The sequence below is a fragment of the Nesterenkonia sp. AN1 genome, assembly GCF_000582475.1.
Lineage (GTDB): Bacteria > Actinomycetota > Actinomycetes > Actinomycetales > Micrococcaceae > Nesterenkonia > Nesterenkonia aurantiaca.
Genome location: NZ_JEMO01000009.1, coordinates 115344 through 168597, shown reverse-complemented (window position 1 = coordinate 168597; position 53254 = coordinate 115344). Strand labels below are relative to the sequence as shown.

The window sequence follows — 53254 nt, the reverse complement described above, 5'->3', positions numbered from 1 at the left end:
CCCCCGCCGCGGCAGCTGCCGCGGCTCCTGCCGTGCCGCCGTCGAGCGTTCCGTCCTCCGCCGCTCTCAAGCGCAACCCCGACCCCGAGGCACCAGCCCCGGCCGCCGCCATGCCGGTGCGCTCCGAGCAGCTCACCCTCGGTGGCGACGTCACCTACACCCTGCCCGAACAGGGACTGCTGCCCTCGGGCCCGCCGGCGAAGGAACACACCGCCGCCAATGATGAGATCGTCCATGCGCTGAACCAGACCTTCCAGCAGTTCAAGGTCGAGGCGCAGGTCACCGGGTTCTCCCGCGGTCCCACCGTCACCCGCTACGAGGTGGAGCTGGTCCCGGGCACCAAGGTGGAGAAGGTCACCGGTCTGGAGAAGAACATCTCCCTGGCCGTGGCCTCCAATGAGGTCCGGATCCTTTCCCCGATCCCCGGCAAATCAGCCATCGGCATCGAGATCCCGAACAAGGACAAGGAAGTCGTCGCCCTGGGCGACGTGCTGCGCTCCAACGCGGCCCGCAAGACCGAGCACCCGATGGTCATGGGTGTCGGCAAGGATGTGGAGGGCGGGTTCGTCGTCGCCAACCTGGCGAAGATGCCGCACCTGCTCGTCGCAGGCGCCACCGGTGCGGGCAAGTCCGCGTTCGTGAACTCCATGGTCACCTCGATCCTGATGCGTGCCACCCCCGATGAGGTGCGCCTGGTCATGGTGGACCCCAAGCGGGTGGAGCTCACCGCCTACGAAGGTGTCCCGCACCTGGTCACCCCGATCATCACCGACGCCAAGAAGGCCGCCGAGGCGCTGCAGTGGGTGGTCAAGGAGATGGACAACCGCTACGACGACCTCGCCCACTTCGGCTATAAGCATGTCGATGACTTCAACAAGGCCGTGCGCAACGGCGCGATCCAGCTGCCCCCGGACTCCAAGCGCGACCTGCGCCCCTATCCCTACCTGCTGGTGATCGTCGACGAGCTCGCCGACCTGATGATGGTGGCCCCGCGCGACGTCGAAGACTCGATCGTGCGCATCACCCAGCTCGCCCGAGCCGCCGGCATCCACCTGGTGCTGGCCACCCAGCGTCCCTCGGTCAATGTGGTCACCGGCCTGATCAAGGCGAACATCCCTTCCCGGATGGCGTTCGCTACCTCCTCCTCCACCGACTCTCGCGTGGTGCTGGACTCGGTGGGTGCCGAGAAGCTGCTCGGACAGGGCGACGCCCTGTTCCTGCCCGCCGGCCGGCCCAACCCGATGCGCGTGCAGGGGGCCTGGGTCAACGACTCCGAGGTTCACGCCGTGGTCGAGCACGTGAAGTCTCAGCTCAAGGCTCAGTACCGCGAAGACGTGGTGCCCGAGAAGGTCGCCAAGAAGATCGACGAGGACATCGGCGACGATCTCGATGTGCTCCTGCAGGCCACCGAACTCGTGGTCACCACGCAGTTTGGCTCCACCTCGATGCTCCAGCGCAAGCTGCGCGTCGGCTTCGCCAAGGCCGGTCGCCTGATGGACCTCATGGAATCCCGCGGCGTGGTCAGCGCGTCCGAGGGCTCCAAGGCCCGTGACGTGCTGGTCGCCCCGGAGGAGCTTCCCGGCCTGCTGGCCATGATGCGCGGCGAGGAGCCGCGTGCGGCGGCACCCAGCGAGGACGCCCCAGAGGCCTATGACAACACCGGCATCGAATACGAGCCGGGCCAGTCGGTGCAGACCGCGCCGAGCGGCATCATCGGCGGCGCAGCTCAAGGTGCTCCCACCGCCCCGAGTCCCGCGCCGGCCGCAGGGCCCGGCTCTGCGGCTCCCGGCTACACGGCGGTCTCATCGGGCTCTGCGGTCTCGGGTCCCTCTGCCCCTTCTGGCTATTCGCCGGTCTCGCCGGTCTCGGCGCTGTCGGCGGACTCAGCACCGGACCCGGTGGACCACCCCGCCACCCAGCCCACCCAGGTTCAGCAGGTCCAGCCGCGCGAGGTCGAGGACTACACCTCGCGGCGCGGCGCGGAGCCCACGCAGACCGCACCCACCCAGGCCGTCGGTCAGCGCCAGGTCAGCCGGGCCTCGCTCTCCAGCGCCGATCTGATCGCCCGCGATCTCGCCGAACGCACCGCAGCCCTGCCCGAGGCGAGGGACTATCATGACGGGCACGACTCCACGTCCGGCGAGGACATGTGGGAACTGACCGGACGCTGAGAGACTCATGACTGACACACCGCGTGAACCAGCCGCACAGACCGGGCCACCGGCTGAACCGCCGCTGCTCAACATCGCCAACATCCTGACCATGGTCCGCATCGCGCTGGTCCCGGTCTTCATCTGGCTCCTGGTGCTCGACGCTCAGGGAGAGGTGTTCGGCGGCTCCGGGGAGGCCACCAACGGCGGCTGGCGCTGGGCCGCTGCCGGGGTCTTCGCCCTTGCGGTGCTCACTGACAAGATCGACGGCGATCTCGCGCGGTCTCGGAATCTGGTCACCGACTTCGGCAAGATCGCCGATCCGATCGCCGACAAGCTGCTGATCGGTGCGGGCCTGGTCATGCTTTCGCTGCTCGGGGAGCTGCCCTGGTGGGTGACCCTGGTGATCCTGGCTCGCGAGCTCGGTGTCACCGTGCTGCGCATGGTCGTGATCCGCTATGGCGTGATGCCGGCCTCCCGCGGCGGCAAGCTCAAGACCGTGCTGCAGTCCGCAGGCCTGCTGCTGATGCTGCTGCCGCTGGTGATCATCGCCACTTGGCTCGCCGACGTCGCCTTCTGGATCATGATCCTTGCCCTGGTCGTCACCGTGGTCACCGGAGTGGACTATCTGATCTCCGCGATCAGGATGCGCCGCCGAGTGCGGGCTGAGCGTGCCGCCCCGCCATCGGCCGATCCACTCCTGGACCGCGATCATGACTGATTTCTCCCAAGAGCCCGGCGCGGTGTCTGGCGCGGTGTCTGGCTCGGCGTCTGACTCGGTGTCTGAGGCGGCGTCTGGCAAGGTGTCCGGCCACGCCGGGGAGGTGGCGCGCGCCGCCGAGCGCCGGACCGAGCCGCGCACCGTCATCCAGAGCCTGGGTCACCGCGACCTCACGCTGGCCACCGCCGAGTCGCTGACCGCCGGTGGCCTGTCTTCCCGGATCGCCGAGGTGCCCGGCACCTCGGTGGCGCTGCTGGGCGGCGTGGTCGCCTATTCCAGCGCCGTAAAGCGTAATGTTCTCGACGTCGACGCGCAGCTTCTCCAGGACCGCGGAGCCGTGGACCCGGACGTCGCGGCCGCCATGGCGCGCGGCGTCGCGTCCGTGACCGGCGCCGATATCGGCATCGCCACGACCGGTGTGGCCGGCCCCGAGGCGCATGAGGGCAAGGACGTCGGAACCGTGTACCTGGGTCTGGCCTGCAGAAAGACCTCTGCCCAGCGGCTTGGACTGAGTCTGCCCGCCGGCGCTGAACCCGCCGCGGCAGGGCTGAGCCCCGAAGCGGCCCAGACCTGGCTCTCCGGCTCCCTGCTGCTGGATCTCCACGGTGACCGCGGGGAGATCCGAGCCGCCTCGGTAGAGGGGGCATTGAAGCTCGTCGAAGACTTCTTGCTGACCGAACCGCACGGCATCGGGGATCGGGACTAGAGTAGGAAAGCAGGCACCTTCAGCCGTCCCGGGAAGAAAACACCTGCGAAGACCGTTGATGACAGGTGGAACATACCGAAAGAGGAGTGAGTCCATGGTGAGACAACCAGTCACCGTCAACGGCGTGACCCGTTGGAAAGATATGGACGTCGACGGCGTCGCCACGACCCAGCCGCGAGAATCCAAGGGCGTGGTCCTGCGTCAAGAGATCGGTGACGTCCTGCGCAGCATTCGTCAGGCCGAGGGCCGCACCCTGCGCGATGTCTCCCACGATGCGCGGGTGTCCCTGGGATACCTCTCCGAGGTGGAGCGCGGGCAGAAGGAAGCCTCTTCGGAGCTGCTGGCCTCGATCTGCTCGGCGCTCGAGGTGCCCCTGTCCACGATGCTCTCCCAGGTCGCAGAGCGCATCGCCACCGCCGAGGGTCTCCACGTCCCCGACACCGTACCTACCGAGTTCCAGCGCGAGTTCGGCGGCGGCGTCGTCCCGGACCGTGTGCCGGACGCACTGACCCGAGAAGAACTCGCCCGCAGCGGGTCCTGAAGACTCCACCGACGGAGCCGCGCGGATCCGCCCGGCATGAGCGAGCAGCGAAGCGTCTGACGCGAAGCGGTGAGCGAGCAGGCCGGGATTCAGCATCGGGGGGCTGCCCTATAGGGCGGCCCTCCTCTGCTGTCTTAGACTGTTGCTCATGGAAAGTTTTGATCGACGCGCGAAGGTCCACGAGCTGGAGCAGGAGTTCAACCGACTCTTCGTCCGGCGACGATTCAACGCCCTGCAGCTGGCGCGGCAGATCGACTCGGAGATCGAGCCGGCATCCTATTCCGTGCTCGCCACGCTCCAGCAGATGGGGCCGCAGCGGATGACCGCGATCGCCCGGCACCTGGGGATCGGCAAGCCCACGCTCTCGCGGCAGCTCAGCACGTTGGAGAACCGCGGCTTCGTCGAGAAGGCCACCGACCCCGCAGACGGGCGGGCCCAGATGGTCTCGCTCACCGAGGAGGGCCGCGCCCGCCTGGAGTCTGCGCAGGCAGACCGAGCCGAGCGGTACCTGCAGATGCTCACCCCCTGGCAGGAGCTGGAGATCCAGACGCTCTCAAAGCTGCTGGCCAAGCTGAACCAGGCCTACACCGAATTCGACGCCGAGCAGGACCCCGCGCTCGCCCAGGGCTCGGAGATCCCGGCAGCCGTGAGCCTGGCCGGGCCCGACCGGTCCTCGGACGGTTCAGCCGCGCCCCATGGGGCCCAGGACAGCACAGACAAGAGGGTTTCGTGAGAGAAAGTCGATTCTGGTTCCTCATGGAGGGCGAGTTCGGACCGAACTACGCCCACGTGCTCGCCGACTCGCTGGTGCTGAGCCAGTATCAGCTGACGGTGAAGTCCGCTCTGCAGGCCGGAGTGAGCCCTCGCGACGTCTGGGACGCCGTGTGTGACCAACAGGATGTCCCCGCTGATCGGCGGCTCGGACGAGACATCGTGCCCAAGAGCTGAGCCGGACCCCGGAGGCGGGGCGGGCGCAGCGAGGACCCGGTCGGACACGCCGGGCGGTAGTCGAAGATATGTTCGATTCGATGCGCTAGAGTTTTCCCCAGAGGCCCATGCTGCGGAGTCGATCCGGTTGGATGCACATCGTCTGCCCGTGCACGAGGGCATGTCAGAGGGTCCGCCTAATCTGGCACCACATACATACAACGAGTCATCGAGGTGAATCATGGCAGTCAGCAAAGATCGTGAGAAGGCGCTTGAAGCAGCGCTGGCACAGATCGACAAGCAGTACGGCAAGGGTTCGGTCATGCGTCTGGGTGATGAGACTCGAGCGCCCATCGAGACCATCCCGACCTCCTCGATCGCCATGGACGCCGCCCTCGGCATCGGCGGCTTCCCCCGCGGCCGTGTCGTAGAGATCTATGGCCCCGAGTCCTCCGGCAAGACGACCGTGGCCCTGCACGCAGTGGCCAACGCCCAGAAGATGGGCGGAATCGCGGCCTTCATCGACGCCGAGCACGCCCTGGACCCGGTGTACGCCCAGAAGCTGGGCGTGGACACCGACGCGCTTCTGGTCTCCCAGCCGGACACCGGCGAGCAGGCGCTGGAGATCATGGACATGCTGGTCTCCTCCGGCTCGATCGACATCGTCGTGATCGACTCCGTCGCCGCGCTGGTGCCGCGCGCCGAGATCGAGGGTGAGATGGGCGACTCCCACGTGGGTCTCCAGGCTCGCCTGATGTCGCAGGCGCTGCGCAAGATCGCCGGCCGGCTCTCGCAGACCAAGACCACCGCGATCTTCATCAACCAGCTGCGCGAGAAGATCGGAGTCTTCTTCGGTTCCCCGGAGACCACCTCCGGCGGCAAGGCGCTGAAGTTCTATGCCTCGGTCCGCGTGGACGTGCGCCGCATCGAGACCCTCAAGGAGGGGACCAACGCGGTGGGCAACCGGACCCGCGCCAAGATCGTGAAGAACAAGATGGCCCCGCCGTTCAAGCAGGCCGAGTTCGACATCATCTACGGCGAAGGCATCTCCCGCGAGGGTGGCCTGATCGACGTGGGCGTGGAGAACGGCCTGGTGAAGAAGTCCGGCGCATGGTTCACCTATGACGGGGACCAGCTGGGCCAGGGCAAGGAGAAGGCGCGCACCTTCCTCAAGGACAACCCCGATCTTGCTGATGAGATCGAGCGTCGCATTCGAGAGAAGCTCGGTCTGCTCGCCCCACTGGAAGAAGAGGGTGGACCCGCGCTAAAGGCCGTCGACGCCTGATAGGAGGCGACTATGGGTGATCAGCAGCAGAGGATCGAAGCGCTGCGGGCTGCCATGACGAGCATCCAGGAGCGGGACCCGGACGCCCCGGTTCCCGACTTCCTGGTGGTGGACACCTCGGTGTCCGTCGCGCCGGTCGAGGTCAAACCTGCTCAGGCCCAGCCCACCGGAGCCAGCTCGGATCAGTCGGGCTCGGGAGCCGCTGCAGGCGCTGACTCCGATCCTGCCGCCTCTGGGGTCGTCGGTGAATCTGGTGAGACTGAATCTGATGAGGATGAATCCACCGACGAGGAGTTCCTCGATCTTGAATCAGGTGACCTCGAGTTCGTGGCCTCCGCCGAGGCACGTCCTCTCATAGAGCCGGAGAAGCTCTCGGAGGACCCCGTCTCGTTCTCGGCGGGAGAGTCCGTCACAACCGAGCTCCAGGCCGAGCCTCGGACGGGGACCGGGGTTGGGCCTGAGGCTGAGACTGGGCCCGAGGCTGACGCGGAGGCGGAGGCGGAGCCCCCCGTCGAGGCTGACGCGGAGACGGAGCCCCCCGCAGAGGCGGAGCCTGAGTCGCCCGCGGACGGGATGGCCGCACTTCGACCCGAGGAGCAGTACGAGAAGGCCCGCGCGGTCGTGCTGCGCCGACTCACGGGCTCCCCTAAGTCACGGCACCAGCTCGCCGTGGCGCTGAAGGAGAAGGAGTTCAGCCCAGATGTGATCAGTCGGGTGCTGGATCGGATGGAAGAGGTCCATCTGGTCAATGACACCGATTTCGCCCGGACCTGGGTCAGGGGTCGTCATGAGCTGAAGAATCTCGGCAAGTCTGCGCTGCGGCGGGAACTGCGCGAGAAGGGCATCAGCGAGCTGGTGGCCCAGGATGCGCTGGAGCAGATCAGCGCCGAGGATGAGGGTGCTGCGGCACGGGAACTCGTCCGACGCAAGCTCCAGGGCAAACCCGTGCCCACCGGCCCCAGCCCGGAGGAGCGCGCTGAACGGGACAAGGTCACCCGGAGATTGGTCTCGATGCTGGCCCGCCGAGGTCACTCCCCAGGGGCGGCGTTCCAGATCGTCCGAGAGATGATCCAGGAGCATTCGGGCGAGTAGAATCCACTGCAATGAGTGATGCACTGATGGACCGCGCCGAGACCACCGCAGCAGATCCCGACCGAGTCGAGGCCTCTGCCGCAGACGCGCATCCGGCGACGACGCGCCGACGCACCTACGAGGTGCGCACCTTCGGGTGTCAGATGAACGTGCATGACTCCGAGCGGATGTCCGGGCTTCTCGAGGATGCCGGCTACGGCCCCGCGCAACCGGGCGCCACTGCGGACCTGGTGGTTTTCAACACCTGCGCAGTGCGCGAGAACGCGGACAACAAGCTCTACGGACATCTCGGGATGCTCCGCCAGACCAAGGCCGAGCACGAGGGCATGCAGATCGCCGTCGGCGGCTGTCTGGCACAGAAGGACCAGGAGACCGTCCAGAAGAAGGCTCCCTGGGTCGATGTCGTCTTCGGCACCCACAACATCGGTTCGCTGCCCACGCTGCTGGAACGCTCCCGTCACAACGCCGAGGCCGAGATCGAGATCCTTGAAGCCCTTGAGACCTTCCCCTCGACCCTGCCGACCAAACGCGAGTCCGTGCACTCCGGCTGGGTGTCCATCTCCGTGGGTTGCAACAACACCTGCACGTTCTGCATCGTGCCGGCGCTGCGCGGGAAGGAACGCGACCGTCGCCCCGGAGAGATCCTGGCAGAGGTCCGCGCGCTCGTCGCCGACGGTGCCGTGGAGGTCACGCTGCTGGGCCAGAACGTGAACACCTACGGCGTAGAATTCGGCGACCGCGGTGCCTTCGCGAAGCTGCTGCGCGCCTGCGGAGAGATCGAAGGACTCGAACGTGTCCGGTTCACCAGCCCCCACCCGGCGTCGTTCACCGATGACGTCATCCACGCCATGGCCGAAACCCCCAACGTCATGCCCCAGCTGCACATGCCGCTGCAGTCCGGTTCGGACAAGGTCCTCAAGGACATGCGCCGCTCCTACCGATCCAAGAAGTTCCTCGGGATCCTGGAGAAGGTGCGCGAGTCCATGCCGGAGGCCGCGGTGACCACCGACATCATCGTCGGGTTCCCGGGGGAGACCGAGGCTGACTTCGCTGACACCATGCGGGTGGTGGAGGCGTCCCGTTTCGCCTCGGCCTACACCTTCCAGTACTCACCCCGCCCCGGCACTCCGGCAGCCACCATGGAGGATCAGATCCCCAAGGCGGTCGTGCAGGAACGCTTCGAACGCCTGTGCGCCCTGCAGGACCGCATCGGGGCCGAAGAGAACGCCAAGCTCGTCGGCAGCTCCCAGGAGCTGCTGGTCACTGCCGACGCCGGGACGAGATCCCGCGAGACCGGACGGCTCAGCGGGCGGTCGCGGGACAACCGGCTGGTGCATTTCACCGTGCCCGCCGGGGCCAGCTCCCCGCGTCCCGGGGACTTCGTCACGGTCACCATCACCGAGGCCGCCGGGTTCCACCTGCTCGCGGATCCGGCAGGGCCGGGAGACTACCGACTTCGCCGCTCACCCGCCGGCGAGGCCTGGGACCGCTGGCAGGCGGACTCCTGCGGAGTGGGCACCACGCAGGTGGGCGGACCCACCCCGCAGTCTCCCTCGGCATGCCGACCTTGCGTCCCGCCTCCTGATGCGTGCTGATGAGCTCTCGCCGCTGAGCACCACCACGGAGGCCCCTGTAGCCGCAGCGCCCACGGCCCCGCTGATCGTCCTGGTCGGCCCCACCGCCTCCGGAAAATCCGCCCTAGGCATCGAGCTGGCAGAGCGCCTCGACGGAGAGATCATCAACGCGGATTCCATGCAGCTCTACCAGGGGATGGACATCGGCACCGCCAAGGTCACGCCGGACGAGGCTGGGGCCGTGCCGCACCACCTGTTCGATGTCCTCGACGTGACTCGGGAGGCTTCGGTCGCGGACTTCCAAGAGCAGGCGCGCCGGGTCATCGGTGAGATCAGGGCCCGCGGCAAGACCCCGATCATGGTCGGAGGCTCGGGGCTCTACGTGCGCGCCGTGATCGACGTCATCGAATTCCCGCCCACCGACCCAGAGCTGCGCAGCCGCCTGACCCGGCGACTCGAGGAGCAGGGTGCTGCGCCTCTGCGCCTGGAGCTGCGCGAGCTGGACCCTGAATCCGCCGCTGTCATCAAGGATGACCGTCGCCTGATCCGCGCCCTGGAGGTCGTGCTGCTCACCGGGCGCACCTTCTCCTCCTTCATGCCGCAGCGAATCCACGAGCCCAGCCTGGAACCGGTGGTGCAGCTCGGACTCGACGTGGACCGGTCCCTGCTGCACCAGCGCATCGCCCACCGGGTGCAACGCATGGAAGAACAAGGCCTGCTCGAGGAGGTGCGCCGGCTCGACGACGCCGGGCTGCGCCGCGGACGCACCGCACCTCGGGCCATCGGATACCAGCAGTTCCTTCAGGTCCTCGACGACGAGCTCAGCCTGGCCGAGGCCATCGAATCCACCACGACCGCCACGCGCAAGTTCGCCCGCCGGCAAGAGACCTGGTTCCGCGCCGACCCCCGCGTGACCTGGCTGCCCGCGCCCTCCGAAGACCTCTGCGGGCAGGCCCTGGAAGCGATACGGCGCGCCCAGCGTTGAACACCTCAGCAGCAAGCACCCGTCCAAGCAGCACAGAATCCCAGCAGCAGCGCACCGACGCAGCAACGAAGGAGAACCGCGTGGCCCATCACCTCACCGGCCTGGAGGCCCTGCGCGGCACCGCAGTCACCAAGGCCCACGCCACCGGCAATGACTTCGTCATGATCGCGGACCCCGCGGGGGAGCAGACGCTGGAAGCACACCAGGTCGCCGCGCTCTGCGACCGGCACCTCGGCATCGGCGGCGACGGGCTCATCCGGGCAGTGCCCGCGCATCGGGTCGCCGGCGACGCCGTGGTCTCCCGGCTGCTCGCCGAGGCCCCCGAGCTGAGCAGCACCGACGAGGCGCCGTTGTGGTTCATGGACTACCGGAACTCCGACGGCTCGGTGTCCGAGATGTGCGGCAACGGCGTGCGCGCCTTCGCACACTTCCTGATCCATCAAGACCTGGTGCAGCTCCTCGAGGGTCAGCAGCTGCCGGTCCTGACCCGGGCCGGGCTGCGCAGCGTGCGCAAGGTGCCCGAAGGCTACGCGATCGGCATGGGCGTGTGGTCCTTCCTTGACCCCGAGCAGGCCGCCACCAATGCCTCTGACGCCCTGGTGATCGCCGCCGGGCTCGAGGAGCCCCGGCCGGCCCTGAGCATCTCGATGGGCAATCCGCACACCGTCGTCGCCCTTGGTGACGAGACGACGCTGAAGGACCTGAACCTCCACGAGGCGCCCAAGGTGGATCCGCTTCCACCCGCGGGGACCAACGTGGAGTTCGTGGTCCCCGCCGAACCGCTGGTCACGCAGGATGCGGACGGTCAGGCCGTGGGTCGGGTGCGTATGCGCGTGCACGAACGCGGGGTCGGGGAGACCATGTCCTGTGGGACCGGCGCCTGCGCCGCGGCCGCTGCGGTACGGGTCTGGGCCGCAGATGACACGGTCAACCTCTGGAGGGTCGACGTCCCCGGCGGACAGGTGACGGTCCGATTCACCGCCCGTGAGGACGGGGCCGAGGATGTGGAGCTGTCAGGACCAGCTCAGCTGGTGCTCACCGGGACCCTCGCCTGAACAGCCGCGCCTCCCGCTCACCAGATCTGTGAACTGCCGCCCCCGCAAGGACGATGAGCCGGCAGGCCCTGCGCTCAGCTGCGGGTGATCCGCAGCAGCCGGAAGCCCTTTGCAGTCTCGGCACGCCCGCTCCGGAACTCTCCGGCGACGCCGGCGAGCATCGTGGTGATCCAGGACAGCAGAGAGTCAGCGCCGAGGTTCTTCTGGACCACCAGCCAGGCCTCGCCCCCGGGGCTCAGCCGCGGCAGCCAGTGCTCCAAGATCCCGTGAAGCACCTCCTTGCCCACACGGATCGGAGGATTGGACCAGATGGTGTCGAATTCGATGTCCTGAGGCACCTCCTCGGGTGCCAGCACGCGCAGGTTGCTCAGGCCCAGCGCCGCCGCGTTCTCCGCACACAGGATGCGGGAACGTTCATTGACGTCCACCGCCCAGACCGTGGCTTCTGGTGAGCGCATCGCAAGAGTCAGCGCCAACGGACCCCAGCCACACCCGATGTCGAGCAGGTGGCCCTGGGTGGCCGGATCTGGAGCGTGCTTGAGCAGCACGGCCGTGCCCTTGTCCACACCATCGGGGGAGAAGATCCCCCCGGCGGTGGACACGGAGACCTCGCTGCCGCCCAGGGTGACGCTCATGGACCGGCGGGTGAAGGGCCCCTCGGGGGAGGCGGAGAAATAATGCTGGGAGTTCACAGGGTGAATCGTAGTAGACTCCTCGTCATGTGGATTCACCTGACGTACTCCCGCCCGCGCGGTTGAGTCACCCCTTCGCCATCTGGCCGGCTCGCTGAGTCGGCAGTGCCGTTCCACGCCGACGCCGCGCGTCCGCCGGACTGCGCCATCTCGGATCCCTCCTGCGGATCCGGGTACTGGCCGAACGGACACCATCCACACCCCTGAACAAGCCCCGCCCGATCTCCACAGCCGCCCCACACACTTAACCGTGTCCAGGGTCGAACGTAGGATGGAGATCCACGACGGGCAGGGCCAGCCCGAAAACTGGTCCTAAGGAGATCATGACCAAGCAGAAGCACACGCCCGCACCCTCAGGGGAGACCCCCGAGGACGCCACGACGCCGACCGCCGAACAGTCCTCCGTCGATGCGACCATCGAACGGATCCTCGCGGCTGATCGCGCACGCGAAGACGCGCCGAAACGGACCACCCGATTCGAGGCTGACTCGAGCTTCAAACGTCGCGGCATCCTGGGTGAACAGGCCCGCGAAATCGCCGGTGAGACCGCGCACTCCGAGTCCGACGGCGAGCAGTTCGAGCTCATGGAACGTCGCTCGCTGCGCCGAGTCGATGGGCTCTCCACCGAGCTCGAGGACGTCTCCGAAGTCGAATACCGGCAGCTGCGCCTGGAGCGCGTGGTGCTCGCCGGGCTCTGGGGCGAGGGCACCGTCGCCGAGGCAGAGTATTCGCTGCGCGAGCTCTCCGCCCTTGCTGAGACCGCGGGCTCCACGGTGCTCGACGGCTTCCTGCAGCGCCGAGCCAAGCCCGATCCAGGCACCTTCTTCGGCTCCGGCAAGGCCGAAGAGATCCGCGTGGCCGTGGCTGATCTCGGTGCCGACACCGTCGTGGTGGACTCCGAGCTCGCCCCCTCCCAGCGCCGTGGCCTGGAGGACATCGTCAAGGTCAAGGTCATTGACCGCACCGGGCTGATCCTGGACATCTTCGCCCAGCACGCGAAGTCTCGTGAGGGCAAGGCCCAGGTGGAGCTGGCTCAGATGGAGTACATGCTTCCTCGGCTGCGCGGCTGGGGCGAATCGCTCTCCCGGCAGGCCGGCGGCCAGGTCGGCGGCGCGAGCGCCGGCATCGGGTCCCGCGGTCCAGGTGAGACCAAGATCGAGCTCGATCGGCGCCGGATCAACGCGCGCATGGCGAAGCTGCGCAAGGACATCGCGGCCATGAAGCCGGCCCGCGATGCCAAGCGGGCCAACCGCAAGCGCAACGCCGTGCCCTCCGTCGCGATCGCCGGGTACACCAACGCGGGCAAGTCCTCGCTGTTGAACCGGCTCACCGACGCCGGGGTCCTGGTGGAGAACGCCCTGTTCGCCACCCTGGACCCCACCACCCGCAAAGCGGTCACCCCCGATGGGATCGGCTACACGCTCTCAGACACCGTCGGCTTCGTCCGGCAGCTGCCCACGCAGCTGATCGAAGCCTTCCGCTCGACCTTGGAGGAGGTCGCTGATGCCGACCTCATCCTGCACGTGGTCGATGCGTCCCATCCCGAGCCCGAGAGCCAGATCAGCGCGGTCCGCACCGTGCTCGCCGAAGTGGACGCCCATGAGGTCGATGAGGTCATCGTGCTGAACAAGGCCGACGTCGCCGACTGGGACGTGGTGGAACGAATTCGTCGTCGTGAACCGCACACCATCGTGGTCTCGGCCCACTCCGGGGAGGGGATCGAGGAGCTGCGTGAACTGATCAGCAGCTCCATCCCGCGGCCCAGCGTCCCACTGGAGCTGATGGTGCCCTACGCCCAGGGCGACATCGTCTCCCGGCTCCACGCCGAGGACGCCGAGATCCTCTCCACCGAGTACCAGGAGGAGGGCACCCTGCTGAAGGTGCTGGTCCGCCGAGAACTGGTGGGAGATCTCGCCGAATTCCAGGTCAAGGCAGAGCCGACGCCTTGAGCGTGAGCACCAGCCGGTCCACGGGATACCGGGAGACCACGGACCTGCTCGAGCGCGCCGTCACCGCCATGGGCGGAGTCAAGCGCGAAGGACAGGTGACCATGGCCGAACACGTGGCCATGGCGCTGCGCAAGCGCCGTCACCTGCTGGTCCAGGCCGGCACCGGTACAGGCAAGTCCCTTGCCTACCTGGTGCCGGCGGTGGTTCACGCCCTGGACGCGGAGAAGCCGGTGCTGATCTCCACCGCCACCCTCGCGCTGCAGGCCCAGATCATGGGCCGAGACCTGCCGCGGCTGCTGGAGAACATCGCGGAACACGTGGAACGTCCGGTGGAGGTCGCCCTGGTGAAGGGCCGGGCGAACTACGCATGCAAGCACAAGATGGACGGCGGCTTTCCCGAGGACGACGACGAGCAGGCGCTCTTCGCGTTCGCCGATGAACCCACCGGCGGGGTCACCGCCTTCGAGCCCGGCTCCCAGCTGGGTAAGGAGATCGTGGCGCTGCGCGAGTGGGCCGAGGTCACCGAGACCGGCGATCGGGATGACCTGCCCCATGGGGTGACCGACCGGGCCTGGCGCCAGATCTCGGTCAACGCCGTGGACTGCATCGGACCGCGGAAATGCCCGATGGCCGCCGAGTGCTTCTCTGAGCGCGCTCGGGAGAAGGCCAAGGACGCCGACCTGGTTATCACCAACCACGCCATGCTCGCCATCGACGCCTTCGAAGGCCTCGACGTGCTGCCAGACCATGACGCCGTCATCGTCGACGAGGCCCACGAACTGGCCGACCGGGTGACCTCAGCAGTCACCGCCCAGCTCTCGGCGCAGATGATCAAGGCCGCAGCCTCCTCCGCGCGTCGGCACACCGCGATCAACGTCGAGGCGCTGCAGAGCTCCGCGGTCGCCGTGGAGGCGGCCTTCCACCGAGTCGACTCAGGTCTGCTCGCGCGGGGGCTGAATCCACAGCAGCGCGAGGCCGTCGAGCTGGCCCGCAACGCCGCGCGCACCGCGCTCTCCGACTCCAAGCCCACCGGCGACGCCGAGGCCGATCCGGGTCGCAGCACCGCCAGGTCCCGGATGCAGGCCGTGCTCGAGACCGCCAACCGGATCCTCGACTCCCCGGACACCCCCGATGTGGTCTGGCTCAACCGGCCCGGCGCCTTCGTGCCGGGACGGGGCTACCAGGAGGCTGATCTCGAGGAATCCCCGCTCATCTACGTCGCACCCACCTCGGTGGCTGGACGGCTGCGCGAAGGCCTCTTCGGGGATCGCACCGTGGTGCTGACCTCCGCCACGCTGACCATCGGCGACAGCTTCGATCCCGTGGCCGGGTCACTGGGGCTGGCGGGGGAGAAGGCTCCGGCCTGGGACGCCGTGGACGTAGGAAGCCCCTTCGACTATCCCAAGCAAGGCGTGCTCTACGTCGCCAAGCACCTCCCGCCGCCGTCGATGAAGACCGCACAGGCCCAGCGGGACGAGCTGGCCGGCCTCATCGAAGCCTCGAAGGGTGCGACCCTGGCGCTGTTCTCCTCCCGACGTGCAGCGGAGGAGGCGGCCGAGGACCTGCGCCAGCGTCTGGACCTCCCGATCCTCTGCCAGGGGGATTCCACCATGTCCTCACTGGTGCGCGCCTTCGCCGAGGATGAGGAGACCTGCTTATTCGGCACCATGAGCCTGTGGCAGGGCGTGGATGTGCCCGGACGCTCCTGCCGGCTGGTGGCCATCGACCGGATCCCGTTCCCGCGCCCGGACGACCCGCTGGTCAGCGCGCGCAGCCAGGAGGTCACTCGGCATGGCGGCAACGGGTTCATGCAGGTCGCCGCCACCCATGCCGCCACCCGACTGGCCCAGGGCGCCGGACGACTGATCCGCACCTCCCAGGACAAGGGGGTGCTGGCGATCCTTGACTCACGCCTGGCCAACGCGCGCTACGGCGGCTTCCTGAAACAGTCGATGCCAGATTTCTGGCCCACCGTCAACGGGGACCTGGCCCGCGGGGCGTTGGCCCGGCTCGCCGAGCTGGACAGCTAGCCGGACCGGGGCGCCGAGGCGGGTGCCGCCGATGGCACAGCGCCTGCTTGATGGGACCGCGGAATTCGGATCGATCCAGCACGATGGTTGGCCACGGGAGGCTGGTAGACGATGACAGATTCCACAGGCACAAGAGGCCCAGCAGGCCTAAGGTGCCCAGCGGGCCCGAGAGGCCCGAGGTGCCCCCGCACCGCGGTCGCCTTCGGGCTGTTTGCGGCAGCGTTCATCCTGGCCGGCTGCGGTGTGGGCGTTGATGACGACGACGCCGGCTCAGCCTCGGCTAAGATTTCGAACCCCCAGCGACCTGGCACCGAGAACGAGGAAACCGACCCGAGGGAGGCTGACGGAACTCCCGCGGAGACTGCCGAGCCGTCCACGGAGGAGTTCACCATCGCCGGTACCGGGGACGTGCTCCTCCACGGCCCGGTGCTCGATCAGGCGGCTGTCCTCGCCGATGACGCGGAGTATTCCTTCGCGCCGCTGATGCGAGGTGTTGAAGGCCTCATCGGGGGCGCGGACCTCGCGTTGTGTGGACTGGAGAGCCCGATCGCTCCCGAAGGCGTGGAGCCGGCCGGATACCCGGTGTTCGCCGCACCGCCGGAGATCGCCGCGGACCTCGGCGAGGTCGGCTTCCACGGCTGCTCCACGGCGAACAACCACTCCTTCGACCAGGGCCGCGCCGGGCAGGAGCGCACGCTTGACGTCTTTGATGACGCGGGCCTGGGCCATGCGGGAACGGCACGCACCGAGGCCGAGGCGGACCAGCCTCAGCTCTACACCCTGGAGCGCGGCGGACGCGAGGTGACCGTGGCGCACCTGGCCACCACCATGTTGCACAATCAGTCCGCCCCGCCGCCGGAGGACGAGAGGTGGCGGGTCGCGGATGTCTCGGCCGAGGAGCTCACCGACCAGGCAGCCCAGGCGCGGGCGGACGGCGCCGACGTCGTGGTCGCCTCCGTGCACTGGGGCGAGGAGTATGCCCATCATCCGGCCCAGGAACAGCGGGCCTACGGGGAGCAGCTGGCAGCCGGTGGTGAGGTCGACGTGGTGTTCGGCAGCCATTCACATACGCCTCAACCAGTCGAGCGTCTCGAGGGCGGCCCTACGGATGAGGGCATGTGGGTGGTGTGGTCGATGGGGAACTTCCTGTCCAATCAGGACGAGGCCTGCTGCATTCCGGAGACCGCCAGCGGGACCGTGGTCTACGCCACGGTAGAGGTCAGCGAGGAAGCTGCGCGGGTCAGCGCCCTTGATTGGCTGCCCGTCACGGTGGACCGAGGCCCCACCGATGAGGAGCCGCACCGGGGAATCTGGCCGCTGCTCGACCTCACGCAGGGGAAGACTCCATCGGGCGTCGAACTGAGCCCGGCGAGGGTCGAGGACCGTTGGTCACGGATGCTTGACGTCATGACCGAGCAGCAGCTTCGTGAGGATCCACCGGCGCCTCGGGGGACGAACCCACGGTGGTGCCACGAAGTCACTAGGGGCAGTGCAGAGACAGGACCCCGGGTAAGCGCAGAGCCGAGGCGCCGGGAGCGCGGCCGACTCAGAGGCTGCGCAGCACCGTGACGACCTTGCCCATGATGGTGGACTCGTCACCGAGGATCGGCTCGTACTGTCGGTTCTGTGGAAGCAGCCAGACGTGGCCGTCGCGGCGCTTGAGGGTCTTCACCGTGGCCTCGTCCTCGAGCAGGGCGGCAACGATGTCCCCGTTCTCCGCCGTGCTCTGCCGACGCACCACCACCCAGTCGCCCTCGAAGATCCCGGCCTCGATCATCGAGTCGCCACGGACCTGAAGCATGAACAGTTCGCCCTCGCCGGTGAGCTGGCGCGGCAGCGGCATGATGTCTTCGACCTGCTGATCGGCAAGAATCGGTCCGCCGGCCGCGATCTGGCCCACCACAGGGATCTCAGAGATCCGGCTGTCGGACTGGGTGCGGTAGCCCTGCAGATCTACCACCGAGTCGCGGGCTGCGGCCTCCTGGGCCTGGTCGCTGAGCACCGGAGTCCCGGCTGAGTCTCGCAGCACCTCCATGGCGCGCGGCCGTCCGGGCACCCGTCGGAGGTACCCCAGCTCCTGGAGTCGCGCCAGCTGGTGGGTCACCGAGGAGAGCGAGGCCAGCCCGCAGGAGTCACCGATCTCACGCATGGAGGGCGGATAGCTGCGCTGAGCCAACGATTCCTGGATGACGTCGACGATCTGACGCTGCCGATCGGTGAGTCGCGGCGCTGCCGATGAGTCCCTGGTGTTCTGCGCCATTGCTGCCTCCATTATTGTGCCGAGCGTTCTGCGTCCCACGCTGATGTCCTGCGGCCCCGGTGGAACTGGAGCCGCGCCGGGCCCGGTCGGGTCTGGCTGAACCGGGCTGGAGCTGGGCCGCATATGACCCATGTCGGCATCCATGTCAGAGCCTGCTGATGGACTGTTTCCTGTGAGATTCGCTTCGAAGATCACTTCGAACTTGGCGCTCAGGTTACTCGAAATCGTAGAGAGATTCCATTGATTCTGCGGCGAGTCTGGTCAAGTTTCGAAACTATGTGCTAGAAATAGTACACACGTTCGAATGAGAGGTTCTTTCCCATGAGTACAGCGCAGCTTGCACTTGCACCTGTCCACTCCGCACCCGCCTCGGCGGTGCACCTCACTCGCCGCGGTCGTTTCCTCCTGCTGGGTCTGCCCGCGCTGGCAGTCCTGGCAGTCGCACTCTTGGGGGCGCTCCTGCTCGCCACCTCACTGCTCAACCAGGCACAGGCGTCCTCCGGCGGGGTCCCCGGTGTGGACGCCCAGGTCGTCACCGTCGGCGCGGGGGACACGCTCTGGAGCGTGGCAGCCTCCGTGGAATCCAAGGAGCACACTCAGGTCTTGATCGGCCAGATCGCTGAGCTCAACGGCCTCGACGACTCGGAACTCACTCCGGGCCAGGAGCTGTTCGTCCCGCAGGACTGAGTCGGCCCGCAAGGCGCTCGGGTCGGTGCACGTCACCCGGCTAGAATGACCCGGTGACTTCATCCCGCTCCAGGAATCTGTCCAGACTGCCGCTGCGCGAGGAGCTCCAGGGCCAAGAGCCTTACGGAGCCCCCCAGCTGAGCGTGAAGGCGATGCTCAACGTCAATGAGACCACCTACGACGTCCCCGCCGATGTGGTCGACGCCATCGGCAAAGAGGTCCGCCTGGCAGCCGTCCAGCTCAACCGCTACCCAGACCGTGAATTCTCGGTGCTGCGGGAGAAGCTCGCCGAATATCTGAACCGAGACCTCGTCTCGGAGAGCGAGCCGGCCACACTCACGGCCGAAAACATCTGGGCCGCCAACGGCTCCAACGAGATCATGCAGCACATCCTGCAGGCCTTCGCGGGTCCGGGCCGCTCCGTGCTCTCCTTCCCGCCGACCTACTCGATGTATCCGCTCTACGCCCGCGGCACCTACAGCGAGTACATCGCCGGCACCCGCGCCGCGGACTTCACTCAGAGCCCCGCAGATGTCGCCGCGCAGATCCGTGAGCACCGCCCGAACGTCGTGATCCTGTGCTCGCCGAACAACCCCACCGGCACCGCGCTGTCCCTGGAGACCGTGGAGGCCGCCTACGCCGCGGCCGAGGAATCGGACACCATGGTGGTGGTGGATGAGGCCTACGGGGAGTTTCGCCAGTCCGGCACCGGATCGGCGCTGGCCCTGCTGCCCGGACGAGAGCGGTTGATCGTCTCCCGGACCATGAGCAAGGCGTTCGCGCTGGCCGGTGGCAGGCTCGGCTACCTGGCCGCAGCCCCCGAGGTCACCGACGCCATGCGGCTGGTCCGGCTGCCCTATCACCTCTCCGCGGTGACCCAGGCGACAGCGATCGCCGCCCTGGACCACTCGGCGACCTTGATGGCCAACGTGGAACGCATCAAGGACCAGCGCGACCGGATCGTCCGCACCTTGGAACAGATGGGGCTGCGTCCGGCACCCTCGGACGCGAACTTCGTCTTCTTCGGCGGACTCACCGATGAGAAGGCTGCCTGGCAGCACCTCCTCGAGGACGGGATCCTGGTCCGCGATGTCGGGATCCCCGGGCATCTGCGAGTGACCGCCGGAACCGAGGCGGAGACCTCCGACTTCCTGGCCTCACTGCAGCGCTTCATCACCAGCGCCACCGCGTAGACTTAGATGTTGGCGTACCCCACCACCAAGCAGGAGTTATGAGAGCAGAATTGATCTCTGGGCGCATCGCCCGGATGGAACGTGTCACCAGCGAGTCCAGCGTCAAGGTCCGGATGGACCTCGATGGCACCGGGACCTCGAACATCAGCACCGGCGTGTCGTTCTACGACCACATGCTCACGGCACTGTCCCGGCATTCGCTCATCGACCTAGACGTCGAAGCGTCGGGCGACATCCACATCGATGTGCACCACACCGTGGAGGACACCGCCATCGTGCTCGGTGAGGTGCTGCGTGTGGCGCTCGGGGACAAGCGGGGCATCCGCCGGTTCGGCAATGCCACCATCCCGCTGGACGAGGCGATCGCGCAGGCCGTGGTCGATGTCTCCGGCCGGCCCTACCTGGTGCACTCCGGGGAGCCTGAAGGTCAGCAGTATCACCTCATCGGCGGGCACTTCACCGGTTCCATGACCCGCCATGTCTTCGAGGCGATCACCTACCACTCCGGGATCTGCCTGCACATGACACTGCTCGGCGGACGCGACCCGCACCACATCGTGGAGGCCCAGTTCAAGGCCTTCGCCCGGGCCCTGCGTGAAGCCGTGGAGTCTGACCCCCGCACCGACGAGATCCCCTCCACCAAGGGCGCCCTGTGAGCGGCAGGCCCGACGTCGTCGTCCTGGACTACGGTTCAGGCAACATCCACTCCGCGGTCCGGGCCCTGGAGCGCGCCGGCGCGGAGGTCACCCTGACCAAGGACACCGACGCGGTGCTCAACGCCTCCGGACTCGTGGTGCCCGGTGTGGGCGCCTTCGCCGCGGTGATGTCTGCGCTGCGAGAGATCGACGGACCCCGCTGGATCGGACGCCGGATCGCCGGGTCCCGTCCGGTGCTCGGCATCTGTGTGGGCCACCAGGTGATGTTCGACCGCGGAGTCGAGCACGGAATTCCCGCAGAGGGCCTGGGGGAGTGGCCTGGTGAGGTCACCGCACTGCCTGAGGACGCGGTCGTCCCACACATGGGATGGAACACCGTGCGCCCTCCGGAGAACAGCGTGCTCTTCGAGGGGCTCAGGGACGAGCGGTTCTACTTCGTGCACTCCTACGCCGTGCAGTCCTGGGACTTCGATCAGTCCGTGGAGTCCATGCACCCGCCGAAGGTCACCTGGAGCCACCACGGCGCCGACTTCATCGCTGCGGTGGAGAACGGGCCGCTCTCCGCCACCCAGTTTCACCCCGAGAAGTCCGGCGACGCCGGGATGCAGCTGCTGCGCAACTGGATCCTGAGCCTCTGACCGGAGCCCTGGGGACGTGGCCTGCGGGCCCGTCGCCGGCGCATCTGATCCACCCAGACACACCTTCCGACCAGTCCCACCACCAGCCGAAAGTTGATCCATGACTGAGCCCTCCGCGACCACCGCCCCCGTTCCCGCCCTGGAGCTGCTGCCCGCCGTCGATGTGGCTGACGGTCAGGCCGTGCGACTGGTCCAGGGAGAGGCCGGCTCCGAGACCGGCTACGGCGACCCGCTGGAAGCGGCACTGAACTGGCAGCAGCAGGGCGCCGAATGGATCCACCTGGTGGACCTCGACGCTGCTTTCGGCCGCGGCGACAACCGGGACATCATGGCCCGGGTGGTCAAAGAGCTGGGCGTGAAGATCGAACTCTCCGGCGGCATCCGCGACGACGAATCCCTGGACCGCGCCCTGGAACTCGGCGCCACCCGGGTCAACCTCGGCACCGCCGCGCTGGAGGACCCGGAGTGGACTGCCCGCGCCATCGAACGCCACGGCGACGCGATCGCCGTGGGCCTGGATGTGCGCGGCGAGACCCTCGCCGCCCGCGGCTGGACCCGCGAGGGCGGCAACATCTGGGAGGTGCTGCAGCGCCTCGAGGACGCCGGCTGCCCCCGCTACGTGGTCACCGACGTCACCAAGGACGGCACCCTGCGCGGCCCCAACACCGAACTGCTCGCCCAGGTCTGCGCCAAGACGCGCAAGCCTGTGGTCGCCTCCGGCGGCATCTCCTCGCTCGAGGACGTCGCGGCGCTGGCCAAGATGGTCTCCCTCGGCGTCGAGGGTGCCATCATGGGCAAGGCGCTCTACGCCGGGAAGTTCGAGTTCCCCGAGGCGCTGAAGGTGGCCGCAGCCTCCGCATGAGCCAGGATGCCGCCAGCAAGGATCTGCCCGGACATATCGCCGCCCTGCTGCAGCGTGCATCTCGGGACGCCCAAGGTCGCCCCGCGGACTCCGCCGGGATTCCCTGGGCGGATCGCGATCTCTCAGCAGAGGGCAACCCGCTGCACACCTTCGACGGCGACGACGGCCTGGCCACGCCCGCGGTCCGCTCCGCCCGAGAGCGGCTGCTCGCCGGGGAGCTCGACGAGGCGGGATTCGTCAACGCCCTGGTCGGGCAGCGGCTCTTCGTCCCGGTCCTCGCCGAGCTGGCCGAGGAGGCCGAACCGGTCCCCGCCAGCCGGACCGGCGATGAGAACGTTCCGGTGGGGGACAAGCAGGCGGACATCACCTTGATCAGCCTCACCAGCCGCGATGGCCGCGCCACCATGCCGGTGTTCACCTCGGTGCAGGCGCTCACGGCGTGGCACGACAAGGCTCGGCCCGTGGCGGCTGAGACCGAGCGGATCATGCTCGCAACCCTTGCCGAGGGTGCTGAGCTTGCGGTCCTGGACCCCGGTGCGGAGCTCACCTTCGTGCTCCGCCGCCCCGCGGTGGAAGCCCTGGCGCAGGGAGCCCGTTGGCTGCCCTCGTATCAGGACCCCGAGCTGGCCGAAGCCCTGACGGGAGTCTTGGACCTGTGCCCCGGAGTCACCCAGCTTCAGCTGCAGCCCGGGGATGGAGTGGGGACCCGCACCGCGACCGGGGATCCGGTGACAGGAGGCGGCAGCGGACCGGAGCTGAGCATCGGCGTCGTGCTGGCGCCCGGGGCCGATGAGGTCGATGCCCGGCTGGCCCTGGCCAGCGTGCAGGCCGCCCTGGAGGATGTCCAGATGCTGCGCGAACGTGCCGACTCGGTCCAGCTTAAGCTGGTCCGCTGACCCGAGTCCGTTGGACTCCGGGGTTCGGCGCAGCCCCCGTCATGCCCCCTGAGCTCAGGCCCGGTCTGCCGCCGCGACGGTGTCCTTGATCTGCTCGCAGATCTGCCGCAGCGTATCCGCCTCGGCGTCGTCCAGAGCCGGGTGGAAGAGCTGCTTGATATGCGTCGCATGCAGCCGGGAGGCCTGTTCGAAGACGCGGTGGCCCTCTGCTGTGAGCTGGGCGGTCATGCCGCGCCGATCCTCGGCGTCGGCGAACCGGTCGATCAAGCCGCGCTTCTGCAGCGACTTGACCTGGTAGGAGAGCCGAGAGGGCGAGAAGACCATGCCTTCGGCGAGTTCCCCCATACGGAGCTGGTGGTCCTCCGCCTCGGCCAGGAGCAGCATCAGGTTGTAGTCGCTGAGCCGCAGCCCGGTGCTGGTGTGCAGCCGCTTCTCCATGCGGTCGCTGATGATCGCGGAGGTCTCGAAGAAGGACCGCCAGGCGCGGGCCTTGGGAGAGAACCCGGTGAGGTCTTGCCGGCTCCGCGGATCCTCGGTACCTGCGGTGCTCTCGACGGCCTCGGCGGTCGCCTCCTCGGGTGCGCGCAGCCCGGACGCGTCCCCGGCGTCACCGGTGGTGTCACTGTGGCCTGCCGTCACGACGCCACCTCTTCCCTGCCCTCGTCAGCTGTTACTGCAATCAGCTCATCCTATGTCAGTCGTCACCGTTCGCGACCTCGCCGGTAGCCACGTCCACGTAGACCTCGGTGCCGTTGTCGAGCTCGACCTCCCAGGTCACCGCGCCGTTCTCGTCATCGAGATCGGCCTGTTCCGGGGTCCCGCCACCTTCTTCCGCGGCGGTGCGCAGGGCATCGGCGAACTCGATCTCGACCGCGTCTGCATTGCGCTGATCATCGGAGTCGACGTCGTCCTCCTGGGTGTTGCTGATCTCGAAGCTCTCCCGGTCAACATCAAGCTCCCACTCGGAGCCCCCGTCGAGGATCGTGAACTCGTAGTAGCTGGACTCGGTGTCGAAATCCAGCACGACGGCCTCGGGGTACTCCTGCTCCACGGCATCCACTGCCTGGTACAACGGGTCATCACCCTCGGCGTCGGAATCATCAGCCTGGGGATCATCGGTCTCGGTGGCCTCGGCTTCCGGGGATCCGGTGGCGTCCTCGGTAGGTTCGCCGTCTGGGGTCGCGTCCTCGGAGGCTTCGTCGGTGGTTTCCTCGGTGGCCTCGGCCTCGGCCTCGACCGTTTCGGTGACCGTCGCGGTGGGCTGCGCGTCGTCGTCCTCGGGATTCAGCTCGTCGCTGGCGCAGGAGGTCAGGGCCAGGGCCGAGACGGCGGCCACGGAGAGCAGTGCGGAGGAGTTGTTCCAACGGGAGATCATCGCGGTGTCCTTCGTTTGGGGCCTGGAAAGTCTTGACCACCCAGTGATAGCCGCACTACCTGCGCAAACGCTGAAAATGGCGCCTACCTCGGAGCCTGCTCGACGCCGGAGTCGAGCCGTGGGCGGGCCCGGCGTCGGATCCTTCGGCGGATTCTACGATCCGTCCCTACCGGCTGTCCCGCTTTGCCCCAAGGAGTTGGCCCATGCCGGAGCGGTCGTGGCGCTGCGGAAGGGCGTGGCACATCTGCCCCGCGCCGGTCATCCGCGGTGAGTCTGCGAATCCGGCTCGCCTACGCGCCAGGCAGATTCGCCCGGTTGGGGCGGACTTCAAGGCAGCCCCCGGTGCCGCCACCACTGAATGATCCGGGGCTTCTCGGAACCGATCCAGACTGCCCGACCTGGCGTGAGTCGGGTCAGGATCGGGATCGAGATCCCGAACGCGTCGCCCTGTGAGCGGCTCAGCGGGCTGAGCACGAAGTTCGCGGAGCCGGTTCGGGCCCGGTAGCCCCACGGGAGCTGGCGGAAGACATTCATGCTGGGCTGCGCCGTGGCCAGAACCCTCCCTCCCGATTCGAGCCACGCCTCGATGTTCCGATGCTGCTCGGGAGTGCACTGATCGGCGTCGTCGACCAGGAGCAGATCAGCGGCCTCGGCGTCGACGTCATCCTGATCGCCGGACGGAGAGAGCTCTGCGATCGTTAGACACCGGCGCTGGGCCGCCACCACGTGCAACGCGTTGGTCTTTCCGCTCCGCGACGTGCCGAGCAACAGTCCGACCTGCCAGGAGTGGTCCTCCAACCGGGCGTGCAAGTGGGTGAACTGGCTCAGACCCAGCACCAGCGCCCCCGAGTCCGGTTCCAGCGCCGGGAGATCCACCGATTCCGGCAAAGGATGCACCCTGAGCAAGGATCTGCTCACCGGTGGGATCACCTCGGTCGCTGAGCTCCCAGGTGGCTGTTCCAGCGTGCCGGTCACCAGCTGGAGGGTCAGCCCCGGGGCTGGCACGTCAGCGGTGATCAGAACTCCGCGGCCGGACAGTCGATCGGTCACCCGCAGCTTCGGCCAGAGATGCCGGACATCCTCAGAAGCGCCGTAGGGCAGGTAGATCCTGCGGGGGAGTCGCGAACCCAGCCTGCCCAGTGCGAGTTCGCGACCGCCCGCAATCACGACGCTGAGGCCGTAGCCCATGCCCTCGCTGATGAGCGCGCCCAGATCGTAGTCAAGATCCCCGCCACCCGCTGTCTGGGCCGACCCGTGCCACCGCGAGTGCCCAGTCAGGACGAGGACCAGCGGGAAGCGTTCCCGCGAGGGGTCGACTCGCCGTCCCACCACGAGCCGGTGCAGTTCGCTCACGAGATGGCCCGCCTCCTGCGGGTGATCCGTAGTGACCCAGGAACCTACTCGTGAGTGTGACCGGAACCCTTGAAGCGAATGGTCGCCATCCAGGAGGTAGATGTGGACCGGCTCTGGGCGCGCCAGGAGCTGGCGGACCAGTGACTCCACGCATGCGGTGCCGCCAGAACCTGCCTCGCCGAGCAGCGCTGTGCCCTCACCGGCATTCAGATCGAGGTGGAGCAGGCGTTGTGTCTGCTGAGCCGGGTCGTCGAGGAGACCCAAGAGGATCTCCTGGGCCGGAAGCGGCGCTCGCAGGAGCTCGGGCAGGGGTGGGAGCAGCGGAGTGTGCGGTCGCCGGACCTGCCTCCGACGGATATGCGCGTCCAGCGCCTCCACCAGCTGCCGGGTGGTCTCCCGCCAACCTGCCCCTGCCGGCCGGGGCGCCCGCTCAGGTCGCGCGGTGAGCTTCGCGGAGCGCTCGCGCAGCTGCACGGCGTGAAACGGCACCGGTGACTCTCCGGGGCGTTGGATGACGCCGCGCCCTGGCAGCCGCCGGGGGATGCGTGCCGGCTCAGTGGTTCCCACCAGTTCGCGCGCCTCGTCGTCGCTGCGCAGCCGCAGACAGATGATGGTCCCGATGTTGGCACGGATGTCTGCCGTGACCACTCCCTGTGGGCGTTGGGTGGTGAGGATCAGATGCAGGCCCAGGGAGCGACCAAGGGTAGCCAGGCGCAGGAGCTCGTCCATCGCCGCTGGAAGTTCCTGCGTGAAGATGCGGAACTCGTCGAAGACCACCAGAATGCGAGCCAAGGGTCGGTCAGGCCGGAAGCGGCGAAAATCTGCGTAGTCTGTGGCGCCGGACTCGAGGAACATCCGTTCCCGCCGGGTGAGTTCCGAACGGACGCCTTCCAGTGCGCGATCGGCCTGAGCCTGGGTGAGGTCTGTGACCAGACTCAAGGTGTGTTCCAGTCGCGCCAGGTGCTGGAAGCTGGACCCGCCCTTGAAGTCGAAGAGCAGGAAGTTCAGCTCGCTGGGGTCGTACCTTGACGCCCAGCCGAGCAACATCGACTTCAGCAGTTCGGACTTGCCGGCCCCCGTCGTTCCGGCGAGCAGGATATGCGGGCCGTCTTCCACCAGGTCCAACAACTCCTCGCCCGCGGCCCCGCGGCCCAACAGCGTCTCCAGCCGCAGGTGCGCGCTGCCGGCCATCAACGGTTCAGGCAACGCGGCGGTGCACTGTGTGGGGACTTCGGTCTCCGCAGCTGCCCCCGCGATCCTGGGCAGCCCCAGTCTGAGGTGGTCATGGAGCGTCCGTCGGGACAACCCATCAGGCACCAGCCCGGTCGCGACCCTCCGTGCAGCGCCTGCCTCGACCCGGTGGATCTGCCCCGACTCTAGGTCCACCTGCCAGCCGTCGGCAGTCGTTGGTGCGGGCGCCTGCTGTTCCGAGGGTCGACTCGTGGGTTCATGGGCCCGCGCGGGCAGGGCCGGGGAGATCACGTGCCACCCGGCGTCGAGTGCGGCCCGGGTATGTACCGGGTCAAGCTGCGTCGGACTGATCAGCACCGGTGCGGACTCCGCAGCGGGCCTGAGCTGTCGCCTGGTCAGCGTGGTGTGAAGGCTGTTCCGCGGCACCACGCTCACGTGGGTGTAGTCGCGCAGCTCAGCGACACAGAGGAGGTCCGCCGACTGGGCTCCGTCGATCTCGTCGGGACCTGTTGCGAGCACCACCTGGGGCGCGGTGCCGAAGTGGTGGGTCAGCTGGGCCAGAATCCATCGCAGGACGCTGAGCTGCTCTCGGGAGGGGCCCAAGAGCGCAGTGCATTCCGACCCGCGAAGCGTCAGGGCCGTTGCTGTGGAGACCGAGAGCTCGGGCAGATCGACCAACGCGTCGGCATCACCCGGGCCCTGCAGTTCAGCATCGATCCTCGCTTCGCCCACGGTCACCACGACGCCGCCGTCCTCAGCGCAGGTGAGCGAATTCCGTGGGTGGGACCGCGCTCGCAGTGCCCTGATGGCGGCTCCAGGAGGGGCCAGAAGATCTCGGCGCTGGCGGCCCCATTCGGAGGAGCCCGCCCGGACGGCACGGCGGAACCGGCGGCGGTGCCGGTGCGCCACCAGGAGTGTGACCACGGCGATGAGGGCGGAGGCGGCGCTGAACAGCAGGAAGATCCACATGCCGGTGACCAGTACCAGCACGATTCCCACGATCAGCGGCGCCAGGGACATCAGCAGCATCGTGCGGTGACGTGCGGAGGGGGCCTCTTGGCAGACATGCACGGGAGGCAGGGGCCAGATCCCCGGAGGCGCCGCGGGCGGCACGTCCTGGACGAGTTCCACGCGCGACCCGCCGACGCTGACCGGCACATCGGTCCGGAGTAGCTGCGGGACTGTCCCTGGGCGGGCCAGCATCACCTGATCTGCGCTGACCTTGATTGAAGCATGGCAGGGCTCCAGACGCGGGTCGTTGATCCGGATGTCTGCCGTGCCGCGGTGCTGCGTCCCTCGGCCAAGCATGTGGACTCCCCGCGGGATGCTCACCATCCGCCCGGAGTCCGGCCCGTTGCTGATACACAGCCGCAGCGGCGGTGATGCGGGGCCGGTTCGCCGCGTCGGCCGGAATTGAGCGTGCAGCACCACGACCATGCCCTGATGTATCGAAGCGGAGTCTGCGGCATGGTCCTCCAACGGTCGGTGGTCCAGGACTGCGACCCAGGAGCGGTCGACTGCAACGTCGGAGTCCGTTGTCCCGGGGAAACCAGCAGTCCTGATGCTGCGGACCCAGGAATGCAGCGCGTCATCGATCTGCGCCCCGCAGGGAGCGGTGGCTCCTTCGAGGAGGATCCGCAGTTCATGGGCGTGCGCGCCGGCCGCGGCAAGGCGCAACAGGTTCCACAGGGACTCAGGAACTGAGCCCGGAGCGTGCACGACCGTGCAGGCCAGAGTCATCGTTGGTGCCAGGCTCATGCGGTCTCCTCCTGGTCCTTAGGGTGCGCAGGGGTCTGAGCAGCGTCTGCAGGGTGCGCGCGAGACGCCCCCGCCCTGGGGTGTGGTGCATCGAGGCTATGCCAGGACGAATCAGCGTCCGGTGAGCGCCTGCCAGCTGTGGAAGACCTGTGATCACGACCTATTTTCCACAGGATGTGGACAATCACTGGTCACTCGCTGAGGAGCTGGCTATCGTGAGCTCACCACACTGGAATCAGGGATGAGGCCGAGCCTGTGGATGCTTTGACGATCGTTGAAGACGAGGTGCGGGAACAGATCCGGCACCGCGGGCTCGATCCTGCGGAAAATCCCACGGGCGTTCGGGAGCTGGTCGAGGCCGCCGTCGTCGAGTATGACCGTCGGTCGATGGTGACCGCGCTGCCACTCATCGGCCCGGTTCAACACGCGGTCAAACACCTCGTGGATGCCCTCGCCGGCTTCGGTGAGCTCCAGCCGCTTCTCGAGGACCCCTCGGTGGAGGAGATCTGGATCAACGGCCCAAGCTCAGTGTTCGTGGCTCGAGCGGGCCGGTCCGAACTCACCTCGTTGACTTTGAGTGAGTCGCGCATTCGCGACCTCGTGGAACGGATGCTCAAGAGTTCGGGTCGACGGCTCGATCTGTCCTCACCGTTTGTCGACGCGACCCTGCCGGACGGGTCCCGCCTGCACGTCGTGATCCCTGACATCACCCGGCGCCATTGGGCGGTCAATATCCGCAAGTTCATCGCACGAGCGCACACGCTCGAGGACCTGGTCCGCAGGGGGTCTCTGAGTGTGGAGGCTGGGGAGTTTCTGGGCGGGTGCGTAGACAGCGGATTGAACATCCTCGTGTCGGGCGCGACCCAGTCCGGCAAGACGACTCTGCTGAACTGTCTCTCGTCGGGAATCGGCCCGAGAGAGCGTGTCATCACGGTCGAGGAGATCTTCGAGCTTCAGCTGCCGCTGCGTGATGTGGTGGGCCTGCAGTGTCGACAGTCCAACCTCGAAGGCGAGGGGGCCATCCCTCTGCGCCGGCTGGTCAAAGAGGCGCTGCGCATGCGCCCGGACCGGCTCATCGTCGGCGAGGTCCGCGAGGCCGAAAGCCTCGACATGCTGATCGCTCTGAACTCTGGCTTGCCCGGAATGGCCACGGTGCATGCCAACAGCGCTCAAGACGCGGTCACCAAGATCTGCACCCTGCCGCTGCTGGCAGGCGAAAACATCTCACGCAGCTTCATACTCCCCACCGTCGCCTCCTGTCTCGACCTCGTGGTCCACTGCGTCCGGGACCGGGATGGCGGCCGCCATGTCGGGCAGATCCTTGCCGTGGGGAGCCGGGTCGAGGCGGACACCATCGAGACGACCATGCTCTTCGACGCCGTGGACGGCGAGCTCGCCGTCACAGACTCCGCGGTCTTCGACCTGCCCAAGCTCTCGCCCCAGCACCAGGCTCGATTCGCCAGGACGGTGATGCGGGCATGAGCCTGCTGCTCGGTCTGGGACTGGGATTCGGGCTGTTGCTGATCTATGCCTCGTTCTGGTCTCGACCGGCACGGGGGTCTGGCGGCCGACGCCCACGCCCGCGGAGGTTGCGCAAACTCCTCGATGAGGCCGGTCATCCCAAGATTCCTGTCACGGGGCTGCTCACCGCCGTGCTGGTCTGCGCCGTCGCCGCGTTCCTGGTGGTCCTGGTGCTCACGGCGGCGATTCCGGTGGGGCTGTGCTTCGCCCTCTTCGCTGGCATGGTGCCGGTGCTGGCGCTGCGCTGGCAGGCAGAGAAGCGTCGAGCGCTGCTGCGCAACAACTGGCCGGATGCCGTGGATCACCTGCGCTCGGCTGTCAGGTCGGGGATGTCGCTGCCGGAGGGGCTGATCCAACTCGGCATCTCCGGACCGGAGCCGCTTCGGGAGCCGTTCGTGGAGTTCGCCAAGGACTACCGAGCGGGGCAGACCTTGGACGCCGCGCTCGAGCGGCTGAAGCTGCGCCTCGCCGATCCGGTGGGTGACCGAATCGTGGCGGCCCTGCTGATCACTCGCGAAGTGGGCGGCTCCGATCTGGGGCGACTGCTCAGCACCTTGGCGGAGTTTCTCAGAGAGAACGCCAGGACGCGCGGCGAGCTGGAGGCTCGGCAGTCGTGGACGGTCAACGCCGCCAAGCTTGCTGTCGCCGCCCCCTGGATCGTGGTGCTGCTGCTTTCCCTGCAGCGGGAGGCCGCCGAGGCCTATCGCGGTGCCACCGGGATGTTCGTCCTCGGGGCCGGTCTCATCGTCTCCCTGGTCTGTTATCGGCTCATGCTGCGGATCGGCGCTCTGCCACGGGAAGTCCGGGTGCTCGCGTGAATGAGGCGATCATGGGCTGGACGCTCATCTGCGGCCTCTTCCTGGGGGTTGGCCTGGTCGCGGTCCTGCGAGCCCTGCCCGTGTACAACCGGCCCGGCTTCGAGGCCCGGGTGGCGCCATACCTGCGGTCCACCGACTCACGGTTCGCACTCTCGGACCCTGGTTCGGAGCCCATCCCGACCCTGGGTGTGATGGCGAGGATCCTCGCCCCGGTGGTTCGCCAGGCGGTGCGACAGCTTGATCGGTTCAGCCTCGACACCCAGGAGCTGAGTCACCGGCTCGGGCAGGCGAACTCGAGGCTCGCAGCCAACGACTATCGTCTTCAGCAGCTCGGCCTCGGGGTGCTCGGTGCCCTGCTGGGAAGCGTGCTGAGTCTTGTGGGCGTCTGGGCCGGACGCGTCAATGGTCTCATCGCGGTGGTCATCGTGCTCGGCCTCGCAGCACTGGGCGTGGCGCTGCGCGACAACCTGCTCACCGGTCAGATCCGGCGCCGGCAGGCGCGCATGCTGACGGAGTTTCCGACCATCGCAGAGATGATCGCGCTGGCGGTCAGCGCCGGGGAGGGTGCTCCCGGAGCGTTCTCCCGAGTGGGCCGCCTTGCCCACGGAGAGCTCGCCCTCGAGCTGACCAGAGTCCTGCATCAGACCCAGTCCGGCACCAGCTTCTCGACAGCATTGAAGCAGATGTCCACGCGGGTGGGCTCGGCGCCGATCTCCCGGTTCCTCGAGGGGATCATCGTGGCGATGGAACGCGGTACCCCTTTGGCCGAGGTCATGCACGCCCAGGCCCAGGACGTCCGAGAACTGGCTCGGCGCGAGCTCATGGAGACTGCCGGCAAGAAGGAGATCGGCATGCTGGTGCCGCTGGTCTTCGGCGTGCTGCCGCTGACGGTGCTCTTCGCTATCTACCCGGGCCTGTCGCTGCTGGAGATCGGCATCTGATCCATCGCCCACCGCTGAACCTCAGACCTGCACCACACCACTGCACCAACGGAGAAGGGGAAGAACATGTTGCACACGGAGAAGCCGATTCACCAGGCGGCCTGCGCCGCGGTCAGTCTCCACGAGGAGGATCGTGGCGACGTGCCCGGCTGGGTGATGATCACGCTGATGAGCGCGGTCCTGGTGGCCGGACTGCTCGCAATCGCGCAGCCAGCCCTGCAGGGACTGTTCAACGATGCGATCAACCAGGTCTCGCGCTAAACGCTGCGGGGTCTGCGGATCTGCGCGAATCCGACGGGCGGGGGAGGACCGGGGTGCCGCCACCGCAGAGTTCGCGATGGTCTCTGCCCTCCTCGTGCTGCTGAGCTTCGCGATCCTCCAGCTGACGCTTATGGTCCATGTGCGCAACACCCTGATCGACGCCGCGTCCACCGGAGCTCGTTTTGGTGTGCTCGAGGACCGCACCGCCAGCGACGGGGCGCAGCGCACTCGTGCCCTGATCGAGTCCTCGATCTCCGCGCGCTACGCCGAGGCGGTGGACTATGAGTATCTGGCCCAGGCGGAGGGGCAGACCCTGAGGATCACCGTCCGGGCCCAGGTCCCGGTGCTCGGTCTCCTCCCCGGGGTCGGCAGCCTCGAGGTGACGGGCAGCGCCTATGACTTCTCGTGAGCGGCTGACCCGGCGCTGGAGGCAGGGCCAGGAGGAGTCAGGTTCTGCGCTGGTGGAATTCATCATGCTCGCAGTGCTGGTGCTCATCCCGGTGGTCTACTTCATCCTGGGGGTCGCAGCGGTCCAGGCCGCCGCCTACGCCAGTCTGGGAGCTTCGGACCAGGCCGCCCGGATGTACGTCCTCGGCGGCGAGGACGTGGCAGCGGGTGAGCGCAGCGCGCGCAGCCAGGCCGCGGCCTCCGCGGCGCTCGCGGATTTCGGGCTCAGCGCGGATCAGGCGGAGATCACCATGTCCTGCCCCAACGGCGGATGCGATGATGACGGCGACGTCGTCGCGTTCACCGTTGAGGTGCGCGTCCCGGTGCCGCTGATCCCGGAGCTGGGCAGCTGGCGGTCCACCCTGGTCACGGTCACCTCCACCTCGGCCCAGGTGCAGGCGGGCTGAGATGCGCCGAAGACCCCGGGACGGTGGAGCTGCGTCGTCGAAGAGACGGGTGGTCGCCGCGCAGATGCGCCAGATGCGGACCGAAGACTCGGGACAGTCCAGCATCCTGATCCTGGGGATGCTGCTGGTGGTGCTGCTGCTCGTTGCGGTGATGGCCGGTGCCACCGCGGTGAACCTGGAGGCGCGCAAGCTGCTCTCCGCCGCCGACGGTGCCGCCTCGGCGGCTGCGCAGTCGGCGGAACAAGGCGCCTCGAGCCCATCGCCGCAGGTCAGCAGCGATCAGGTGCGCGCCCAGGCGCAGAACTACCTCACCGTCTCCGGGGCCCACGGTCGCTTCAGTGACCTCGCCGTCTCGCAGGCCTGGGTCACGGATGCGGGGGAGACCGCGCACGTGGAGCTGGTCGCCGTCGTCGACCTGCCGGTGGTCTCGGCGATCCTGCCCGCTCGAGTGCCGATCAGCGTGGAGTCCCATGCCCGGGTGAGCCTGAACCGGTGAGTCTCGACCGCTGAGCGACGTGGCCTTCCCGCACGGTCGCCGACGGGCGAGGATGAACTTCCCTGAGGAGTTCACTCCGAGCAAGGACCGTTGCCATGAGCGCCACCTTGACCGAGCGGTATGTCAGCGCCGCCACCCGGCACGTCCCAACTAAGGAGCGGGCGGATGCCCGCGAGAAGCTGGAGACCTCAATCGCCGGCTCGGTCGCGACCCGAATCTCACGAGGCGAGGACCCCGCCGCGGCAGAGCGTGCCGCGCTGATCGATCTCGGTGACCCGGCCGTGCTGGCCGCCGGCTACGCGCGCACGACCCTGCACCTGATCGGGCCGCGCTACTACCTCACCTGGCGGCGCCTGCTCAGCACGCTGCTCAGCTTCGTGCCGATCCTCGCGGCCGGCGGCGTCGCGCTGGGACAGACCATCGAGGGCGCCGCGGTCGGGGAGATCCTCGGTTCCTCGATCTCCGTGGGATTCTCCGTGGTCCTGCACCTCTGTTTCTGGGTGACCCTGGTGTTCTTCATCCTGGAACGCGCCGGAGTCGAGATCGACGCCGGCTGGAACCCCGAGGAGCTTCCCGCCGTGGGAGCAGAGGGCTCGAGATCCGAGCTGATCGGAAGCCTGGTGGTCCTCGGGCTGGCCGGCGGCGCTGTGCTGTGGGACCGGCTCCGCGGCTTCGCCCAGGTCGACGGCGAGCCAGTGCCGATCCTGAACACCGGCCTCTGGCCGTGGCTGCTGGCACTGCTCGGTCTGCACGCGGTATTTTCCCTGGCCCTGTACCGGCGGGGCCGGTGGGACACCCGACTGGCGGTCATCAACACGGTGCTCGCGCTGGTGTTCGTGAGTCTGATCCTGACGCTGCTGGCCCGCGACGCTCTGGTGAGTGCGGAGTTCCTCGAGTCCGGGGTGCTCGAGGCCGAGACGCTGCGCATCCTGGGGATCCTGCTCGGGTTCGCGGTGGTCGGACTCTGGGGGTGGTCGATTCTGGAGGGATGGCTTAAGTCTCGGCGCGACCCCGGGTGAACATCCAGCCCGCGTGCGCACCGGCCGGGAGCCAGCGATCCGCGTCGTGCCCCCTGCCCGGGTGAGTCTCGACCGGTGAAGCCCAAGACGGCGGTACTGTAGTGCTGTTATGGCTGAGACTGATTTCCCCACCGCACTTCGTGACCTGCGCAATACACTGCGCCGCATCACGGAGGTCACCGACGTTGAAAAGCTCAAGGCGCAGGTCGTCGAGCTCAGTGATATGGCCGTCGCGCCTGACCTCTGGGACGACCAGGCCAACGCGCAGAAGGTCACCTCCCAGCTCAGTCACCGGCAGACCGAGCTGGAGCGCCTGGAGCGGCTCGAGACCCGGATCGACGACGTCGAGATGATGGTCGAGATGGCCAAGGAGGAGGGCGACGACGAGGTCCTCGACGAAGCCGTCCGCGAGGTCGCCTCGATCCACAAGGCGCTGGAGTCCCTGGAGATCACCACCCTGCTCTCCGGGGAGTACGACGAGTACGACGCCGTGATGACCATCCGCTCCGGCGCCGGCGGCGTGGACGCCGCGGACTTCGCCGAGATGCTGCTGCGGATGTACACCCGCTGGGCCGAACGCCGCGGCTGGAACGTCAAGGTGCTCGACACCTCCTACGCCGAAGAGGCCGGGCTGAAGTCCGCGACCATCGAGATCAACGCTCCCTACGCCTTCGGCACGCTTTCCGTCGAGGCTGGCACGCACCGACTGGTGCGGATCAGCCCCTTCGACAACCAGGGCCGCCGGCAGACCTCCTTCGCCGCGGTCGAGATCATCCCGCTGCTTGAAGGCACCGAGAGCATCGACATCGACGAGAACGACCTGAAGATCGACGTCTTCCGCTCCTCAGGGCCGGGTGGTCAGTCGGTGAACACCACCGACTCGGCCGTGCGCATCACCCACCTGCCCACCGGCACCGTGGTCTCGATGCAGAACGAGAAGTCCCAGATCCAGAACCGCGCCGCCGCGATGCGGGTGCTGCAGTCCCGTCTGCTGGTGCTGAAGAAGGCCGAGGAATCCGCTGAGAAGAAGGCGCTCGCCGGAGACATCAAGGCCTCCTGGGGCGACCAGATCCGCTCCTACGTGTTGCACCCGTACCAGATGGTCAAGGACCTGCGCACCGAGCACGAGGTCGGAAACACCCAGGCGGTGCTCGACGGCGACATCGACGGCTTCATCGACACCGGCATCCGCTGGCGCAACGAGACCGCGGCCGAGGACGACTGATACATGATCCGATTCGAACAGGTCACCCGTCGCTACGAGGCAGGCGGGCGGCCCGCGCTCGATGACGTCACCGTGGAGTTCTACCGCGAAGACTTCGCCTTCCTGATCGGCGCCTCCGGCTCCGGCAAATCCACCCTGCTGCGGATGATCCTGCGCGAAGGCCTGCCCCAGCGCGGCAAGGTCACCGTGGCCGGACAGAACCTCGGGCTGATGCTGGACCGCCGGGTCCCGGATTTCCGGCGCAGCATCGGCATGGTCTTCCAGGACTTCCGGCTGCTGCCGGACAAGACCGTGTTCGACAATGTCGCCTTCGCGATGCGAGTCCTGGGCGCCAAGCGCAGCGTGATCCGCAAACGGGTCACCAAGGTCCTCGAGAAGGTCGACCTTGCCCATCTGGCCAAGCGGTATCCGCACGAGATCTCCGGCGGTGAGCAGCAGCGCGCCGCCATCGCCCGCGCCATCGTCAACGACCCGGCGATCCTGCTGGCCGACGAGCCCACGGGCAACCTCGATCCGCGCGCCTCCGCCGAGGTCATGAAGGTGCTGCGCTGGATCAACGCCTCCGGCACCACCGTCATCATGGCCACACACGACCGAGCGATCGTGGATCAGGCCGAGAGCCGGGTGGTGCAGCTGCACCATGGCCGCGTGGTCCGCGACGAGCCCCACGGCTCCTATGACGCCCCCGAGGGCTCCGAGGCCTGGGACGTGCTGGCCCGGGAAGAGGGCGAATCGGGACTGCGCGCCCATGATCCGGCCCCGGCCAAGACCGGGATGCTCCCCGTCACGGGCAGCAACGACGCACACCAGACGTCGGAGGACCAGACTCAGGAGCACCAGGCTCCGGAGCACCACACCTGGGAGCCCGACACCGAGGACCACGAGTTCGTGGAGTCCCGTGATGACGCGATCGATCACGTCGGTGATCACCCTCAGGACCAGGTGATGGCCCCCGGTGAAGACCCATCGGTCCTGGCCTACGACGAGGACCCGGTGCTCCGGGAGACCGCCCCGGTGGATCCCACCGAGGAGCTCGCCGCGCTGGATCTCGACGAGGAGGTTCACCACGAGGAGCCGGTCGGGGAGCATCCCTCCGAGCACGAGCACGAGCACGAGCACGAGCACGACTTCGCCGACGAGGACCCCGCACCTGCCGAAGAGGCCGGTCTTCAGGTCACCTGGCCGCAGCACCTGCGCGACGACGCTCACGTCCACGACGTCCCCGAGCTCCACGGAGACTTCAACGGCACCGAGATGCCCGACCTTGAACAGGACGGCTATGCCGAGATCGAGGACGGACCAGGGGGCGTGCCCGAGTACGAACTCGCGGCTGAACCCGCGTATGAGACCGAGCATGAAATGGCGGACGAGACCCCGAGCTATCATCACATCGAGCCCGAGCCCGAGCCCGACCGAGGAACTGCCGACCGGGGAGTTCCCCGCCGCGACCGAGCCGAGCGCCACTCCGTTCACCGCACCGGATGAGTCGCAGTCGGCACCGCAGACGCCGGCGACTCCGAGGTTCGACGGCGATGCACCGGCCCCGGTGGCCCCCGGGCCCGCTCAGCCGGCCCGCCCACGGCTGTCCTGGCTTGCGCATGCGACGAGGACGCCGGGCCGCAAGCTGCCGCACAGCAGCCCGCCCGGCCGGCCTTCACGCTCGACCCCCCGACGCCGGAGCCCTTCACGCAGCAGACGTCTCGCCCGGAGCACGTGACATTGCCCGAGGAGGCCCTCACACCAGGGCCCGAGCTCGAGGAAATTGCAGAGCCACAGCCCGAGCCAGCTCCTGAGTCAGCTCCCGAGTCAGAGATCGAGCCTGGGCCCGAGGTCGAAACTGAACCGCAGCTCCCGTCCGAGCCTGAGGAACCCCGCCCGGTGCCCCAGCCGAAGTCCTCGGCATCACAGTCCACCTACACCGATGCGCGCCGGACCGCCGAACATCTGGGTCTGGCTCGCTCACGCCGATCGATCATGCGCCGCCTGAGGAGAGACCGATGAACCGCCTCCTCTACATGCTCGGCGAGACCTTCAGCTCGCTGCGTCGCAACGTCGCCATGGTCGCCTCCGTCATCCTGGTCACCTTCATCTCGTTGACCTTCGTGGGATCCGCCGCGCTGATGCAGACCCAGGTCAACCAGATGACCGACGACTTCTACGATCGCCTGGAGCTCTCGGTGTTCCTGTGCACCGAGAACTCCCCGCAGTCCTCCTGTCCCACCGGAGCGGTGAGCGCAGATCAGCGCGATTCTCTGGAGCACACCCTCTCCGACGGCGCGGCCAGCCAGTATGTGGCCAGTTACCGCCACGAGACCCAGCAAGAGGCCCTGGATGACTTCCTGGACACCCGCGGGGAGAACTCACGCACCGCGTCGCTGACCGCTACCGACATGCCGGAGTCCTACCGGGTGCTGCTCCACGAGCCCGAGGAGTTCCCGGTGGTCACCGAGCTGTTCGGCTCCGCCCCCGGGGTGGAGACCGTGGCAGATCAGCAAGAGGTGCTCGATCAGATCTTCGGCATCCTCAACGGACTCACCATGGTCGCGCTGATCATCGCCGGGGTGATGATCGTCTGCGCGCTGCTGCTGGTGGCCACCACGATCCGGCTCTCCGCCTTCAGCCGGCGTCGTGAGACTGGAATCATGCGGCTGGTCGGCGCCTCCAAATCGATGATCCGGATGCCGTTCGTCTTCGAAGGCGTGATCGCTGCCCTGATCGGTGGTGTGCTCGCTTGCGCGGCCACCTGGGTGGTCGCGGAGTTCGTCATGGGACAGTGGATGGCCCGTCAGGTCCCAAGCATCCATTTCATCGACTCTGCCGAGGCCTGGATCATCATGCCGGGGCTCTTGGCGATCGCTGTGGTCCTGGCGATCATCGCCTCCTGGGTCACGGTGCGCCGATACCTGCGTGTATGATCGAAGGTCGGCTCTTCTGGCCACTGCAGAAGACCGCCGAGATCAGCGACCCAGCGCGGAGGTGACACGGTGGCGAAGAAGAAGGGCGCGAAGAAACAGCGCGATCCCAACAACAGCGTCGTGGCCACGAACCGCCGTGCCCGGCACGACTACCAGATCCTCGACAAGTACGAGGCCGGAATGGTGCTCACCGGCACCGAGGTGAAGTCGCTGCGCGAGGGCACCGCGAACCTGACCGACGGCTTCGGCGGCTTCTCCAGCGGTGGGGAGCTCTGGCTCGAGCAGGTCACCATTCCCGAGTACCTCAACGGCACTTGGACCAATCACTCAGCGCGCCGCAAGCGCAAGCTGCTGCTGCACCAGAAGGAACTGGTGAAGATCTCCCGCCAGATCGAGGACCCGGGCCTGACCATCGTCCCGCTCTCGCTCTACTTCAAGGACGGCAAGGCCAAGGTCGAGATCGGCGTCGCCCGCGGCAAGCGGGAGTTCGACAAGCGGCACACCCTGAAAGAGAAGCAGGACAACCGCGAGGCCCAGCGCGCCATGCGCTACCGGAACCTGCGGTCGTCCTGATCCTCATCGCCACCGAATCCTCGGTGTGCTGAGTCGCTGCCGCGCTATTCTGCTGCTCAGTCGAGCAGCCCGGCGATGTACCCCACGAAGATCAGCAGCACCACCACGACGATCGCGATGATCGCCCCGGTCATCACCAGGTTGGACTTCGGCGGCTTCGTCGGGGACGCCTGCTTGGGCGAAGCCGTGGCGGAGTTCGAATCAGGGGGCGTATCGCCAGGCTGTACGCCGCCGCCAGACTCCAGGCCGGGCGTCTCGTTCGGTTCGGGATCCAACCCTGGGTTGCGGGCAACCTCATCGCGGTGATGCTCACCGTGGGTGCTCTGGTTCCCGCCGTCGCGCTGGTGCGGCGGAGTGTCCAGCGGCTGGCCGCCGTTGACCTCGGTGTGGGCACCTTCGTTGGGCTGCTTTGCCTCGCCGGGCCGGTTCTGTTCGGTCGTCATCTGAAACCTCAATCTTTCGTAGTGTTCTGTCTCCACCATAGTCAGAAGACCATTAGGTCCTGTCCGTGTGAGCTGGACGTCAGCTGACTACTCGCCGATCCGCGCGGCGATCTCCCGCTTGGTGGTCGCCATGATCGACCGGTCGCGGCGCTCATGCGTTCGCTGGCCATATCTGCCTGGTGCCAGAACGGGTAGGCCAGGGCTGGCCGGCCGGCGTCGTCGATGGCCTGGGCATCCTCCGTGTCCAGGGCGACCTCAAAGGTGCCGAGCAGGTCGTTCCACTGCTCGAGGCTGCGCGCACCCACGGCCAGGTTGGTCACTCCGGGGCGCTGCAGCAGCCAGGCGAGCAGGACCTGGGGGATCGTGGCGTTCTTGCGCTGAGCCACCCCTTCAAGGACGTCGACCACGTGGTAGAGCTTCTCCCAGTCCGCGACGCGCATCTCGGAGCCATCGCCGTCGACCATCCGGGCCCCCGACTCGGGGCGCTGATCCCGGCGATACTTGCCGCTGAGCAGGCCCATCCCCATCGGGCTCCACACCTGGGTGCCGATGCCCTGATCGATCCCAGCGGGGATCATCTCGTATTCGGCCTCTCGGGAGTACGGCGAGTAGTGGATCTGCTGGACCACCGGCTTGATGAAGCCGTTGACCTCACAGACCTTCAAGGCCTTCATCAGCTGCCAGGCGGTGTAGTTCGAGACCCCGTAGTACCGGATCTTGCCAGCGCGGACCAGTCCGTCCATGGTCTGCAGCGTCTCTTCCAGCGGAGTCTCCCCGTCCCAGTGGTGGAGATAGAACAGGTCGACGTGATCACGGCCCAGTCGTTGCAGCGACTTCTCCAGCTCGTTGAGCAGGTGCCAGCGCGAGGCGCCGCCGTCGTTGGGGCCGTCTCCGATCACCATCCGGGCCTTGGTGGTGATCAGGAAATCGTCGTAGCGGCCGCTGCGCGCCAGGGTTTCACCCAGCACCTCCTCAGAGACGCCGCCCGAGTAGAGGTTCGCGGTGTCCAGCAGGTTGATCCCCGCCTCGAGGGAGCGATCCAGCAGTACAGCGGCCTCGTCGGGGCCGAGGTTTCCCATATGGCTCATGCCGTTGTCCCCACCGAAGGGCAGGGTGCCCAGCGCGAGCGGGGAGACTCGGAGGCCGCAGGTGGGGGAGAGGGGGCGGTAGAAGGGGGTGCTCATCGGGCTCCTTCGCAGAAAGACGGACCTGCCGGATACTACTCCGACTTCCCGAGGGCAGGCCGAGCAAGGCACTCTCGCGGAGTCCCTGGAGCTGGGGCGATCCTGACGCGATGGCCGATCCTGATCTGGCGCGGCGCGTCGGCCACCCTGGCCGGCACTGCTGGGCAGGCGTGCGGTTCAAGCCACGAGCACGTGGTGAGCATCGCCCGAGCCGGATCCGCGCAAGGGCACAAAAATGCCCGAGCAGGCTGAGCCTGCTCGGGCAATCTGTGGAGACGGCGGGAATGTGGCCCTAACCGTGTCTGACATGCGGTAATACGTGAATGCAAGTGATTCTTGCTAGCTCATGCACTCTACGTGCATTAAGCCTCACTCACTCACTGACGAACAGCACGGACTCGCGCATCAGCTCGAAATCTAGGTCGGTGAACTCGACGTTGATGTCTGCCGGGTCGTTCACTCCGAACCCTTCTTGCCAAGTTGTGGACTGGCCATCAGTGACGGTGGTCGTGCTGGTGCCTCCGAGTCCTGAGTCAGAGTCGAAAACACTGTCGCCCTCCGCCCCTCCGGAGCTAGCTGTGACGTACGCCATGCTTGGGTCATAGTCTTCGCCCGAGTTGTTCTCGATGGTCACATCGAACATGACGTGCTGCTCGAACTCTTCGCCGCCGAAGGCGTACTCGCCGGGGGTGAATGCTTCGGGTTCGCTGATGGTCACAGCCAGGCCGTCACTGTAGGTGTAGGTGTCGCCGAATGTCGGGCGTCAGAAGAAGTCTCGACCTCTTCTTCTACCTCTTCAGCCTCTTCTTCTGCTTCCTCATCTTCTTCTGCAAGCTGTTCGTTCTCTTCTTCGACTTCTTCAGCTTCCTGAGTTTCCTCAGTTTCCTCGACTTCTTCGGTCGAGTCGTCGTCGTTTGAAGTGACCTCACCGGATGTAGTGTCCTCACACGCGGTGAGTCCGAACAGTGCAACGAGGGCAATACCAATGGGTGCAAGGGCTTTGTTTGTCATGTTACTAAGCTACCCGAACCTGACCATTTGCCCTATAGAAGCCGGGTATAACCTTTGTGTTACAGCTATCTTCCGCGTAGACGGCAGGTCGGATTTCCTTGTGCGTATCCCCTAAGCGGGATATACAGATGCAATGACACAGGACAACGACGATCAGCCCGACTGGTTCGACGATTCAAAAAGTTACGAGGAGCTGCGTATCGCAAAAAAGCAGTCCAGGAAGAGGGAGCTTGATCTAGAAAACGCCCTAGTCGAACTTCAAGACCTGTCGCCGTCCAGCCTGGAATCGATCTATGACGTGTTGGACCAGCACGAAGCCCTGCATGTTCACTGGCTGAGGTGCGTCGAGAACGTCGAGTACTGGAAGAACGACGAAGTGGAGCTTCGCGAGAGGCATCATCCGGACATGACCACCGAAGAAAAGTCCCAGTGGAACAAGGTGTATGTCCAGTTCGAGGAAGCTCTACAGCGAGTCGATAAGTACCAAACACTCTTGGTCCAGAAAAGTGATGCACTCAAGGCGCGCAGGGATCAGCTCCACCGCCGTTAGCCTCTAACCCCTTAGCTCCACACCTAGCGACTTCACGCGCTTATAGAAGCTTTGTCGGGACATCTCCAAACGGTGGCACTCATCGGTTACAGATGACGCTCCATCTCTTACGCGCTGTGCTGCCTGCTTGATGCGCTGATCTGACACGACAGGCTTACGGCCACCTATCTTCTGCCCGCGTGCCTGTGCGCGTCGTATACCGGCTGTGGCGCGTTCCCTCTTGATGTTGGCTTCCATCACTGCCAGTGCACTCAGGATGTGGAACACAGCACGTCCCATCTCTGTACCCGTGTTCACATCACCTGCTGTCGTGCGCAGAGTGATCCCGCGTTCGGTCAGCTCTTCGACCAGTTCGAGCATTCCCTTCATGGTGCGCCCTGCTCGGTCGAGTGCAGTGACTAGCACCGTGTCACCTGACTCCATGCGTCCCAGTAGGCGCGTGAGGCCGTCCCGCTCCATGTTGCGTCCGGTGATCCCGTGATCCTCTTCGATGTGCTCACGTGCCACACCATGCGGGTCTGCCGCACGAATAGGTGACAGTTATGGTCACGCCGCGAGAGCGACGCCGGTGTTCATGATTGCTTCGTAGAGTGCCCTGACCTGTTCCTGTGTCGCTACGTCGGAGTCCTCACGCCTGGCCCTCACGGGCTTGTTAGCGGGTAGGTATATGTGGGGGAGTGTCGATATGTAACCCTCTCGCTCCGCGTCGCTTAGAAGCGCTTTGAGCGTCCTGCCGACGGGGAGGGCAACGCCATTGCCCCGGCCTTTCGGGTTCACCTTGGAGGGCTGCTTTCCAAGGTCATCTATGAGCTTGCCGACGTTCTTGTCGCTGAGTTCGCTCATGCGTAAGTGGCCGAGCACTGGCAACACATCGTGTTCGAGTCGGCTCCGGTAGGTGCTGATCGTTGAAGCCTTCACTTCGCGTGCACCTCTACCGGACACGGTCTTGCCGTCTGCCTTCGCGGTGAGCCACAACTGAGTGAACGCACTCAGCGTCATATCCCGTTCTAGCGCCTCGCCCTCTAACTGTGCCTGCGCTGTCGCGGCTTCTTGGGCCTCGGTCTCCCGGCGTGACTTCTCTTCTGGGCTGACCCAAGTCTCACGGTCTATGTCTGCCTTGACTCGTCCAAGGTATGAGGTAGCGGCACCCTTGGTTTCGAATGTGGTGTGTCCCTTGTGGCGCTCACCATCGGGGCCGACGTACGTTGCCTGAAATTTCCCGCTAGGCAGTTTGCGGACGGTTCCGAAGTCTCGACGCCTCGCCATGTGTGCCTCTCGTGCGCTCTACGTGCACTAAGAAGAGTCCACGGCGGTCACCTCGTGTCTACATCTGTGTACAGCCTGAATCTGTAGCTAGTAGACCACATCCCAGTGATGGCGCGGGAAAAGGGCACAAAAAAGGCCCAGACACTAGGTGCCTGGGCCTTGACTGTGGAGACGGCGGGAATCGAACCCGCGTCCGATCTGGATTCACATGGGCTTCTCCGGGTGCAGTCTGCTGATAGATTTTCTCGGCCCCAGCCGTCACGCAGACAGGCGGCTGACGGGCCCAGTCGTGTGAATTGTCGACCCAACTCCCCACGACGAGGAGTTGGAACCAGTGGCTATCTAGCTGATGCCAGGATCTGGGTCGATAGCAGACCCAGGCTGACAGACTCGCGTCGCTGCTTAGGCAGCGAGGGCGAAGTCAGTGCGCTTAGTTTCGGCACTTATTGTTTTGCAGAGAAGTATTTACGAGGTCACTCTGCATCCTCGACCCGCTTCACCATGATCAACTCAGATCGTCGAAACCGATCGTCCCCATATTGTGTTGTCAACGAGGCCGCTTGGGCCCCTGCCCCTCGCCAGATGCTCGCGAGGTGACTTTTCAGTATAGACCCGACATTCGAGACAGCGCAATGCCCAGCGCGGCCGCCGCGAAGCCGAAGCCCACGTGGGCGCCCCAGATGCCCACAGCTCGCAGGTGCCGGCCCGCCATCCAGGCCTGGGCCACCCGCACCGAGACGGTGGCGAAGGTGCTGAGCGCGCCGAGGAGTCCGAAGATCAGCACCGTGGAGACCTGGCCGGAGAACAGGCCCCCGGGCTCGTCCACGCCGTTCTCGCTGAGCCAGGTGAGCTCGCCGAGCAGGTACCCCAGCACGCAGCAGCCCAGTGTGTTCGCCAGCAGCAGGCCCACGCGCAGATACCGGTCGAGCAGGAAGCGCCCCAGGGCGCCTACCGATCCACCCAGGGCGACGCCGAGTGCAATGGCGAGGCTGAACTCAGGAATCATGGCGACCCTCGCTGCGCACACCGAGGTCGGCAGATTCGGCGCCGAGCTGCCCGAACAGCGCCCGGCTGATGGTCAGTCCCGCTGCCGCAGCCGCCGTACAGCCCAGGATGCTGATGAGGAGGTAGGTGAGCATCTCCATCGCGCCCGGGCTGACGTAGGTCACCGCCGCCAGTCCGTCGTAGGCGGATCCGGGGATCGAGGGCATCACGGCGAGGATCACCGCGGAGAAGGTCGTATAGGAGGCCAGCATCCCGGTGCCGAAGGTGGGCACCACCCAGTCCGGGGTGCGCGGCCGCGACATCGCGGCACCGATGAGCAGCCCCAGCATTCCGGAGCCGCTGAGGTTGATCGCCAGGGTGGTCCAGGGGAACTTCATGCCCTGCTCGGGGATCAGCTCTCCGATCAGCAGTCGAATCAGTGCTCCGCAGGCGCCGGCCACGCCTACCAGCAGGATCAGCACCGGCAGCGGGGTCGCCGGGCGTCCCGGACGTGACCCTTGACCGGCGGCACTCGATTCGGAGGAAGACACCAGTACAGGATACGTGCGCGCCGGGCGGCCTCAGTGGACCACGCTCACGCGCATGGCGTGGGCCACCTCATGGGGCAGCCGGATGCTCGCCGACGCCGGGCTGTGGCCGGCCTCCGCAGCGGAGGCCTCCGAGCTGGTCTTCTCCACCGTGCCGCCCGTGGTCAGCACGACGGCGCCGTCCGCCGTCGCCGCCACCGTGACCTGGGCGCCGATGGGCACCCCGTGGGCGTCCAGGGTCGAGAGCGCGTCCGGGACGGCGTCGTCGACCTGCTCCAGGCGCACCTGGACCGAGGCCGGCACCCGGCAGAGCAGCTGGGTCTCCGGATAGTCCAGCTGAAGATCCGGTCCGGGGATCGGATCCCCATGCGGGTCCACGCGCGGGTGGCCCAGGCGCACATCGAGGCGGTTCACGAAGGTCTCCGAGACGGCGTGCTCGAGCCGTTCGGCCTCCTCATGGACCTCCTCCCAGCCATAGCCCAGCTCGCGCACCAACCAGGTCTCGATCAGGCGGTGTCGGCGCACCATGGCCAGGGCCAGCTGACGTCCGGCGTCGGTCAGCGCGAGCGGTGCATAGGGCCTGTGCTCCACCAGACCCAGTTCGGACATTTTGCGCATCATGAGCGAGACCGAGGGGTTCGAGACGCCCAGGGTCTTGGCCAGCGCGGAGGCGGTCACTGAGGCGCCGTCCCATTCGGCGAGGCCGTAGATGGTCTTGGCATAGTCCTCCACGGAGGTGGTGGCGGTATCGATCGCGGTGGAACGGCCCTGTGCTGAGGTGCGGGGAGTCATCTAGGCGGGATCCTTCACATCGAGGAACGTATCGATCGGGCGGGTCGGGCTCACCCGGTCCGAAGCCGGCCGCTGCCGCCGCTGTCGCAGCCGCGGGATCATCCCCTTCACGGGGGCGAAGAGGTAGGCCAGCGCGAACTGGCCCGACTGCGCCAGCACGATCGAGCCGCCGGTGGAGATGTCCAGCCAGTAGCTGGCGTAGACCCCGATCAGCGCGGAGACCGCCGCGCTGGTCGCGGCGACGGCGAGCATCTGCCCGAACCGGCGGCACAGCAGCAGCGCGGTGGCACCTGGCACCACCAGCATAGCGACCACCAGCAGGATCCCCAGGGTCTGCAGCGAGGTCACTGTGGTCAGCGCGAGCAGCGCCAGCAGCAGGATCGACAGCGCCCCGGACGAGATCCCGATCGTATGTGCGTGGACCTTGTCGAAGGCCAGCAGCACGAAGCTGCGCCGCAGCGCCAGCAGCACCGCCACGGTGGCCAGGCCCAGACCGGCGGTCTGCAGCAGGTCCTGCTGGGAGATGCCCAGCACGTTGCCGAGAAGGATATGGGTCAGGTGCGTCTCGCTGGGGGTCCTGGAGATCAGCACCAGGCCCAATGCGAAGAGCGAGGTGAACACCACCCCGATGGAGGTGTCATGCTTCAACGTCGATCCTCCGCTGATTCCGCCGATCAGCAGCACCGCGAGCATCCCGAAGACGAACGCGCCCAGCGCCATCGGCAGCCCGAAGATATGCGCCAGCACGATCCCGGGCAGGATCGAGTGCGCCACCGCCTCGCCCATCAGCGACCAGCCCATCAGCACCAGCCAGCAGGAGAGCAGCGCGCAGACCACCGAGGAGATGATCGCCGCCGCCAGGGCGTGCTGCATGAAGGGAAACTCCATCGGTTGAACCAGCAGCTCCCACATCAGTGTGTCTCCGTCATCGCTCGGCCCCGCAGATCAGTTGGTCTGGCATCTCAGCCGGTCTCACGCAGCACGGCGCCGAAGCTGCGTCCGATCTGCTCCTCGGTGAGCACCTCCGCCGGAAGCCCGGCGGCGAGCACCCGCTGGTGCAGCAGCACGACCTCATCGGCGAGGTCCTCCACGCCGGCCAGGTGATGGGTGGAGATCAGCACGGTGGTGCCGGTGGAGTCACGCAGCGTCTTGAGCACCGTGCTGATGAGCTCCTCGGAGCCGCGGTCCACTCCGGCGAACGGCTCATCGAGCAGCATCAGGGGTGCCTGCTGAGCGATCGCGCGCGCCAGGAAGGCGCGCTTGCGCTGTCCCCCGGAGAGCTCACCGATCCCGCGTCGGCGCAGCTCGCTCAGGCCCACCTCCTCCAGGGCCTGGTCACAGGCCTGCTGATCGGCGGGGCGGGCGCGTCGGGTGAAGCCCATATGCCCGTAGCGGCCCATCATGACCACCTGCTCCACGCTGACCGGGAAGCTGGTGTCGACCTGATCGTGCTGCGGCACGTAGCTGACCTGGTTGCGCCGTCGGGCCGTGCTCGGTTCGTGGCCGAAGAGCCGCACCGTCCCCGCCGTGGGCCGGTGCAGTCCCAGCAGCGCCTTGAACAGGGTCGACTTCCCGGACCCGTTGGCGCCCAGCAGAGCGCAGATGCTGCCGGAGCCGACGGTGATGCTCACCTCGTCCAACGCGCGGACGCCGGGATAGCCGGCGCTGAGCCGGTCGACGACGACGGCGGCAGGTTCGGTGTGTGCCCGGGCCGGGTCAGGGCGTGCGTCCGTGCTCATCGCTGGGCTCCTTCGAGGATCAGGTCCAGATCGTGTTCCAGCAGTTCCAGGTAGCTCGGGGCCGGACCGTCGGGCTCGGTGATCGAGTCCACGTGCAGCGGCTCGCTCAGGGTGGCGCCGGTGGTCTCGGCGACCTGCTGCTGGGCGGAGTCGTTGACGGTGGACTCGCAGAAGATGGTGGGCACCTGGTGCTCCTGGACGTAGCGGATCTGCGCCTCGACCTGCTGCGGGCTTCCCTCATCCTCGGCGTTGAGCGGCCACAGATAGTGTTCACCCAGATTCAGGTCCTCCGCCAGATAGCTGAACGCACCTTCGCAGGTCACCAGGTGGACCTCACCCTCGTCCTGCAGCCCGGCCAGCCGCTCCTCCGCCCGGTCCCAGACTGCCTGGATCTCCTCGCGGTAGGTCTTCGCGTTCTCGGCGAGTTCGGCGGCGTCAGCCGGAGCGAGCTCGATCAGTGCCGCCTCGATGTTCTCCACATAGACCATGGCCTGGGCCGGAGACATCCAGGCGTGCGGGTTGACCGGCAGCTCGGCAGTCTCGGCGGCGGAGGCTCCGGGCAGCCGGGTGACCGGCAGCGTCTCGACGGACTCCGTCAGGATCAGCACCTCCGCCGAGGAGTGGCTCAGGAACTGTTCGTACCAGGCTTCGAGTCCCAGCCCGTTGAAGAAGATCAGATCCGCCGCGGCGGCATCGCGCAGGTCCCCGGGGGTGGGGGAGTATTCGTGGACCTCCGCGCCGGGCGGGGTGATGGAGCGGGTGTCCACGAGGTCTCCACCCAAGGCCTCGGTCATGTCCGCCAGCACCGAGAAGCTGGTCAGCACCACGGGACGCTCGCTCTCAGCGGAGGGGTCCTGCGTCTCGGAGCCCGCCGCAGAACAGCTGCTCAAGCCGAGGACGCACAGCGCTCCGGTGGTTGCGGTGAGGACTCGGGTGTTGCGCATGCCCACAGTATGATTTAGGCACACCTAAAACTGCAAGTGGGTCGGGCAGGGGCCGGGCGCTGAGCCCAGATCCGGTGCCCGGGCGCTGAGCCCAGCCGCAGAGTCCGCGCCCTGAGCCCGGCCGCGGGGTTGAGCTCAGAAGGGTGCGGGGCGGTCTGCGGCGAGCGCGCCCAGCGCGGCGTCGTGGAGCAGGCCGTTGGTGGCCAGGCCGTTGCTGCCGGTGCATCCGGGCTCGCCGTCCAGGGAGGTGAACATGCCGCCGGCTTCGCGGATGATCGGCACCAGCGCCGCCATGTCGTGCAGGCTCAGCTCCGGCTCGGCGGCCATGTCCACCTGACCCTCGGCGACCATGCAGTAGGACCAGAAGTCTCCGAAGGCGCGGGTGCGCCAGACGGTCTCGGTGAGCTCCAAGAAGTTCTGGCTGCGACCGATCTTCCGCCACCCGGCAAGCGAGGAGTAGGAGAAGAATGCGTCCTCGAGCTTGGGCACCTTCGAGACCTGCAGCCGTTTGGCGGAGGCCAGGGACTTGCCGGTATAGGCGCCGCCGTTCTTGGCCGCCCACCAGCGCCGGCCCAGTGCCGGGGCGCTGACCAGCCCGACCACCGGTTCGCCCTCGTCGACCAGGGCGATCAGTGTGGCCCAGGCGGGCACGCCGCGGATGAAGTTCTTGGTCCCGTCGATCGGGTCGATGACCCACTGGCGCGGACCGGACCCGGTCGAGCCGAACTCCTCGCCGAGGATGGCGTCTCGGCCCCGCGCCCGGCTGAGCTGGCCGCGGATCAGCTCCTCGGCCGCACGGTCGGCCTCGGTGACCGGGGTGAGATCGGGTTTGGTCTCCACCTCGAAGTCCATGGAGGAGAAGTAGGACATCGTCTTGGCGTCCACGGAATCGGCGATCATATGCGCCAGGCGCAGATCATCGGTGTAGGCGCTGGTGCTGTGGCTCATAGCGCCACGCTAGCAATCAGCGAGCGGCGGGACCCGCATTCAGGCGGTTACGCGCCGAGCCGCTTCTCCTCCGGTCCGTCCTCGGTCCCGGCCATGGATCGGATCAGTCCGCGCAGCGAGGCCAGCCGGGCGGCACCGTGATCGCCGCCATGACCATCGGCCACCCAGGCGTCCAGGGCGCAGCCGCCCTCGGGGGAGACGTGGGCGCAGCCGGGCTCACAGGCCGCGGAGCCCTCGACCAGGTCGGAGAAGGCGCCGAGCACATCGTCGGGCGCCACGTGGGCCAGGCCGAAGGTGCGCACTCCGGGGGTGTCGATGATCCAGGAGTTTCGCGCCGCGGCGAGATCGAGGGACTCGGCGGGCTCCAGGTTCAGCGCGACGGCGGAGGAGGAGGTGTGCCGGCCGCGACCCGTGACCGCGTTGACCCCGCTGGTGGCCCGATCCGCACCGGTCAGCGCGTTGACCATGGTGGACTTGCCCACCCCGGAGTGCCCGATCATCGCGGTGACCCGCTGGGTCAGTGAGCCGCGCAGCGCGACCACGGCTGCGGGATCCAGGGCCGGGTCTCCCGAGGCGGTGCCGCTGGCCTGCCGGGAGACCACGATCTGCAGCTCCAGCTCGGCGTAGTGGCTGATCAGACCGGCCGGATCCTCAGGGTCTTCGACCAGGTCGGCCTTGGTGACCAGCAGGATCGGGGTGATCCCGGCGTCGTAGGCGGCGACCAGGGCTCGGTCGATGAACCCGGTGCGCGGGGCGGGATCGGCCGCGGCCACCACGATCAACAGTTGATCGGCGTTGGCGACGATCACCCGTTCGGCGTCGTCGGTGTCCTCGGCGCTGCGGCGCAGCAGCGTGGTGCGCTCCTGGATCCTGATCAGCCGGGCCAGGGAGCCGGCATCGCCGGTGGTGTCACCGACCAGGCCCACGATGTCACCGGGGACCACCGGGGTCCGGCGCATGGCGCGAGCGCGCACTGCGGAGATGATCCGCTCCCCGCCATCGGAGTCCTCCAAGCGCACCGTGTAGCGGCCACGGTCCACGGTGACCACCCGGCCCAGCTCGGCGTCGGAGTAGTCCGGGGACTCCTTGGTCCGGGGACGGGTGCCCTTCTTGTTCGGGCGCACCCGGACGCGGGACTCATCCCAGTCGGCCCAGCGGCTCATGGGCGCGCCTCCGGTACCGGGGCCAGCAGCCCCGCCCAGAGCTGCGGGAAATCAGGCATGGTCTTCGCGGTGCAGGAGATGTCTTCGACCTCGACGCCCTCGAGCACCAGTCCCAGGACCGCGCCGAAGGTCGCCATCCGATGATCGGCATAGCTGCGCACCAGGCCCCCGTGGGTGACCGGAGCGGTGACCTTGAACCCGTCCTCGGTCTCCTCCGCGGAGCCGCCGAGCCGACGGATCTCGGCGACCAGGGCGGCGATCCGATCCGTCTCATGGCCGCGCAGGTGACCCACCGAGGTGAACCGGGTGGGTTCGTGACACAGCGCAGCGAGCGCCGCCACGGTGGGGGTCAGCTCGGCGGTGCCGTCCACGGTGCCCGGGGTGCGCAGCTGCGCGCCGCGGACCCGCAGCGTCACGGTGGTCGCCGTCTCAGGCTCGGTGATGACCTCGGCGCCGAAGGCGGGCAGCAGCTCGGTCCAGCGGCGTCCGATCTGGGTGGAGGTGATCGGCCAGCCTCGCATGGAGACCTCTCCGCCGGTGACGGCGGCGGCACAGAGGAACGGACCGGCATTGGAGAGGTCCGGCTCCACGCGCACGCTGAAGGCAGGGATCTCGCCGGGCTCCACCCGCCAGGTGTGCTTCGCGGGCGAGCTGACCTGCACGCCGACCTCGGTGAGGACCTGAAGCGTCATCTCGACATGCTCCAGCGAGGGGACCGATTCACCGACGTGGCGCAGCGTGAGCCCGTGCGGCATCCGTGCCGCGGCCAACAGCAGTCCGGAGACGAACTGCGAGGAGGCCGAGGCGTCGATGGTGATCTGGTCGCCGGTGATGCCTGCGGGGCCTGCACAGTGAACGGGAGGTGACCCTCCTGGCCCGGTGCCGGCGCGCCCGGACCGGTGATCTCGACGCCGAGATCGCGCAGACCGTGCTGGACCGCGCCCATCGGGCGCACGCGGGCCTCGGGATCTCCGTCGAAGTGGACGCGCGCCCCGCTCAGTGCCGCAACTGCCGGCATGAACCGCATCACGGTCCCGGCCAGTCCGCAGTCGATGCGCAGCTCCCCGGTGCCCTCCCCGGTGCCCTCCTCAGTGCCCTCCACACCGTCTCCCACAGCGAAGCCGGGGGAGTCCGGGCGGCGAGAGTGGGGCGAGTCCAGGCGGCCGGAGCCTGCCGGAAGCGGGGAGATCCGCACGGCGGGGACCCCGGAGTTCTCCCAGTCCGGGAAGTGCTCCACCGTGCAGCCCAGCGCGGCCAGCGCGTCGAGCATGAGTCGGGAATCCCGGGAGTGCAGCGGATTGATCACCAGACTCGGGCCGTCGGCCAGGGCGGCCAGGAGCAGATAGCGATTGGTCAGGGACTTGGACCCGGGAACGGTGACCTCTGCGCGCAGAGGTGCCCCCGCCCGTGGCGCAGGCCACGGCTGCGGGGGCACCGATGCAGCGGGTGTAGATGTAGTGCTCACGTCGCTAGGTTCTAAGCTCCGACCTTCTTCTTGGCAGACTTGGCACCCTTGTTGGCGCCCTTGGCGGCGTTGTTGATCGCCTTCAGAGCGTCCTTCTCGGCTCGCTGGAAGTTCTTCTTGGCGTTCTTCTCGAAGTCGCGCACCTTCTTGGTGGCGTCGCTGCCGAGGTCGTCGGCCCACTTGAAGGTCTTGTCGCCGAACTTGGCGCCCTTCTTGCGGGTGGTCTTGGCCAGGTGCTCGGCGCGCCAGCCCAGCGAGGGCTTGCCGTCGAGGTCGACCATGGCCAGGGTCAGGCCGCCCAGGACGGAGGCGTTCTTCAGCAGCGTCTTGCGCTGGGCGGTGACATCAGAGTGATTCTCGATCTCAGCGTTGCGGTACTCGGCGTAGCTGTTGAACTTGTGCACGCCGGTCAGCATCAGGGCCGAGGCGCGCGGAAACCGGCCCAGTGCCAGTGCGGTGCCGGCGACGACCTCGACACCGCCCAGAACCTGGGTGGTGAGCTTGGGGTTGGAGACCAGCGGCTCGGCCTGGGGGAAGAATGAGCCGATCTCCTCGAGGGTGGACCCGATTCGCGCCGAGGCATCATCGGTGTTGCGCAGGCGGTCAACACCGCTGGCGATGAAGCTCGCGCCCAGCAGTGGGCGGGCGAATTTACGAAGCAGAGACATAGTGTCCTCCTGTAGGAGTGTGGCGCTGAAGCATCGTTCAAGGTCCAATCTACCCAATCAGGGCTGTCTCGGGAATCAGCAGGCCTGATGAGCGGTGTGCGCAGCGGAGACAGGAGGAAGCCGACGCCGGGCAGGAATGCACAGCGTGGCGTCGTCGTTGTGCCCGGTATGACCACGCCGACACTCAGCCCGATGCGCCCCCGCGCTCCCACGCGTGAGGTCCGACGGCCGGTGGGCGCTGTGCGAGTAGACTCGTCAGTGATGGAAAAGCCCGCAGCCACCGGCCCCGACGCTGATTCAAGCAGCGTCGACGTCGCCGAAGAGACCGAACAGCAGCGTCGCGTGCGTTT

At 67.3% G+C, this 53254-nt stretch carries 52 protein-coding genes, 1 other RNA gene and 3 pseudogenes (1 of these 56 running past the window's edge); 34 read left to right on the top strand and 22 right to left on the bottom strand.

The genetic code is table 11. From position 1 onward, the window contains the following. From BG28_RS06675 to dapF, 11 genes and pseudogenes are all read left to right on the top strand, one after another. The coding region (locus BG28_RS06675) for a DNA translocase FtsK (RefSeq protein ID WP_235181007.1) at positions 1–2171 on the top strand (2171 nt) is incomplete at its 5' end. A gap of 7 nt (positions 2172–2178) precedes the next feature. Further along, the gene (pgsA, locus tag BG28_RS06670) at positions 2179–2871 is read left to right on the top strand and encodes a CDP-diacylglycerol--glycerol-3-phosphate 3-phosphatidyltransferase (RefSeq protein WP_051501099.1); all 693 of its coding nucleotides are present in this window, start codon (positions 2179–2181) and stop codon (positions 2869–2871) included. Further along, the gene (locus BG28_RS06665) at positions 2864–3577 is read left to right on the top strand and encodes a CinA family protein (protein ID WP_200869310.1); all 714 of its coding nucleotides are present in this window, start codon (positions 2864–2866) and stop codon (positions 3575–3577) included. The genes pgsA and BG28_RS06665 overlap by 8 nt, the downstream gene beginning before the upstream one ends. 94 nt (positions 3578–3671) lie before the next feature. After that, positions 3672–4118 (top strand): helix-turn-helix domain-containing protein, encoded by a 447-nt coding sequence (locus BG28_RS06660; protein WP_036475055.1) that lies wholly within the window; start codon positions 3672–3674, stop codon positions 4116–4118. A gap of 148 nt (positions 4119–4266) precedes the next feature. Continuing rightward, positions 4267–4851, top strand: coding sequence for a MarR family winged helix-turn-helix transcriptional regulator (locus tag BG28_RS06655; protein ID WP_051501098.1), 585 nt, complete (start codon positions 4267–4269; stop codon positions 4849–4851). Then, on the top strand, positions 4848–5066 hold the full coding sequence (locus BG28_RS06650) for a DUF3046 domain-containing protein (protein WP_036475052.1): 219 nt from the start codon (positions 4848–4850) through the stop codon (positions 5064–5066). The genes BG28_RS06655 and BG28_RS06650 overlap by 4 nt, the downstream gene beginning before the upstream one ends. 220 nt (positions 5067–5286) lie before the next feature. After that, a complete protein-coding gene (gene recA / locus BG28_RS06645; protein ID WP_036475049.1) occupies positions 5287–6330 on the top strand; it encodes a recombinase RecA in 1044 nt (347 codons plus the stop codon). A gap of 12 nt (positions 6331–6342) precedes the next feature. After that, positions 6343–7422, top strand: a complete 1080-nt coding sequence (locus tag BG28_RS16195) for a regulatory protein RecX (protein ID WP_235181006.1) — start codon at positions 6343–6345, stop codon at positions 7420–7422. Between the two features lie 143 nt (positions 7423–7565). Then, positions 7566–9007: pseudogene (gene miaB, locus BG28_RS06635) on the top strand (tRNA (N6-isopentenyl adenosine(37)-C2)-methylthiotransferase MiaB). Beyond that, complete coding sequence (miaA, locus tag BG28_RS06630) at positions 9007–9981, top strand: tRNA (adenosine(37)-N6)-dimethylallyltransferase MiaA (RefSeq protein ID WP_084479522.1); 975 nt, start codon at positions 9007–9009, stop codon at positions 9979–9981. The pseudogene miaB and the gene miaA overlap by 1 nt, the downstream one beginning before the upstream one ends. A gap of 80 nt (positions 9982–10061) precedes the next feature. Further along, entirely contained in the window at positions 10062–11036 is a 975-nt protein-coding gene (gene dapF, locus BG28_RS06625) for a diaminopimelate epimerase (RefSeq protein ID WP_036475046.1), read from the top strand. A gap of 74 nt (positions 11037–11110) precedes the next feature. Here dapF and BG28_RS06620 read toward each other — a convergent pair whose 3' ends face one another. Continuing rightward, a complete protein-coding gene (locus BG28_RS06620) occupies positions 11111–11728 on the bottom strand; it encodes a class I SAM-dependent methyltransferase (protein ID WP_036475044.1) in 618 nt (205 codons plus the stop codon). A gap of 323 nt (positions 11729–12051) precedes the next feature. On the opposite strand from BG28_RS06620, the gene hflX reads away from it, so the two are divergent. The 3 genes from hflX to BG28_RS06605 all read left to right on the top strand — a co-directional run bounded on the left by hflX (position 12052) and on the right by BG28_RS06605 (position 17276). Then, entirely contained in the window at positions 12052–13677 is a 1626-nt protein-coding gene (hflX, locus tag BG28_RS06615) for a GTPase HflX (RefSeq protein WP_036475041.1), read from the top strand. Between the two features lie 2 nt (positions 13678–13679). Beyond that, positions 13680–15707, top strand: a complete 2028-nt coding sequence (locus tag BG28_RS06610) for an ATP-dependent DNA helicase (protein ID WP_279586514.1) — start codon at positions 13680–13682, stop codon at positions 15705–15707. 243 nt (positions 15708–15950) lie between these two features. Continuing rightward, positions 15951–17276, top strand: coding sequence for a CapA family protein (locus BG28_RS06605; RefSeq protein WP_051501097.1), 1326 nt, complete (start codon positions 15951–15953; stop codon positions 17274–17276). Here the strand turns inward: BG28_RS06605 and lexA are convergent. Next, positions 17254–17967 (bottom strand): transcriptional repressor LexA, encoded by a 714-nt coding sequence (lexA, locus tag BG28_RS06600; RefSeq protein ID WP_036475037.1) that lies wholly within the window; start codon positions 17965–17967, stop codon positions 17254–17256. The genes BG28_RS06605 and lexA overlap by 23 nt on opposite strands. Positions 17968–18288: 321 nt before the next feature. On the opposite strand from lexA, the gene BG28_RS06595 reads away from it, so the two are divergent. The 6 genes from BG28_RS06595 to BG28_RS06570 all read left to right on the top strand — a co-directional run bounded on the left by BG28_RS06595 (position 18289) and on the right by BG28_RS06570 (position 22899). Continuing rightward, positions 18289–18654, top strand: coding sequence for a LysM peptidoglycan-binding domain-containing protein (locus BG28_RS06595; protein WP_036475034.1), 366 nt, complete (start codon positions 18289–18291; stop codon positions 18652–18654). A gap of 53 nt (positions 18655–18707) precedes the next feature. After that, on the top strand, positions 18708–19847 hold the full coding sequence (locus BG28_RS06590) for a histidinol-phosphate transaminase (RefSeq protein WP_036475031.1): 1140 nt from the start codon (positions 18708–18710) through the stop codon (positions 19845–19847). Between the two features lie 38 nt (positions 19848–19885). After that, complete coding sequence (hisB, locus tag BG28_RS06585) at positions 19886–20503, top strand: imidazoleglycerol-phosphate dehydratase HisB (protein WP_036475029.1); 618 nt, start codon at positions 19886–19888, stop codon at positions 20501–20503. Continuing rightward, a complete protein-coding gene (hisH, locus tag BG28_RS06580) occupies positions 20500–21141 on the top strand; it encodes an imidazole glycerol phosphate synthase subunit HisH (RefSeq protein ID WP_036475026.1) in 642 nt (213 codons plus the stop codon). The genes hisB and hisH overlap by 4 nt, the downstream gene beginning before the upstream one ends. Positions 21142–21241: 100 nt before the next feature. Continuing rightward, positions 21242–22003, top strand: a complete 762-nt coding sequence (priA, locus tag BG28_RS06575) for a bifunctional 1-(5-phosphoribosyl)-5-((5-phosphoribosylamino)methylideneamino)imidazole-4-carboxamide isomerase/phosphoribosylanthranilate isomerase PriA (protein ID WP_036475023.1) — start codon at positions 21242–21244, stop codon at positions 22001–22003. Next, positions 22000–22899: an SseB family protein gene (locus BG28_RS06570; RefSeq protein ID WP_036475021.1), complete on the top strand. Its 900-nt coding sequence runs from the start codon at positions 22000–22002 to the stop codon at positions 22897–22899. The genes priA and BG28_RS06570 overlap by 4 nt, the downstream gene beginning before the upstream one ends. Before the next feature lie 54 nt (positions 22900–22953). Here the strand turns inward: BG28_RS06570 and BG28_RS06565 are convergent, their stop codons facing one another. The 3 genes from BG28_RS06565 to BG28_RS06555 form a co-directional block, all read right to left on the bottom strand. Next, complete coding sequence (locus BG28_RS06565) at positions 22954–23538, bottom strand: MarR family winged helix-turn-helix transcriptional regulator (RefSeq protein WP_235181005.1); 585 nt, start codon at positions 23536–23538, stop codon at positions 22954–22956. Between the two features lie 55 nt (positions 23539–23593). Further along, positions 23594–24274: a PepSY domain-containing protein gene (locus BG28_RS06560; protein ID WP_036475018.1), complete on the bottom strand. Its 681-nt coding sequence runs from the start codon at positions 24272–24274 to the stop codon at positions 23594–23596. Positions 24275–24601: 327 nt separating this feature from the next. Beyond that, a complete protein-coding gene (locus tag BG28_RS06555; RefSeq protein WP_084479519.1) occupies positions 24602–28576 on the bottom strand; it encodes an FtsK/SpoIIIE domain-containing protein in 3975 nt (1324 codons plus the stop codon). Positions 28577–28831: 255 nt separating this feature from the next. Here BG28_RS06555 and BG28_RS06550 point away from each other — a divergent pair, with 255 nt between their 5' ends. The 12 genes from BG28_RS06550 to smpB all read left to right on the top strand — a co-directional run bounded on the left by BG28_RS06550 (position 28832) and on the right by smpB (position 39199). Continuing rightward, positions 28832–30058 (top strand): CpaF family protein, encoded by a 1227-nt coding sequence (locus BG28_RS06550; protein ID WP_036475013.1) that lies wholly within the window; start codon positions 28832–28834, stop codon positions 30056–30058. Then, entirely contained in the window at positions 30055–30915 is an 861-nt protein-coding gene (locus BG28_RS06545; RefSeq protein WP_036475010.1) for a type II secretion system F family protein, read from the top strand. Before BG28_RS06550 ends, BG28_RS06545 begins: the two co-directional genes overlap by 4 nt. Further along, entirely contained in the window at positions 30912–31856 is a 945-nt protein-coding gene (locus tag BG28_RS06540; RefSeq protein ID WP_133726172.1) for a type II secretion system F family protein, read from the top strand. Before BG28_RS06545 ends, BG28_RS06540 begins: the two co-directional genes overlap by 4 nt. A gap of 66 nt (positions 31857–31922) precedes the next feature. After that, positions 31923–32117 (top strand): hypothetical protein, encoded by a 195-nt coding sequence (locus tag BG28_RS06535; protein WP_036475006.1) that lies wholly within the window; start codon positions 31923–31925, stop codon positions 32115–32117. Positions 32118–32145: 28 nt separating this feature from the next. After that, positions 32146–32526, top strand: coding sequence for a TadE/TadG family type IV pilus assembly protein (locus BG28_RS06530; RefSeq protein ID WP_036475146.1), 381 nt, complete (start codon positions 32146–32148; stop codon positions 32524–32526). Then, positions 32513–32971: a hypothetical protein gene (locus tag BG28_RS06525; RefSeq protein ID WP_133726173.1), complete on the top strand. Its 459-nt coding sequence runs from the start codon at positions 32513–32515 to the stop codon at positions 32969–32971. Before BG28_RS06530 ends, BG28_RS06525 begins: the two co-directional genes overlap by 14 nt. Before the next feature lies 1 nt (position 32972). After that, positions 32973–33467 (top strand): pilus assembly protein TadG-related protein, encoded by a 495-nt coding sequence (locus tag BG28_RS06520; protein ID WP_133726174.1) that lies wholly within the window; start codon positions 32973–32975, stop codon positions 33465–33467. A gap of 95 nt (positions 33468–33562) precedes the next feature. Continuing rightward, positions 33563–34486, top strand: a complete 924-nt coding sequence (locus BG28_RS06515) for a hypothetical protein (protein ID WP_036475003.1) — start codon at positions 33563–33565, stop codon at positions 34484–34486. A 109-nt stretch (positions 34487–34595) separates the two neighbouring features. Then, entirely contained in the window at positions 34596–35711 is a 1116-nt protein-coding gene (gene prfB, locus BG28_RS06510; RefSeq protein ID WP_036475000.1) for a peptide chain release factor 2, read from the top strand. Positions 35712–35714: 3 nt separating this feature from the next. Beyond that, on the top strand, positions 35715–37196 hold the full coding sequence (gene ftsE / locus BG28_RS16190; RefSeq protein ID WP_235181004.1) for a cell division ATP-binding protein FtsE: 1482 nt from the start codon (positions 35715–35717) through the stop codon (positions 37194–37196). 512 nt (positions 37197–37708) lie between these two features. Continuing rightward, a complete protein-coding gene (gene ftsX, locus BG28_RS06500) occupies positions 37709–38626 on the top strand; it encodes a permease-like cell division protein FtsX (protein WP_036474999.1) in 918 nt (305 codons plus the stop codon). A gap of 69 nt (positions 38627–38695) precedes the next feature. Then, a complete protein-coding gene (gene smpB / locus BG28_RS06495) occupies positions 38696–39199 on the top strand; it encodes an SsrA-binding protein SmpB (RefSeq protein ID WP_036474997.1) in 504 nt (167 codons plus the stop codon). Between the two features lie 56 nt (positions 39200–39255). Here the strand turns inward: smpB and BG28_RS16185 are convergent, their stop codons facing one another. The 4 genes from BG28_RS16185 to BG28_RS15635 all read right to left on the bottom strand — a co-directional run bounded on the left by BG28_RS16185 (position 39256) and on the right by BG28_RS15635 (position 41837). Then, complete coding sequence (locus BG28_RS16185; RefSeq protein WP_051501093.1) at positions 39256–39642, bottom strand: DUF6480 family protein; 387 nt, start codon at positions 39640–39642, stop codon at positions 39256–39258. A 41-nt stretch (positions 39643–39683) separates the two neighbouring features. Continuing rightward, positions 39684–40826, bottom strand: coding sequence for an aldo/keto reductase (locus tag BG28_RS06485; RefSeq protein ID WP_084479517.1), 1143 nt, complete (start codon positions 40824–40826; stop codon positions 39684–39686). A 373-nt stretch (positions 40827–41199) separates the two neighbouring features. Then, positions 41200–41544 (bottom strand): hypothetical protein, encoded by a 345-nt coding sequence (locus tag BG28_RS06480; RefSeq protein ID WP_036474994.1) that lies wholly within the window; start codon positions 41542–41544, stop codon positions 41200–41202. Continuing rightward, complete coding sequence (locus BG28_RS15635; protein ID WP_161634808.1) at positions 41541–41837, bottom strand: hypothetical protein; 297 nt, start codon at positions 41835–41837, stop codon at positions 41541–41543. Before BG28_RS15635 ends, BG28_RS06480 begins: the two co-directional genes overlap by 4 nt. A gap of 133 nt (positions 41838–41970) precedes the next feature. On the opposite strand from BG28_RS15635, the gene BG28_RS06475 reads away from it, so the two are divergent. After that, positions 41971–42387, top strand: a complete 417-nt coding sequence (locus tag BG28_RS06475) for a hypothetical protein (protein ID WP_036474991.1) — start codon at positions 41971–41973, stop codon at positions 42385–42387. Positions 42388–42390: 3 nt separating this feature from the next. On the opposite strand, the gene BG28_RS14910 is transcribed toward BG28_RS06475, so the two are convergent. The 13 genes and pseudogenes from BG28_RS14910 to BG28_RS06420 form a co-directional block, all read right to left on the bottom strand. Further along, positions 42391–42894: a recombinase family protein gene (locus BG28_RS14910; protein ID WP_152539232.1), complete on the bottom strand. Its 504-nt coding sequence runs from the start codon at positions 42892–42894 to the stop codon at positions 42391–42393. A gap of 39 nt (positions 42895–42933) precedes the next feature. After that, complete coding sequence (locus BG28_RS06470; RefSeq protein WP_036474983.1) at positions 42934–43653, bottom strand: hypothetical protein; 720 nt, start codon at positions 43651–43653, stop codon at positions 42934–42936. A 163-nt stretch (positions 43654–43816) separates the two neighbouring features. Beyond that, positions 43817–44189, bottom strand: a transfer-messenger RNA (tmRNA) gene (ssrA, locus tag BG28_RS14905). A 65-nt stretch (positions 44190–44254) separates the two neighbouring features. Continuing rightward, entirely contained in the window at positions 44255–44659 is a 405-nt protein-coding gene (locus BG28_RS06465; RefSeq protein ID WP_051501092.1) for a CrcB family protein, read from the bottom strand. After that, entirely contained in the window at positions 44649–45188 is a 540-nt protein-coding gene (locus tag BG28_RS14330) for a CrcB family protein (RefSeq protein WP_051501091.1), read from the bottom strand. Before BG28_RS14330 ends, BG28_RS06465 begins: the two co-directional genes overlap by 11 nt. 30 nt (positions 45189–45218) lie before the next feature. Further along, on the bottom strand, positions 45219–45977 hold the full coding sequence (locus BG28_RS06455; protein WP_051501090.1) for a metal-dependent transcriptional regulator: 759 nt from the start codon (positions 45975–45977) through the stop codon (positions 45219–45221). Then, entirely contained in the window at positions 45978–46865 is an 888-nt protein-coding gene (locus BG28_RS06450; protein WP_235181003.1) for a metal ABC transporter permease, read from the bottom strand. A 74-nt stretch (positions 46866–46939) separates the two neighbouring features. Beyond that, positions 46940–47716, bottom strand: coding sequence for a metal ABC transporter ATP-binding protein (locus BG28_RS06445; protein ID WP_036474981.1), 777 nt, complete (start codon positions 47714–47716; stop codon positions 46940–46942). Next, positions 47713–48660, bottom strand: coding sequence for a metal ABC transporter solute-binding protein, Zn/Mn family (locus tag BG28_RS06440; protein WP_051501088.1), 948 nt, complete (start codon positions 48658–48660; stop codon positions 47713–47715). Before BG28_RS06440 ends, BG28_RS06445 begins: the two co-directional genes overlap by 4 nt. 135 nt (positions 48661–48795) lie before the next feature. Then, the gene (gene hisN / locus BG28_RS06435; protein ID WP_036474979.1) at positions 48796–49608 is read right to left on the bottom strand and encodes a histidinol-phosphatase; all 813 of its coding nucleotides are present in this window, start codon (positions 49606–49608) and stop codon (positions 48796–48798) included. Positions 49609–49655: 47 nt separating this feature from the next. Further along, entirely contained in the window at positions 49656–50771 is a 1116-nt protein-coding gene (gene rsgA, locus BG28_RS06430; protein WP_036474976.1) for a ribosome small subunit-dependent GTPase A, read from the bottom strand. After that, positions 50768–52236, bottom strand: a pseudogene (locus tag BG28_RS15365) (3-phosphoshikimate 1-carboxyvinyltransferase). The gene rsgA and the pseudogene BG28_RS15365 overlap by 4 nt, the downstream one beginning before the upstream one ends. Before the next feature lie 11 nt (positions 52237–52247). After that, the gene (locus BG28_RS06420) at positions 52248–52904 is read right to left on the bottom strand and encodes a DoxX family protein (protein ID WP_051501087.1); all 657 of its coding nucleotides are present in this window, start codon (positions 52902–52904) and stop codon (positions 52248–52250) included. A gap of 261 nt (positions 52905–53165) precedes the next feature. On the opposite strand from BG28_RS06420, the pseudogene BG28_RS06415 reads away from it, so the two are divergent. Further along, positions 53166–53254: pseudogene (locus BG28_RS06415) on the top strand (sigma-70 family RNA polymerase sigma factor) (it continues 546 nt past the right edge of the window).

Coding starts and splice junctions, on each gene's coding strand:
- pgsA (WP_051501099.1), top strand. CDS start 2,179: ATGACTGACACACCGCGTGAACCAGCCGCACAGACCGGGCCACCGGCT.
- BG28_RS06665 (WP_200869310.1), top strand. CDS start 2,864: ATGACTGATTTCTCCCAAGAGCCCGGCGCGGTGTCTGGCGCGGTGTCT.
- BG28_RS06660 (WP_036475055.1), top strand. CDS start 3,672: ATGGTGAGACAACCAGTCACCGTCAACGGCGTGACCCGTTGGAAAGAT.
- BG28_RS06655 (WP_051501098.1), top strand. CDS start 4,267: ATGGAAAGTTTTGATCGACGCGCGAAGGTCCACGAGCTGGAGCAGGAG.
- recA (WP_036475049.1), top strand. CDS start 5,287: ATGGCAGTCAGCAAAGATCGTGAGAAGGCGCTTGAAGCAGCGCTGGCA.
- BG28_RS16195 (WP_235181006.1), top strand. CDS start 6,343: ATGGGTGATCAGCAGCAGAGGATCGAAGCGCTGCGGGCTGCCATGACG.
- miaA (WP_084479522.1), top strand. CDS start 9,007: ATGCGTGCTGATGAGCTCTCGCCGCTGAGCACCACCACGGAGGCCCCT.
- hflX (WP_036475041.1), top strand. CDS start 12,052: ATGACCAAGCAGAAGCACACGCCCGCACCCTCAGGGGAGACCCCCGAG.
- lexA (WP_036475037.1), bottom strand. CDS start 17,967: ATGGCGCAGAACACCAGGGACTCATCGGCAGCGCCGCGACTCACCGAT.
- BG28_RS06595 (WP_036475034.1), top strand. CDS start 18,289: ATGAGTACAGCGCAGCTTGCACTTGCACCTGTCCACTCCGCACCCGCC.
- hisB (WP_036475029.1), top strand. CDS start 19,886: ATGAGAGCAGAATTGATCTCTGGGCGCATCGCCCGGATGGAACGTGTC.
- priA (WP_036475023.1), top strand. CDS start 21,242: ATGACTGAGCCCTCCGCGACCACCGCCCCCGTTCCCGCCCTGGAGCTG.
- BG28_RS06570 (WP_036475021.1), top strand. CDS start 22,000: ATGAGCCAGGATGCCGCCAGCAAGGATCTGCCCGGACATATCGCCGCC.
- BG28_RS06560 (WP_036475018.1), bottom strand. CDS start 24,274: ATGATCTCCCGTTGGAACAACTCCTCCGCACTGCTCTCCGTGGCCGCC.
- BG28_RS06555 (WP_084479519.1), bottom strand. CDS start 28,576: ATGAGCCTGGCACCAACGATGACTCTGGCCTGCACGGTCGTGCACGCT.
- BG28_RS06545 (WP_036475010.1), top strand. CDS start 30,055: ATGAGCCTGCTGCTCGGTCTGGGACTGGGATTCGGGCTGTTGCTGATC.
- BG28_RS06535 (WP_036475006.1), top strand. CDS start 31,923: ATGTTGCACACGGAGAAGCCGATTCACCAGGCGGCCTGCGCCGCGGTC.
- BG28_RS06525 (WP_133726173.1), top strand. CDS start 32,513: ATGACTTCTCGTGAGCGGCTGACCCGGCGCTGGAGGCAGGGCCAGGAG.
- BG28_RS06520 (WP_133726174.1), top strand. CDS start 32,973: ATGCGCCGAAGACCCCGGGACGGTGGAGCTGCGTCGTCGAAGAGACGG.
- BG28_RS06515 (WP_036475003.1), top strand. CDS start 33,563: ATGAGCGCCACCTTGACCGAGCGGTATGTCAGCGCCGCCACCCGGCAC.
- prfB (WP_036475000.1), top strand. CDS start 34,596: ATGGCTGAGACTGATTTCCCCACCGCACTTCGTGACCTGCGCAATACA.
- ftsE (WP_235181004.1), top strand. CDS start 35,715: ATGATCCGATTCGAACAGGTCACCCGTCGCTACGAGGCAGGCGGGCGG.
- ftsX (WP_036474999.1), top strand. CDS start 37,709: ATGAACCGCCTCCTCTACATGCTCGGCGAGACCTTCAGCTCGCTGCGT.
- BG28_RS16185 (WP_051501093.1), bottom strand. CDS start 39,642: ATGACGACCGAACAGAACCGGCCCGGCGAGGCAAAGCAGCCCAACGAA.
- BG28_RS06485 (WP_084479517.1), bottom strand. CDS start 40,826: ATGAGCACCCCCTTCTACCGCCCCCTCTCCCCCACCTGCGGCCTCCGA.
- BG28_RS15635 (WP_161634808.1), bottom strand. CDS start 41,837: ATGACAAACAAAGCCCTTGCACCCATTGGTATTGCCCTCGTTGCACTG.
- BG28_RS06475 (WP_036474991.1), top strand. CDS start 41,971: ATGACACAGGACAACGACGATCAGCCCGACTGGTTCGACGATTCAAAA.
- BG28_RS06470 (WP_036474983.1), bottom strand. CDS start 43,653: ATGGCGAGGCGTCGAGACTTCGGAACCGTCCGCAAACTGCCTAGCGGG.
- BG28_RS06465 (WP_051501092.1), bottom strand. CDS start 44,659: ATGATTCCTGAGTTCAGCCTCGCCATTGCACTCGGCGTCGCCCTGGGT.
- BG28_RS06455 (WP_051501090.1), bottom strand. CDS start 45,977: ATGACTCCCCGCACCTCAGCACAGGGCCGTTCCACCGCGATCGATACC.
- BG28_RS06450 (WP_235181003.1), bottom strand. CDS start 46,865: ATGGAGTTTCCCTTCATGCAGCACGCCCTGGCGGCGGCGATCATCTCC.
- BG28_RS06445 (WP_036474981.1), bottom strand. CDS start 47,716: ATGAGCACGGACGCACGCCCTGACCCGGCCCGGGCACACACCGAACCT.
- BG28_RS06440 (WP_051501088.1), bottom strand. CDS start 48,660: ATGCGCAACACCCGAGTCCTCACCGCAACCACCGGAGCGCTGTGCGTC.
- hisN (WP_036474979.1), bottom strand. CDS start 49,608: ATGAGCCACAGCACCAGCGCCTACACCGATGATCTGCGCCTGGCGCAT.
- rsgA (WP_036474976.1), bottom strand. CDS start 50,771: ATGAGCCGCTGGGCCGACTGGGATGAGTCCCGCGTCCGGGTGCGCCCG.
- BG28_RS06420 (WP_051501087.1), bottom strand. CDS start 52,904: ATGTCTCTGCTTCGTAAATTCGCCCGCCCACTGCTGGGCGCGAGCTTC.